General features: G+C 43.6%; 52 protein-coding genes and 2 tRNA genes (1 of these 54 running past the window's edge). 18 read left to right on the top strand and 36 right to left on the bottom strand.

Annotated features, from left to right (window positions below; translation table 11 throughout):
- The 3 genes from BM100_RS16990 to BM100_RS16980 form a co-directional block, all read right to left on the bottom strand.
- Positions 1–654, bottom strand: partial view of a GNAT family protein gene (locus BM100_RS16990; protein WP_139216982.1) — the 5' portion only. It extends 9 nt beyond the left edge of the window; only the first 654 of its 663 coding nucleotides appear in the window; the start codon lies at positions 652–654; the stop codon falls past the left edge of the window.
- A 108-nt stretch (positions 655–762) separates the two neighbouring features.
- Positions 763–1,437, bottom strand: a complete 675-nt coding sequence (locus tag BM100_RS16985; RefSeq protein WP_092513097.1) for a GNAT family N-acetyltransferase — start codon at positions 1,435–1,437, stop codon at positions 763–765.
- 220 nt (positions 1,438–1,657) lie between these two features.
- Positions 1,658–2,833 carry an MFS transporter gene (locus BM100_RS16980; protein WP_092513095.1) on the bottom strand — a complete coding sequence of 392 codons (1,176 nt, stop codon included), beginning with the start codon at positions 2,831–2,833 and terminating at the stop codon, positions 1,658–1,660.
- A gap of 118 nt (positions 2,834–2,951) precedes the next feature.
- Between BM100_RS16980 and BM100_RS16975 the strand changes: the two genes are divergently transcribed.
- Positions 2,952–3,857, top strand: coding sequence for a LysR family transcriptional regulator (locus tag BM100_RS16975; RefSeq protein WP_092513137.1), 906 nt, complete (start codon positions 2,952–2,954; stop codon positions 3,855–3,857).
- Between the two features lie 201 nt (positions 3,858–4,058).
- On the opposite strand, the gene BM100_RS16970 is transcribed toward BM100_RS16975, so the two are convergent.
- Entirely contained in the window at positions 4,059–4,706 is a 648-nt protein-coding gene (locus BM100_RS16970) for an alanyl-tRNA editing protein (protein ID WP_092513093.1), read from the bottom strand.
- 94 nt (positions 4,707–4,800) lie between these two features.
- Here BM100_RS16970 and BM100_RS16965 point away from each other — a divergent pair, with 94 nt between their 5' ends.
- From BM100_RS16965 to BM100_RS16945, 5 genes are all read left to right on the top strand, one after another.
- The gene (locus BM100_RS16965) at positions 4,801–5,793 is read left to right on the top strand and encodes a LysR family transcriptional regulator (RefSeq protein ID WP_092513091.1); all 993 of its coding nucleotides are present in this window, start codon (positions 4,801–4,803) and stop codon (positions 5,791–5,793) included.
- A gap of 153 nt (positions 5,794–5,946) precedes the next feature.
- Complete coding sequence (dapB, locus tag BM100_RS16960) at positions 5,947–6,768, top strand: 4-hydroxy-tetrahydrodipicolinate reductase (RefSeq protein ID WP_092513089.1); 822 nt, start codon at positions 5,947–5,949, stop codon at positions 6,766–6,768.
- Positions 6,769–7,204: 436 nt separating this feature from the next.
- Positions 7,205–8,365, top strand: a complete 1,161-nt coding sequence (gene carA, locus BM100_RS16955; protein WP_092513087.1) for a glutamine-hydrolyzing carbamoyl-phosphate synthase small subunit — start codon at positions 7,205–7,207, stop codon at positions 8,363–8,365.
- Positions 8,366–8,382: 17 nt separating this feature from the next.
- Positions 8,383–11,607, top strand: coding sequence for a carbamoyl-phosphate synthase large subunit (gene carB / locus BM100_RS16950; RefSeq protein ID WP_092513085.1), 3,225 nt, complete (start codon positions 8,383–8,385; stop codon positions 11,605–11,607).
- A 494-nt stretch (positions 11,608–12,101) separates the two neighbouring features.
- Entirely contained in the window at positions 12,102–12,716 is a 615-nt protein-coding gene (locus BM100_RS16945; protein ID WP_092513083.1) for a tyrosine-type DNA invertase, read from the top strand.
- A 373-nt stretch (positions 12,717–13,089) separates the two neighbouring features.
- Here the strand turns inward: BM100_RS16945 and BM100_RS16940 are convergent, their stop codons facing one another.
- From BM100_RS16940 to BM100_RS16855, 17 genes are all read right to left on the bottom strand, one after another.
- Positions 13,090–13,365, bottom strand: coding sequence for a helix-turn-helix domain-containing protein (locus tag BM100_RS16940; protein ID WP_092513081.1), 276 nt, complete (start codon positions 13,363–13,365; stop codon positions 13,090–13,092).
- An 18-nt stretch (positions 13,366–13,383) separates the two neighbouring features.
- The gene (locus BM100_RS16935; RefSeq protein ID WP_092513079.1) at positions 13,384–14,223 is read right to left on the bottom strand and encodes an MrpH family fimbial adhesin; all 840 of its coding nucleotides are present in this window, start codon (positions 14,221–14,223) and stop codon (positions 13,384–13,386) included.
- A 69-nt stretch (positions 14,224–14,292) separates the two neighbouring features.
- Positions 14,293–14,871, bottom strand: a complete 579-nt coding sequence (locus BM100_RS16930) for a fimbrial protein (protein WP_092513077.1) — start codon at positions 14,869–14,871, stop codon at positions 14,293–14,295.
- Positions 14,872–14,933: 62 nt separating this feature from the next.
- Complete coding sequence (locus BM100_RS16925; RefSeq protein ID WP_092513075.1) at positions 14,934–15,692, bottom strand: fimbria/pilus periplasmic chaperone; 759 nt, start codon at positions 15,690–15,692, stop codon at positions 14,934–14,936.
- 128 nt (positions 15,693–15,820) lie between these two features.
- Positions 15,821–18,334 carry an outer membrane usher protein gene (locus BM100_RS16920; RefSeq protein WP_244590712.1) on the bottom strand — a complete coding sequence of 838 codons (2,514 nt, stop codon included), beginning with the start codon at positions 18,332–18,334 and terminating at the stop codon, positions 15,821–15,823.
- A 617-nt stretch (positions 18,335–18,951) separates the two neighbouring features.
- Positions 18,952–19,497, bottom strand: coding sequence for a fimbrial protein (locus tag BM100_RS16915; RefSeq protein WP_092513071.1), 546 nt, complete (start codon positions 19,495–19,497; stop codon positions 18,952–18,954).
- A 728-nt stretch (positions 19,498–20,225) separates the two neighbouring features.
- Entirely contained in the window at positions 20,226–20,942 is a 717-nt protein-coding gene (gene deoD / locus BM100_RS16910) for a purine-nucleoside phosphorylase (protein WP_092513069.1), read from the bottom strand.
- 71 nt (positions 20,943–21,013) lie between these two features.
- Positions 21,014–22,237 carry a phosphopentomutase gene (gene deoB, locus BM100_RS16905; RefSeq protein ID WP_092513067.1) on the bottom strand — a complete coding sequence of 408 codons (1,224 nt, stop codon included), beginning with the start codon at positions 22,235–22,237 and terminating at the stop codon, positions 21,014–21,016.
- Between the two features lie 77 nt (positions 22,238–22,314).
- Entirely contained in the window at positions 22,315–23,655 is a 1,341-nt protein-coding gene (gene deoA / locus BM100_RS16900) for a thymidine phosphorylase (RefSeq protein ID WP_092513065.1), read from the bottom strand.
- Between the two features lie 84 nt (positions 23,656–23,739).
- Complete coding sequence (gene deoC / locus BM100_RS16895; RefSeq protein WP_092513063.1) at positions 23,740–24,519, bottom strand: deoxyribose-phosphate aldolase; 780 nt, start codon at positions 24,517–24,519, stop codon at positions 23,740–23,742.
- A gap of 400 nt (positions 24,520–24,919) precedes the next feature.
- The gene (locus BM100_RS16890) at positions 24,920–26,185 is read right to left on the bottom strand and encodes a NupC/NupG family nucleoside CNT transporter (protein ID WP_175494974.1); all 1,266 of its coding nucleotides are present in this window, start codon (positions 26,183–26,185) and stop codon (positions 24,920–24,922) included.
- A 362-nt stretch (positions 26,186–26,547) separates the two neighbouring features.
- Positions 26,548–27,318, bottom strand: a complete 771-nt coding sequence (locus BM100_RS16885) for a TatD family hydrolase (RefSeq protein ID WP_092513135.1) — start codon at positions 27,316–27,318, stop codon at positions 26,548–26,550.
- Positions 27,319–27,331: 13 nt separating this feature from the next.
- Entirely contained in the window at positions 27,332–28,444 is a 1,113-nt protein-coding gene (locus tag BM100_RS16880) for a patatin-like phospholipase family protein (RefSeq protein WP_244590714.1), read from the bottom strand.
- A gap of 363 nt (positions 28,445–28,807) precedes the next feature.
- A complete protein-coding gene (locus BM100_RS16875) occupies positions 28,808–29,209 on the bottom strand; it encodes a BON domain-containing protein (protein ID WP_092513059.1) in 402 nt (133 codons plus the stop codon).
- Positions 29,210–29,420: 211 nt separating this feature from the next.
- On the bottom strand, positions 29,421–31,010 hold the full coding sequence (prfC, locus tag BM100_RS16870) for a peptide chain release factor 3 (protein WP_092513057.1): 1,590 nt from the start codon (positions 31,008–31,010) through the stop codon (positions 29,421–29,423).
- A 387-nt stretch (positions 31,011–31,397) separates the two neighbouring features.
- The gene (gene rimI / locus BM100_RS16860; protein ID WP_092513053.1) at positions 31,398–31,847 is read right to left on the bottom strand and encodes a ribosomal protein S18-alanine N-acetyltransferase; all 450 of its coding nucleotides are present in this window, start codon (positions 31,845–31,847) and stop codon (positions 31,398–31,400) included.
- Positions 31,816–32,226, bottom strand: coding sequence for a DNA polymerase III subunit psi (locus BM100_RS16855; protein WP_092513051.1), 411 nt, complete (start codon positions 32,224–32,226; stop codon positions 31,816–31,818). Before BM100_RS16855 ends, rimI begins: the two co-directional genes overlap by 32 nt.
- A gap of 140 nt (positions 32,227–32,366) precedes the next feature.
- On the opposite strand from BM100_RS16855, the gene rsmC reads away from it, so the two are divergent.
- The 3 genes from rsmC (at position 32,367) to BM100_RS16840 (ending at position 33,782) form a co-directional block, all read left to right on the top strand.
- Positions 32,367–33,380, top strand: coding sequence for a 16S rRNA (guanine(1207)-N(2))-methyltransferase RsmC (rsmC, locus tag BM100_RS16850; protein ID WP_092513049.1), 1,014 nt, complete (start codon positions 32,367–32,369; stop codon positions 33,378–33,380).
- Between the two features lie 185 nt (positions 33,381–33,565).
- A tRNA-Leu gene (locus tag BM100_RS16845) sits at positions 33,566–33,652 on the top strand.
- Positions 33,653–33,695: 43 nt separating this feature from the next.
- Positions 33,696–33,782, top strand: a tRNA-Leu gene (locus tag BM100_RS16840).
- Between the two features lie 133 nt (positions 33,783–33,915).
- Here BM100_RS16840 and BM100_RS16835 read toward each other — a convergent pair.
- Both BM100_RS16835 and phoA (BM100_RS16830) read right to left on the bottom strand, forming a co-directional pair.
- Entirely contained in the window at positions 33,916–34,152 is a 237-nt protein-coding gene (locus BM100_RS16835; protein WP_274539956.1) for a DUF1435 family protein, read from the bottom strand.
- A 195-nt stretch (positions 34,153–34,347) separates the two neighbouring features.
- A complete protein-coding gene (gene phoA, locus BM100_RS16830; RefSeq protein ID WP_092513045.1) occupies positions 34,348–35,802 on the bottom strand; it encodes an alkaline phosphatase in 1,455 nt (484 codons plus the stop codon).
- Positions 35,803–36,113: 311 nt separating this feature from the next.
- Here phoA (BM100_RS16830) and BM100_RS16825 point away from each other — a divergent pair, with 311 nt between their 5' ends.
- On the top strand, positions 36,114–36,557 hold the full coding sequence (locus BM100_RS16825) for a MarR family winged helix-turn-helix transcriptional regulator (RefSeq protein WP_092513043.1): 444 nt from the start codon (positions 36,114–36,116) through the stop codon (positions 36,555–36,557).
- Between the two features lie 55 nt (positions 36,558–36,612).
- Here BM100_RS16825 and BM100_RS16820 read toward each other — a convergent pair whose 3' ends face one another.
- Positions 36,613–36,888 carry a hypothetical protein gene (locus BM100_RS16820; protein ID WP_092513041.1) on the bottom strand — a complete coding sequence of 92 codons (276 nt, stop codon included), beginning with the start codon at positions 36,886–36,888 and terminating at the stop codon, positions 36,613–36,615.
- 207 nt (positions 36,889–37,095) lie between these two features.
- Entirely contained in the window at positions 37,096–38,550 is a 1,455-nt protein-coding gene (gene phoA, locus BM100_RS16815) for an alkaline phosphatase (protein ID WP_092513039.1), read from the bottom strand.
- A 227-nt stretch (positions 38,551–38,777) separates the two neighbouring features.
- Here phoA (BM100_RS16815) and BM100_RS16810 point away from each other — a divergent pair, with 227 nt between their 5' ends.
- Entirely contained in the window at positions 38,778–39,221 is a 444-nt protein-coding gene (locus tag BM100_RS16810; protein WP_092513037.1) for a MarR family winged helix-turn-helix transcriptional regulator, read from the top strand.
- Positions 39,222–39,342: 121 nt separating this feature from the next.
- Here BM100_RS16810 and BM100_RS16805 read toward each other — a convergent pair whose 3' ends face one another.
- The 3 genes from BM100_RS16805 to BM100_RS16795 all read right to left on the bottom strand — a co-directional run bounded on the left by BM100_RS16805 (position 39,343) and on the right by BM100_RS16795 (position 42,654).
- On the bottom strand, positions 39,343–40,836 hold the full coding sequence (locus BM100_RS16805) for an aldehyde dehydrogenase family protein (protein WP_092513035.1): 1,494 nt from the start codon (positions 40,834–40,836) through the stop codon (positions 39,343–39,345).
- 13 nt (positions 40,837–40,849) lie between these two features.
- Positions 40,850–41,230: a cupin domain-containing protein gene (locus BM100_RS16800; protein WP_092513033.1), complete on the bottom strand. Its 381-nt coding sequence runs from the start codon at positions 41,228–41,230 to the stop codon at positions 40,850–40,852.
- Between the two features lie 122 nt (positions 41,231–41,352).
- The gene (locus tag BM100_RS16795; protein WP_092513133.1) at positions 41,353–42,654 is read right to left on the bottom strand and encodes an NAD(P)/FAD-dependent oxidoreductase; all 1,302 of its coding nucleotides are present in this window, start codon (positions 42,652–42,654) and stop codon (positions 41,353–41,355) included.
- A gap of 536 nt (positions 42,655–43,190) precedes the next feature.
- Between BM100_RS16795 and uriH the strand changes: the two genes are divergently transcribed.
- Positions 43,191–44,141, top strand: a complete 951-nt coding sequence (gene uriH, locus BM100_RS16790) for a uridine-preferring nucleoside hydrolase UriH (protein ID WP_092513031.1) — start codon at positions 43,191–43,193, stop codon at positions 44,139–44,141.
- Between the two features lie 54 nt (positions 44,142–44,195).
- On the opposite strand, the gene BM100_RS16785 is transcribed toward uriH, so the two are convergent.
- Positions 44,196–44,981: a sulfite exporter TauE/SafE family protein gene (locus tag BM100_RS16785; RefSeq protein ID WP_092513029.1), complete on the bottom strand. Its 786-nt coding sequence runs from the start codon at positions 44,979–44,981 to the stop codon at positions 44,196–44,198.
- Positions 44,982–45,239: 258 nt separating this feature from the next.
- On the bottom strand, positions 45,240–45,410 hold the full coding sequence (locus BM100_RS16780; RefSeq protein ID WP_319928277.1) for a helix-turn-helix domain-containing protein: 171 nt from the start codon (positions 45,408–45,410) through the stop codon (positions 45,240–45,242).
- 218 nt (positions 45,411–45,628) lie between these two features.
- Here BM100_RS16780 and BM100_RS16775 point away from each other — a divergent pair, with 218 nt between their 5' ends.
- Positions 45,629–45,841 carry a helix-turn-helix domain-containing protein gene (locus BM100_RS16775; RefSeq protein WP_092513025.1) on the top strand — a complete coding sequence of 71 codons (213 nt, stop codon included), beginning with the start codon at positions 45,629–45,631 and terminating at the stop codon, positions 45,839–45,841.
- Positions 45,842–45,884: 43 nt separating this feature from the next.
- On the opposite strand, the gene sugE is transcribed toward BM100_RS16775, so the two are convergent.
- Together sugE and efp are read right to left on the bottom strand one after the other, a co-directional pair.
- Positions 45,885–46,199, bottom strand: a complete 315-nt coding sequence (gene sugE / locus BM100_RS16770) for a quaternary ammonium compound efflux SMR transporter SugE (RefSeq protein WP_092513023.1) — start codon at positions 46,197–46,199, stop codon at positions 45,885–45,887.
- Positions 46,200–46,402: 203 nt separating this feature from the next.
- Complete coding sequence (gene efp / locus BM100_RS16760; RefSeq protein ID WP_092513019.1) at positions 46,403–46,969, bottom strand: elongation factor P; 567 nt, start codon at positions 46,967–46,969, stop codon at positions 46,403–46,405.
- 41 nt (positions 46,970–47,010) lie between these two features.
- Here efp and epmB point away from each other — a divergent pair, with 41 nt between their 5' ends.
- Positions 47,011–48,039 carry an EF-P beta-lysylation protein EpmB gene (epmB, locus tag BM100_RS16755; protein WP_092513017.1) on the top strand — a complete coding sequence of 343 codons (1,029 nt, stop codon included), beginning with the start codon at positions 47,011–47,013 and terminating at the stop codon, positions 48,037–48,039.
- 359 nt (positions 48,040–48,398) lie between these two features.
- Here epmB and BM100_RS16750 read toward each other — a convergent pair whose 3' ends face one another.
- The 4 genes from BM100_RS16750 to BM100_RS16735 all read right to left on the bottom strand — a co-directional run bounded on the left by BM100_RS16750 (position 48,399) and on the right by BM100_RS16735 (position 51,600).
- Positions 48,399–48,740 (bottom strand): DUF4156 domain-containing protein, encoded by a 342-nt coding sequence (locus tag BM100_RS16750; protein ID WP_092513015.1) that lies wholly within the window; start codon positions 48,738–48,740, stop codon positions 48,399–48,401.
- A 158-nt stretch (positions 48,741–48,898) separates the two neighbouring features.
- Positions 48,899–50,545, bottom strand: coding sequence for a chaperonin GroEL (groL, locus tag BM100_RS16745; RefSeq protein ID WP_092513013.1), 1,647 nt, complete (start codon positions 50,543–50,545; stop codon positions 48,899–48,901).
- Positions 50,546–50,599: 54 nt separating this feature from the next.
- Positions 50,600–50,893 carry a co-chaperone GroES gene (locus BM100_RS16740; protein WP_092513011.1) on the bottom strand — a complete coding sequence of 98 codons (294 nt, stop codon included), beginning with the start codon at positions 50,891–50,893 and terminating at the stop codon, positions 50,600–50,602.
- Positions 50,894–51,069: 176 nt separating this feature from the next.
- Complete coding sequence (locus tag BM100_RS16735) at positions 51,070–51,600, bottom strand: FxsA family protein (protein WP_092513008.1); 531 nt, start codon at positions 51,598–51,600, stop codon at positions 51,070–51,072.
- A 387-nt stretch (positions 51,601–51,987) separates the two neighbouring features.
- Between BM100_RS16735 and aspA the strand changes: the two genes are divergently transcribed.
- From aspA to dicD, 4 genes are all read left to right on the top strand, one after another.
- A complete protein-coding gene (aspA, locus tag BM100_RS16730; RefSeq protein ID WP_092513006.1) occupies positions 51,988–53,412 on the top strand; it encodes an aspartate ammonia-lyase in 1,425 nt (474 codons plus the stop codon).
- 140 nt (positions 53,413–53,552) lie between these two features.
- Entirely contained in the window at positions 53,553–54,854 is a 1,302-nt protein-coding gene (locus BM100_RS16725; RefSeq protein ID WP_092513004.1) for an anaerobic C4-dicarboxylate transporter, read from the top strand.
- A 209-nt stretch (positions 54,855–55,063) separates the two neighbouring features.
- Positions 55,064–56,863 carry a protein-disulfide reductase DsbD gene (locus tag BM100_RS16720; RefSeq protein ID WP_092513002.1) on the top strand — a complete coding sequence of 600 codons (1,800 nt, stop codon included), beginning with the start codon at positions 55,064–55,066 and terminating at the stop codon, positions 56,861–56,863.
- A gap of 36 nt (positions 56,864–56,899) precedes the next feature.
- A complete protein-coding gene (gene dicD, locus BM100_RS16715) occupies positions 56,900–57,472 on the top strand; it encodes a division control transcriptional repressor DicD (RefSeq protein ID WP_092513000.1) in 573 nt (190 codons plus the stop codon).
- The last annotated feature ends 199 nt before the right edge of the window (positions 57,473–57,671 follow it).

The raw sequence follows: 57,671 nt of genomic DNA, 5'->3' as shown, positions 1-57,671 counted from the left end.
CCTATATTGATAGCAACCATTAATAAATTGCCATTTATCACCCCTCTTGGCAGGATCAAGATAGTAATAGGTTCCATTTCCTCCTGATGTCTCAAAACCCATCTTGGTATAAGCGGGTATAGAACCAAACACTGGCTCCAGCTTTAGCCTACTATTCATGCCTAATTGTAATAGTTTATTTAATGCAAATTCTATTAACAAAAACCCAAATCCACGGGCAGCACAATGCGTTACCAAAGAAATAATTTCAGAACCTTCCATCCCAGTGTTAAGTTCAAGCAGTGAAGCCCCCATCGGAATGCCCTGAAAATAAAGAATAAAAAATAAGAAATCATTTTTTTGATTCTCTTTAAGAGCATAATAGCGCTTAGTATATTCCATTATATATTCAAAATTTTCATATGAAGAATAGAGCCGAACATTACAATTTGGTTGTGACATATCACAACTTGAGATTTCCCACTCTTTTTTAACCATAGTTTCGTTCATTATCTTAGCAATAGCTCTCTCTGCCTCTTTTACATCAACCTCCTTTACGACCGAAGACATCCTGATATCAGATGCGTTTATCTTTATATTGTCCATAGAACGGACTCTGGATAAATGTTCAAAATATAAAGAACGATTAATATTAAAAGAATTTGATCTAAACATTACATATCACTTCCAATTAAAAATTATCCACATTAATAAGCCAGAAGAATAACTTAACATAAAAATGAGATTTAATTATTTAATTTCATTAACTCAGTGAATGGTTATTTAACATCCTATATATTTATAATGACCATCAATAAAATTCCATTTATCATTCCTCTTAGCCGGCCTAAGAATTAATTCATATTGATCTATGTGACGAAATCCCATATTAATATATGCCCTTGCATTTTCATTTGTCGATGCAATAGTGCGTACCTTACCACTCATTCCTAATTGTAGTAATTTATTTATCGCGGCTTCTATTAATAAAACACCACACCCCCTAATGCCGCTATGAGTTGCCATATGTTCAATTGAACTTGCTCCCTTAGATCCACCATCAGCATAAAGCAATAAAGCGCCTACAGGAACCCCTCGAAAATAGGCAATAAAGTACAGTATGTCTTTTTCTAATTTTTGCCGTGGTCTAATATCACGACTTATCTCTTCTAATATATTTACCAAAGCCCTACGTGATTCATCATACCGATCATTCCATTTTTGTTGAAAAGAATCAGGTGGTTCAGAGGTTTCTTCATACAACCAATCTTTGTTAAGCATATTTTCGTAAAGGATCGTAGAAACATTTTTCTGCGCTTTATTTTTATCAACTTCCTTCACGACTAAAGACATTCTTGCATCATGCATTGTTATCTTTATATTTGGCATAGAACAGGCTCTGGACAAACTGCCAAAGCCTATAGGCCTATGCATGTCAAATGACTTTGATCTAAACATTATTCATCTCCAGTTTTAATCATGTCATTAGAAGAACTGACATCCATAAAACATAAATAAACCTTAATTCATTAATTTCAATATTAATAAAAAGAAATAAACCCCAGTATATAATTATAAAAATATATACCGGGGCGAATAAATGCAGTCAACAAAGAGATCGTAGAAAAGCCGCGAAAATATTATCAATAAATTAAGTTACATCAGAGGTTGTTACCTATCATGCATCTTCTGGACAGGCTTCATTCATTGGCATTTGTTTTTCGGCTGTGATTATCAGCAATATCAGGCCGAATAATGCAATAATCCCACCAACATAGCTAACCGCTGGATAGCCAAATCCCAGTGAAAGCACACTGCCTCCTATTCCGGCTCCAATGGCATTTCCCAAATTAAACGCCCCTATATTAACAGATGATGCCAATGCCTGAGCTTCAGAAGCAACCTGCATCACTTTTAACTGCAATGGGGGAACGATGCCGAAGCTGGCTGCGCCCCATATCACTAACATAATGCCTCCGCTGATACTGTTAACGCCGATCAACGGAATCAATATCATGCTGACAGTCAACAATGTGAAAAGGCCAAAAAGTGTCATGAGAATAGAACGATTCGCCATGATACCGCCCAGATAATTACCGAATGTAAATCCGATTCCGACCAATAGCAGCATAATACTGATTTGTGCTGCTGAGATGTGTGCCACAGTTATCATAAACGGAGCGATATAAGTATAAAGGGTGAACATCGCACTGGAGCCAATGATAGTACTCAATAATGCAACCAACACCTTGGGCCTTGATAAGACCAGCAGCTCCTTTTTCAGATTCAATGGCTGCCCTTGCATATTATTGGGAAGAGTCAGCAACAATGACGCCATAGTAAGCATACCCAATATGCTAATCAGCAAAAACGCTTCACGCCAGCCTATCACCTGCGATAACCAAGTAATCAACGGTACACCGCAAATATTGGCAATAGTCAGCCCCATAAACATGCTGGCAATCGCACTGGCTTCTTTACCTTTTTCGACCACCCGCGTAGCAACCAATGCGCCGATACCGAAAAATGCACCATGATTCAAGCTGGTAATAAAACGCGCAATTATTAAGAAGGTGAAATCTGTTGCCAATCCTGAAAGGATATTTCCTATTGTGTAAATGCTCATCAGGAAAATCAGCGCTGTTTTGGGTGAACGTTTAATCAGTAATAACGTCATGAATGGTGCCCCCAGCATCACGCCCAACGCATATACCATCACCAATGTACCAGCGGTAGGAATAGATACAGACAGGCCGGAAGCGATATCCGGCAACATTCCCATTGGGGAAAACTCCGTGGCACCAATAGCAAAAGAACCAATTGCCAATGATAATAGCGCGGTATTTGAGCGCATAAAAAATCTCCATCTATTAAGTAATTTTATTCATCTATTGAATTTGGCGGATTCTGTCATATTCTTTTTGTCAGAAATGGCTAATAATCAGCAAAAAATATTTGATAAAAATGCAAAAATGAAAATCACTCTTGAAGAAATGCAGGTTTTTATTGCGGTAGTCGATAGTGGTTCAATCACCGAAGCGGCGAAGTGGCTTAACTCTACGATTTCTGCAACCAGCCGCACCCTCTCGCGACTGGAGGAGAAAGTGGAGATTACTTTACTTTATCGTACAACCCGCCGGATGAAACTCAGCGAAGAAGGTGCGTTTTTTTTGCAAAAAGCGCGAGAAATTACCAAGCTCACACAAGAAACTGAAGGCTTACTGTTTACCCGCCAGACTGTTCCTTCCGGCACATTGCGGGTAGATGCCTCTACGCCATTTCTCCTGCATGTCATTAATCCGCTTATTGCACAATTTCATGAAATTTACCCGCAAATTTCCCTGGAGTTGACCAATCATGAAGGCATAACCAACTTACTTGAAAAACAAACTGATGTTGCATTCCGCATCGGGCCTCTGGCTGATTCGTCCTTACACGCCACTCTTTTGGGTTATAGCCAGTTACGCATATTGGCAAGTCCGACTTATCTGCAACGCTTTGGTGAGCCGAAGACCGTAGAGGAGTTGCAGCAGCACTGTTTACTGGGTTTCACATCTCCAGAATCATTGAATGTATGGCCGCTGTATCAGGGAGAGAAAAAAGGCCTCAAAATCACACCGACAATTGCAACTTGCAGTGGTGAAATCCAGTGCAGCCTTGTACGTCAAGGCGTGGGCATTGCTTGTCTGTCAGATTTTATGACGCATGACATGCGGGAAAGCGGTGAATTCCGGCAAATCCTTGCAGGAGCAACGTATAATCATAAGCAACCTATCAATGCTGTTTATTACCGTCATCAAGCGCTTTCTCCTCGGTTGCATTGCTTCATTGACTTTATCAAACAGCATAGTCCGCGAATTATTCGCCCACAATTATGATGTTACATATTAATTTGACGGCCAAAGACTAATACAAGGTCGAAAAAATGTGGAAATACCTCTTTTCTGGATAGTTGTTTTTCTAGGTCGCTATGTTCTAGATAACCCTAACCAGCAAAGAGGCAATTTGAAAGACAACGGATATCAATAACCCCCAACGCATTCATTGCCGTTGAATATCTTGAAAAGAGAAAAATAAATTTATGATGACAATCCGCTCACTACGTCATATTTCACTGATAATTTACCTTTTTTTTCTTGTATGGACAGAACTCTCAACCCGTTAATTTTCCCTAATGATGACACATGTGTTCCACCACAGGGATAAGGTCTGAATTCACCAAATCCGATTTCCCTATATCCATCGTTACGCATAATAATTTGGCAAGATAAATCGTCAGAAATAAATTGATCACATTTTTTTTGCAGCGCTTCAATTGAGAAGCCTTGGGCATCAGATCCGGCTTTAAAGGTAACTTTGCATTCTTCAGGCCAATGATGGGCCTTAATGGGTTGCCAACCAAAACATTCGACAATGTGGGCGATAAGGTGCCCAGCAGAGTGTAATTGTGAATGTAACCGACGACGTTTCTCATCAACACGGGCAAAAGCAATGCCTGTATTTACTGGATGTGCTGTGTAATGGATTATTCTGTCATTTTCCAGTGTGACATGAATCACTTCCACATCATTCAACCAGCCAATATCACTGGGTTGCCCGCCTCCTTGAGGATGAAATGGCGTTGTTTTCAATTGAACTGCATAACGTCCGTCATCACATAAAATACAATCTATAATTTCAACTTCCGCTGTTAATACTGAGTGGGATAAATAAAGGCGTTCAGACATAATTAATATTCTCAGGTATTCACAAATTCCCCCTGATTGTATTAAATAAACCCAATTGTGATAATCCATCGAAAACTCAAATAACTTTTGATTTATGGGCACAAATAACACGATAAATTTAATGCGGGAAATGGCTATTTTCGCGAAGGTCGTTGAGACAGGCAGTTTTTCTGAAACCGCACGCCAGCTTGCTGCGACGCCTTCCGCCATTAGCCGTTCTGTTGCCAGGCTGGAAAAAGCACTCGGCACTCGCCTCTTGCAAAGAACAACTCGTAAATTACGGTTAAGCGAAGGCGGGAAGAAAGTTTATGTGCATTGCTTGGAGATGCTGAGTGCCGCTCAAGAAGTCATGGCGATATCAGGGAATTTCAGCCCTGAACCGCAAGGATTAGTCCGAGTCAGCGTCCCTAAAGCAATAGGGCGTTTTGTGGTTCATCCTCATATACCTGATTTCCTTGAGCACTATCCCAAGGTCGATGTAAATTTACGACTTGATGATCGGTATGTCGATTTAATCGACGATCATGTTGATCTCGCTATACGAATTACCAATCAGCCTCCTTCTGGCCTTATGGGGCGCCGCCTGCTGAATATTTGGCATATGCTGTGTGCAACGCCTGAGTACCTTGCAAAACATGGCACGCCACAACATCCAAACGATCTGAAAGCGCATAGCTGTATCTACCTTGGAGAAGAGCCGGGCGATTCACGCTGGAAATTTGCCCAAGGCAACAAAATTGCCACCGTCAATATTCATGGCCGCTATGCTGCCAATCATACTGGGGTCAGGCTCGATGCCGTGCTACAACATATCGGCATTGGCAGTTTACCTTACTTCACCGCCAAACATGCCTTACAACAAGGGCAGTTAGTGCAAGTGCTGCCTGATTGGAGCTTTAAGGCCAACTATTCCGGTGAACTTTGGATACTTTATCCACCAACACGGCATCTGCCTCCGAAACTTCGTGTATTCATAGAATTTCTGGCCGAACGTCTCCACCAAGAAGTTATTCTGGATAAAAGCGCAGATAAGCACTATACCGTTCAGCCTTACGAGTTGCCTGAAGTGGGAAAAGCCACAAAATGAAATCTGCCAGTTAGCATTTTTTATAACTGCCGGCCTGATCCCTGTTTTTCTAATTGCCGGACTATAACTCTGGCGCAGCCATCTCCTGACAGTTAAGCTGTAAAACAATTTCCTTTGTTACCTCAACTGAAAATGATTTACAGAGAGAATCATATGGCCGATACAGATATCCGCATTGCTATCGTAGGCGCGAGTGGGCGCATGGGACGTAATCTTATTCAGGCTGTCCAGCAACTGGATGGCGTGACACTTGGTGCGGCCTTGGTACGAGCCGGTTCCTCATTAGTGGGAACAGATGCCGGGGAATTAGCCGGCAGCGGCAAAAATGGTGTGATCATCCATGATGATCTGCATCATGTTATTGACCACTTTGATGTATTGGTCGATTTTACCCTTCCAGAAGGCACGTTATCCTACCTCGCCATTTGCCGGCAATACCGCAAAGCCGTGGTCATTGGTACAACCGGTTTTGATGATGCCGGAAAACAAGCCATTGAAGATGCTTCCCGTGAAATACCCATTGTATTTGCAGCGAATTTTAGTGTCGGCGTTAACCTTGTACTCAAGTTACTGGAAAAAGCCGCAACAATCATGGGAGAACACACCGATATCGAAATTATCGAAGCCCACCATCGGCATAAAGTTGATGCCCCATCAGGCACCGCTTTGGCAATGGGTGAATCCATCGCCAATGCATTGGGACGGGATCTTAAAACCTGCGCCGTTTATGCCCGCGAAGGCCATACCGGTGCACGCGATCCCAAAAGCATTGGTTTCGCCACCATACGGGCTGGTGATATCGTTGGGGAGCATACGGCCATTTTTGCAGATATCGGTGAACGTGTAGAGATAAGCCACAAGGCTTCAAGCCGTATGACCTTTGCAAATGGCGCAATTAAGGCGGCAATTTGGTTAAAAGATAAAAAACAGGGTCTTTACAACATGAAAGATGTTTTAAATCTAGAAAATATTTAATAATCAAATATACAACTACTTGTAATTACGTAATTATTTATAGTTAATTACGTAATTACACAATCATGTTTATCTAATCATCAAAATATTACATTAAAGGCTATTTATGCATATATAAGATGTCTTTTTGACATCTTTTATTCAAAATCGAGAAAAAAGCCGCATTTTTTTCCCGTTTTTAAGTTTTCTCATACATTAATCGATAACCATGCCCACTTTCCTTATTTTTTTCAGCCGCATTTACTCAAAGTGTGATTGAAAGTTGTAAAAAAGCTAATAAAAATACCATTTTTTGTAGACAATCTACTTTCCCATCATTAGAATGCGCGCAATTTGCCAAAATTTTGTCAAATATTCATGATTTGTATTGATTTTTCCCACCAATCATGAATTAATATGCATCATATTTGACTGATTATTCATTCTGGAGGGCGTTTTGATTAAGTCAGCTATATTGGTTCTGGAAGATGGAACCCAATTTCACGGTCGCGCCATTGGTGCAGAAGGTGTGGCTGTTGGAGAAGTGGTCTTCAATACCTCAATGACCGGATATCAAGAAATACTTACCGACCCTTCCTATTCCCGCCAAATTGTTACTCTTACTTATCCCCATATTGGTAATGTCGGCATCAATGCCGCTGATGAAGAATCCCCCGCCATTCAAGCCCAAGGCTTAGTCATTCGTGATTTACCCTTAGTGACCAGCAACTTCCGCAGTGAAGAAAATCTGTCTGATTACCTGAAACGCCATAATATTGTTGCCATCGCTGATATCGATACACGCAAACTAACTCGCCTGTTGAGAGAAAAAGGGGCGCAGAATGGCTGCATCATCGCGGGTAATGAGGCAGATGCCCAAGTTGCACTGGAAAAAGCCAAGACATTCCCCGGCTTGAAAGGTATGGATCTCGCAAAAGAAGTAACAACGGCCCAAACTTATCAGTGGATGCAGGGAAGCTGGACATTAAAGGATGGATTGCCCGCAGCCCGCCAAGAGCAAGAATTGCCTTACCACATTGTTGCCTATGACTTTGGCGTTAAGCGCAACATCCTGCGTATGCTGGTAGACCGCGGTTGCCGCGTGACTGTTGTGCCAGCAAAAACGTCTGCTGATGAAGTACTGAAAATGGCGCCGGACGGCATTTTCCTGTCCAACGGCCCTGGTGATCCAGAGCCATGTGACTATGCTATTGAAGCAATTAAAACCTTCCTGAATACTGAAATTCCTGTATTTGGCATCTGCCTGGGACACCAATTGCTGGCGCTGGCCAGTGGCGCAAAAACCGTGAAAATGAAATTTGGCCATCACGGCGGCAACCACCCAGTGAAAGATTTGGATCGCAATGTTGTCATGATCACCGCGCAGAACCACGGTTTCGCAGTGGAAGAAAGTTCTCTGCCTGCCAACCTGCGCGTAACGCATAAATCACTCTTTGATGGCACATTGCAAGGCATTCATCGTACTGACAAACCTGCATTCAGTTTTCAGGGACACCCTGAAGCCAGCCCAGGCCCACATGAAGCAGCGTCTCTGTTCGATCACTTCATCGAGTTAATTGAACAGTACCGTCCGACAAAAGACCAGAACAGCAAATAATCAGGAGAAAATAAAAAATGGCAAAACGTACTGATATTAAAAGTATCCTGATCTTAGGCGCTGGCCCAATTGTTATCGGTCAGGCATGTGAATTTGACTACTCCGGCGCACAGGCATGTAAAGCCCTGCGTGAAGAAGGCTATCGTGTCATTTTGGTGAACTCAAACCCAGCAACCATTATGACCGACCCTGAAATGGCAGATGCGACTTATATCGAGCCAATCCACTGGGAAGTCGTGCGCAAAATCATTGAAAAAGAGCGCCCGGATGCCGTCTTGCCAACGATGGGTGGTCAGACAGCCCTTAACTGCGCACTGGAATTGGAACGTCAGGGCGTACTGGAAGAATTTGGCGTCACCATGATTGGCGCAACTGCCGATGCAATTGATAAAGCAGAAGATCGCCAGCGCTTTGACAAGGCGATGAAAAAAATCGGCTTGGATACTGCACGCTCCGGCATTGCACATACTATGGAAGAAGCGCTGGCTGTTGCTGAAGACGTTGGCTTCCCTTGTATTATCCGCCCTTCTTTCACTATGGGTGGAACTGGCGGTGGTATCGCCTACAACCGTGAAGAATTTGAAGAGATTTGCGAACGCGGTTTAGATCTCTCCCCAACCAATGAGCTGTTGATTGATGAATCATTGATTGGCTGGAAAGAGTATGAAATGGAAGTGGTGCGGGATAAAAACGATAACTGCATTATCGTTTGCTCGATTGAAAACTTCGACCCGATGGGCATCCACACCGGTGACTCCATCACCGTAGCGCCTGCACAGACACTGACAGACAAAGAATACCAAATCATGCGTAACGCCTCGATGGCGGTATTGCGTGAAATCGGCGTAGAAACTGGGGGGTCAAACGTACAGTTTGCGGTGAACCCGAAAAATGGCCGCCTGATCATTATCGAAATGAACCCGCGTGTATCCCGTTCATCAGCGCTGGCTTCCAAGGCAACCGGCTTCCCAATTGCGAAAATCGCGGCAAAATTGGCCGTTGGCTACACCCTTGATGAACTGATGAATGACATCACGGGCGGGCGGACTCCTGCTTCTTTCGAGCCTTCCATCGATTACGTCGTGACGAAAATTCCTCGCTTCAATTTCGAAAAATTCGCTGGCAGCAATGATCGCCTGACAACTCAGATGAAATCTGTTGGTGAAGTCATGGCGATTGGCCGCACTTTCCAGGAATCTTTGCAGAAAGCCTTGCGTGGTCTGGAAGTTGGCGCAACAGGGTTTGATCCTAAAATCAGTTTGGATGATCCACAATCCCTGACCAAAATCCGCAGTGAATTGAAAAGTGCGGGTGCTGAACGTATTTGGTATGTCGCTGACGCTTTCCGCGCAGGCATGTCCGTTGATGGCATCTTCAATCTGACCAACATTGACCGCTGGTTCTTGGTACAAATTGAAGAGTTGATCCGCCTGGAAGAGCAAGTGGCGGAACAAGGTATCAATAGCCTGAATTTTGATCTCTTGCGTCACCTGAAACGCAAAGGTTTTGCCGATGCCCATCTGGCAAAACTGGTGGGAGTCTCAGATAAAGAACTTCGCAAACTGCGCCACGATTACAACCTGTATCCGGTTTATAAGCGTGTCGATACCTGTGCGGCAGAGTTTTCCACCGATACTGCTTACATGTACTCCACATACGAAGATGAATGCGAAGCGAACCCGAACAACGACAAGCCGAAAATCATGGTATTGGGCGGTGGCCCGAACCGCATTGGGCAAGGCATTGAATTCGACTACTGCTGTGTTCATGCATCACTGGCCCTGCGTGAAGATGGTTATGAAACCATCATGGTCAACTGTAACCCAGAAACGGTTTCGACAGATTACGATACTTCTGATCGCCTTTACTTTGAACCTGTCACACTGGAAGACGTACTGGAAATCGTTCGTGTTGAACAGCCAAAAGGCGTTATTGTTCAGTATGGCGGTCAAACTCCGCTGAAACTGGCACGTGAATTGGAAGCCGCAGGCGTACCAATTATCGGTACCAGCCCTGATGCCATTGACCGTGCAGAAGATCGTGAACGCTTCCAGCAAGCGGTCAATCGCCTTGGCCTGAAACAACCGGCTAATGCGACCGTAACCACTATCGAACAAGCGATTGAAAAAGGTAATGCATTGGGTTATCCGCTGGTCGTTCGTCCTTCTTATGTATTGGGTGGACGCGCAATGGAAATCGTTTACGACGAATCCGACCTGCGTCGTTATTTCCAGACGGCAGTGAGTGTTTCCAACGATGCACCTGTTCTGCTGGATCGCTTCCTTGATGATGCGGTTGAAGTTGATGTCGATGCTATCTGTGACGGTGAACGCGTCTTGATCGGCGGCATCATGGAGCATATCGAACAAGCCGGTGTTCACTCCGGTGACTCCGCTTGCTCTTTGCCGGCTTATACTTTAAGCAAGGAAATTCAGGATGTTATGCGCCAGCAAGTAGAAAAACTGGCCTTTGAACTGCGTGTCCGTGGTTTGATGAACGTCCAATTTGCCGTGAAAGACAACGAAGTCTATCTGATTGAAGTGAACCCTCGCGCAGCACGTACCGTACCTTTTGTTTCCAAGGCAACCGGTTTGCCACTGGCGAAAGTCGCTGCACGTGTGATGGCTGGCCAATCACTGCTCAAGCAAGGTGCGACTGAAGAAATCATTCCACCTTACTACTCTGTAAAAGAAGTGGTGCTGCCATTCAATAAATTCCCGGGTGTTGACCCAATCCTGGGGCCTGAAATGCGCTCAACAGGCGAAGTCATGGGTGTTGGCCGCACTTTTGCCGAAGCCTTCTCAAAAGCGATGTTGGGCAGTAACTCCACCATGCGCAAACAAGGCAGGGCATTGCTGTCTGTACGCGAAGGGGATAAAGAACGCGTTGTCGATTTGGCGGCTAAGTTGCTCAATCATGGCTTTGAGTTGGATGCGACTCACGGTACAGCCGTTGTGTTGGGCGAAGCAGGCATTAACCCACGTCTGGTGAATAAAGTTCATGAAGGACGTCCGCATATTCAGGACAGAATCAAAAATGGTGAATATGACTACATTGTCAATACCACCGCTGGCCGTCAGGCGATTGAAGATTCTAAATTGCTGCGTCGCAGCGCACTGCAATATAAAGTGCACTATGACACTACCCTGAATGGCGGTTTTGCAACAACAATGGCACTCAGTGCAAATCCGACAGAGCAGGTGATTTCTGTCCAAGAAATGCATGCCAAGATCGTCAAATAAATCCAAACAATTGTACGTCCTAATCCATTTGGTTTAGGCGTACTTTTGTCTTCGAAGCGTTTTTATCTTGGAAGTAAGCCCCCAGCCGCATAAATAATTATGTGGCTGGTGATTAAATATAATGCCCTTATAAGCCACGTTGCTTTTTTAATTATCTCAATGCGCAAAGCTGCCAATCCGAATAATTAACGCCCCACTAAATACCCACATTTGCCAATCACGAATTTCTGTCATCCCATCAATCGAATTATGGTTAATAATTGTATTAAGGCTGATTTTTCTTTTGAAAAATTCCCCTAGTCAGCAGGAACACGCATTTATTTTTTATTTCATATGAGCGTCATCGTATTCAAAGAGGCGGGATATCAGTAGCGGCACTTAGAGTACACTTTAATTATTGCAGTCTTTAAATAATCAGCAACAATCATAGTAGGTATCTTTGATAACCATATTTTGATAACCATAGGGAGTCGAATACTGTGTCAAACATCATCATGAAACGTAAATACCTAACCCACTCAGAAATTGAAATCTTGCTTAAGGAACTGGAAAAACACCCTCATGCCGAACGAAATACCTGCATGATATTTATGGGCTTTATTCATGGATTTCGGGTCTCTGAGTTACTTGGTTTAAAACTGTCTGATGTCGATTTGGAGGAAAAAAAACTACGTGTGGAACGCCTGAAAAATGGCTTTTCTACAGTTCATCCCATGGTAACACGTGAAATTCAGCTAATACGGCAATGGCTTTCCCTGCGCCAACGCTACAAAAACAGCGATCAAAGTGACTGGCTGTTCCTGTCACGAACCGGTGCGCGAATGTCACGCCAGCAGTTTTATAAAATCATTCGACAAACGAGTATAAAGGCTAATTTAGCGGTTTGCGCGAATCCGCACATGTTACGACATTCTTGCGGTTACGCTCTAGCGGACAATGGTGTCGATACCCGTTTAATTCAGGACTATTTAGGCCACCGAAATATTCGCCATACTGTCCGCTACACCGCGAGTAATGCGGGTCGCTTCGAAACCATATGGCAGGAAAATGGAAAACGAAAATTGTCTACAATTAGTACCAAACTGTTAACCGAGGATGATAAAACTTAATTTTGATATATTAACAGGTTATTATTCCAACATAATTTAACTGTGTGTTTTATAAATCTTTCGAAATCGAGCAATTTGAATTTATAAAAAATATTTTAAAAATTATGAAAATGACAGTGAGGAGAGCGCAAGAAATGATATTCAGATTGGGTAGAATTTTTTTACAAACTAATCAATGCATTGTATTGATTTTTTCGGGCTGAATGAAGATGGGGGAAGGTAAAAAAAGGGGAAAAAACAGTGGTTAACAGTTTGGTACTAATTGTTAACCATTTGGACGTTTTTTGGCGCCTCTTTTCCGATGAAAAATTCAACAAAAAAGCCATTCCTAAACAGGAATGGCTTGAAACACTAACACGTTATTTTTCGCTTTTTAGAAACCCAATATTGTTTCCGCTACACAGGCATATTGATTATTCATGTGAACCTTTGGGGGAGTGAAACAGTCCTCCAAAAACCAATCGGCGGGTGTATCTAAGGCGATAGCTATAGAAACTAAATGTTCTAAGCTAATTCTATTGGTTCCTCGTTCATAACGTGACAATTGCTGATGGCTCACTCCAATTTTTTCTGCCAGCCCTGCGGCAGTCATTCCAATTTCTTTTCTTTTTATTTGGATTCTTTTTCCTACCAGCATACTGACGTGCATGATGTTTTTACTCTCAATTTATAGATAAGTTAAATAAACTATTGCAGTGCCTTCATATTTACCGGCTTTCGGTGGTGTCAATGTGTTCAGTATTGACGTCAGAGTGAAAGTGGAAGGAATATATTTTCCTTTAGCGATAACATTCACTCCATCTGCTGCGTTTTTTCCGTCAATTTGTAATGTCGAATAAATTTGCTTATTAGTATCGAGATAAACTTTGGACTCATTATTAATTGATTTAACCTGCAACATTATTTTGTTGCTAGAAAGCGCGCAACTAAACTCGCCATTAATAGAACGGGTTGCGTTGTTAACTTCCGAGGCTTTTAATTCACCATAAGCAATTTCAGTAGGAACTTTAAGCTCACAATTCTGGTTTATTGGCGGTAATTTATTACAGGTTGAATTAGGAAATTTTTGTGCCGCACCATATCCTGATGATATCTGTCTAGTGTAAAACAAGCCGACACACTGTGCATCCGCAGTAATGATAGGAAATGTTACACGCTTAGGGATCCCAAGCTGGCTTTTATAAGCTCGCATGACTTCTGCGGTTGTCCGGTATTTATGTGCATCAGTCAGACACACCTTTGAATCAATACAGGAACCATACATACCCGGCTGTCTGCCATTGTTATATTGGACATCCGGGCCAACATAGCACTGCGGCTGATTATAACAAGGGTTCTCAATTCCTTCGTCTTCTGTCCATTCAACAATTTCCATTGTAGTAATGGTTTGTTTGCCCGATATCGTCGTATTGACCGGCATGACATAAGCCCCGCCATAGGCATATGAAGCAGTTAAGAAAAATAATGGTGCCGATAACTTCATTAATGACATTTTAATATGGCGCATAATTTATTTCCCTAAATAGCCTCAAACTCGGATTTAATATCACGGAAATCACACAAGAAACCGGTACCGCTATTCATAACTGAGCTCAAAAGTTGCCATTGCATTGAACTCTCCTACACCAATTTTATTTCGCATAAGCGCGTTGGGATCAGCTTTGATATATGCCTGAAACGGAATAACATGATCATTATTCGTACTGGCCAGCGCAAATTGGGCTATTTTATTAACAGGAAGTGGTGTGCCATCCAGTTTTTCCATACCAATAGCCGCGCCAGAAGCACTACTGCCATAATTGAATGCCAATAATCCCGGCTGCTCTTTGCTTTCCTGCCCGGAAAACTTAATTTTCACTTTCTGGGCTACTTTAGAATCACATTCCTCCAAATGCAGGCGGAATTGTTGGCCTTGTGTACGGTGATGCAAATAAAGATCCCGGCTGTTAATGTTACCAAAATCCACTTCCATCGCTTTATCTTCTGGTTTAATCACGCAGGAAGAGGCAAGAACCGTCATCGTGATTCTAACATTTTGGCGCAGGTTATCTTGTGCATAAGCGCTTTGTTGACCGCTCACTCCCAAAAGGAACAAGGCCGACAGAATTAATGATTTCAGCGTATACTCAGAGAGCTTTATACTTAACGAATTCATTATTATTTATCCTAAAATTCATTATGAGCGGGTGAAACCTGTTTTATGATCACCAAAGCTAATCAGCTCTCTTCATCCATAGCCTTTGCCACTGCACAACTATCGCCACTACAATTAAAAACTAGCCGCGGGTGTCCGCCATAGTCATTGACATAGGTCAAGACGGGATTATTGCCGAATGCGCTGGCCGTTCCACCCAATATTTCACTACTGTTAGGCGCCAGCATTAATGGTTTAAAATCTTTGACTGGCTTACCCTTAACTTCACTTTGAACTTCTGCAATCGTGACGTAATACGGCGTTGGATTATTCACTGAATATTGATTTCCCTGACGGGTTAACGTCAGTTTTTCCTGCCACGGGTTTTCAAGATCGATACGACGCGCAATAACCGCATCCGGGCGGTAGAACATCTTAATTTTCGTTTGTATCGCGAGTTGCAGAACATTTGGCTTTTCACTGCGTGGTGGAATTTCACGCACAATGAAATAGAACAGGCTTTCTTTGTCCTGCGGTAATTGTGCTACAGCGGGTAGTACCTGAATCTTAATCTGGCTCTTCATTCCAGCTTCAACACGCTGAACAGGCGGAACAACAACAAATGGGCTGTTGATTTTATTTCCCTTTTCATCTTCAAGCCATGCCTGCGCTAAATAAGGTAAATCAGGATGTTGATTTTCAATATTCAAGCTGACAGATTTTTCATTGCCGTTAAAAATAGCCCGGGTACGATCTAATGCTATCGCTGCCATTGCCTGATTCATTGACATTAAACTTGTTACCGTTACGGCGGCTATCATTAGAATTTTTTTCAGTTTCATAGTGTTATTAGCTCATACTTAAAAAACGTATACATGTATTACTGCTGTCAATTAAGTTCGACATTGCCGCATTGAAAATTAAAATAATGTTCTATAAAAAACCTATTTTTTGGTTTTTTTATTTACTCTTATTTATTATTTCCATTTGAAGGCTGGCAGTTCAACAAAAATGCGGTTGAATACTCTGTCGAGATATCATCTGGCAACGTCATCTCACATTGAGTCTGACCATCCCAATGAACCCACAATTTGTCACCTTTGTTTATTCCAGTCAGGTAGGCATATCCATCATCACTAACAATGCCAATCTCCCGTTGGATTGCGTTTGTCACGGATGCACCAAAAGGCGGAAACGAACCATCAGGCAGGCGGATGATTGTCATCGCCTTAAGCCCGGATATAACCTGAAATTTACGGTATCCAATGGCGCCTTCAGTCAATGTTGCCAATTGAACCGAACGTATTGCTTCTACATCATCCGGCAATTTATCCAGATCAATGTTTGCAGTATTGCGGTGATAACTGTTCACATCAGCCAGTACAGCCTTGCCAAAGTAGTTAGTATGAACCGAAGAACTGAATGTCTGGACAGGCACATTCCGTACACCTTCGGTATCCACCATCAGACGGGTTGCCCCGGATACGTTCGTACGGTGCAAAGCGACGCCTTTACTGGTTGCAGTCATTCCGCCCTGTAAACCCAGTGTCGCTGTAGTATTATTGCCGGCTTGGTAGCTGGCGCTGGCAGTCACCAGAGCCTCATCACCATAATGGGTGTAATAACCGTCTACCGTTGCTCTTCCGTATGTATTCACACCCGTTGAAATACGATAGTTATTACGATCATCAATTCGATTGAAATAACTTACTGTATGTCCATTACCCAGATTATTCACCAATCCGTTATAACTCACAGTCCCGCTTTCTCCCCAAGGAATGGAAAGACCCAGGTACATGCCATCGTCTTTTTTATTGTTAAATTTATTTCGATAAGCTGATAAATTGACATAAATCCCTTTATGACGTCCGATATCCAGATGTTTAGATATGGAAAGGTCATAGCGGTTATTCGTTGGCTTGTTCCAGTAAGTTTGGTGGCTGAAGCTGAAACTGGTGGACAATCCTATATCATTGAACTGTTTGTTCAAATTAATGGTATACAGCTCTTTTCCACCCTCGGTAGATATATCGCGGTAACGGCGGTCAACGTATTGTCCCATAGTCATAAAATCACGCTGAGAGAAACGATATCCGGCAAATGTCATCTGGCTGTTGTATTGTTCAAAACGTTTCGAGTAACGAAGGCGATAAGATCCTCCCGTAAACGTTTTGTTTTCTCCCGGCAGTTTTGCTCTTGATTCTGTAACATCAAACGACAATGCACCCAACATCTGCAAATCACGACCAACCCCCAGCGATAAGGCGTTATAGTCACCCGCTCCCAAGAATCCGCCATATAATGACCAGCCGTTATTGATCCCCCATGAGAATTCTCCCAGACCAAAAGCCGGGCCTTCTCGGCGATGTTTTTCATTAGTGGATTGCCCGCCAATAAATTTGTACTGCACACGTCCGGGGCGTGTCAGGAAAGGAACCGTTGCCGTATCGACCTGAAACTCCTGCACACCGCCATCCTGCTCTTCAATTCTGACATCCAGTGTCCCTGCTACAGCATCACTCAGATCCTGAATACGAAATGGACCTGTAGAAACCTGAGTTTCATACAGAACTCTTCCCATCTGGCTGATGGTAACTTTGGCATTGGTTCTCGCGATCCCAGTGACTTCAGAGGCATAGCCACGTAAATTGGGTGGCAGCATATTTTCATCTGTTGCCAGGCTGATCCCCGTATAACGGAAGCTATCGAAGATATCGGAATTAAGGTAGTTTTCCCCCAGAGTCAACTTAGCCTCTAGAGTGGGAAGCGCACGATACAGATAGTAACGGCTCCAGTCCCAATTTCTGACACTGCGGCGTTTTGTATTATCCGAACTCCCAGTGTTTGTGTGATCATACTGGGCCTGCCAATTGGCACGGAAGCGCCACGCGCCAGCATTTATGCCTGCCGTACCATTTGCGCTGATTCGCTGGCTGGCGTTGTCATGCTCAGGTCTGATTGCCTGCGCATACAGGTTATAGTCAAACAATAGCCCCGGAATTCCTTCATCCCAGCGGGCAGGAGGATCCCAATCCGATGATTCATATTCCAGATAAGTTTTAGGAACAATTAAATACAGGGTATAGGTACTCAAATCCCCTTTGGCTGACATCCCCGGCAAGCTATTCAGATCAAGACATTTTTCATTATTCTGCCAAACTAATTTGCCGGCCCACTTTGATTTCAGGGCTATTTTTTTCACCAATTCTGGTGAAACACAAGCCTCACTGCCTTTCGGGTCATTATCCGGAACAATAAAATCAATAGGATACATATCCTGCAATTCAGACTGATTTACCCGAACAGCCATCATATAGTTCCCCGGCATGATATAACCTGCACGGGAAAATTTTTCCAAATCAATATTGCCGCGTTCATTGAGTTCCAGCGCATCAGTATTGAATTCGATGGGGTTAGAATAAGCAAACTGGATACCGAATAGCGAAAATAGTATCAGGGCAGAAAGTGGCTTGATTCCGGGCATCAGGGGCTTCACATTTGTTTTATTAGTTATTCTTTGTTTATTGAGCATGTAATTTTTATTAAATATTCTTTTTCTATTACTGCATATTTTTTTATTAACAGTCGAAAAACCATGATTCATAGAAGCTATAAACCAAGCCATAACATCCTCTAAGCGATGAATCGCTAATAACCCAATTTGAATTTAATTACTGCCTGATAGTGCCAAGCCTGCATGTATGTCTGAATGTGTGATTTCCCGAATATAGCCATCCGAAAAAACATAGACTTCAATTAACACTAAAAAAGAGTTTCAATTCACAGCCGTTTAAATCGCTTTCTCATTGGTTTTATAAACCATGATTATCCACAGCACATATTTGAAATAAACTGAGTAATTATGTCAGGAACCCCAAATACAGGGGAGATCATGAAAGGCTGCATTTTGAGTGACATGTGCAAATAAAATACTCGTTAATATTGCCATAGGGCAGCATCAATTAACTATCATTCAAGATCAGATTTTATTATACACAAGTCACGCTCAAAAAATATTCACATGTCTTGCCCTGACTCCAAATAAAAGTCACTGGGCTTCCTGACATTTAGAAATTAGAAACTATCTTTTAATTTTCGCTATTACAGGTAGCTTAATGTAAAGTGTGCGAAAGCAAAGAAATTACCTGTTGTTACATTCTGACCTGGGATAGTTTTCAGGTTCGCATCGAAACGCAGACGGTTATCTACTGCATCTACAGCAGTTGTAGGGTGGCCTAAACGAACCATTCTTCCGTTCTCGCCATCATTCAAGTCGCCAATCTGGATACCAACGCCTTTAGCTTCACCTCTGATAGCTAACAGATCTCCGTCAGCACTATCCACGTCACCAGTGAACGTTGTGGAGATTTTCTTTCCTGTGATATCAGCACAGTTTTCTAAAATAATATCAAAAGGGATGCGCTCGGATTGGCCGTCTTTGTTAGACTTAAATTTAGAAGTCCGAACTTCACCAAAATTAACATCAATATGAGGGTTTTTAATTGAACAAGTTGGGTTAATAATAGTGCCTTTGAAATGAACGAAACCACGGTCATTCATATTTTCCACAGAGTTAGCCGCATTTGCTGCGCCTGCAGTTAAAGCTACACCAAAACCCAATACCATTGCCAATTTATTCAATTTCATAATTTCACCGATGCCTTTTAATTTTAAAAAAAACAGATGTACAACCAAAAGGGATCTAAGCTCAGGAATTAATTTCTGATGCTCAGATTAGAAGTTATTTAGTTTTTTGACGGAAACAATAAGTAGTCAAAATGAACCAAACTGTAAATATCATTCTACACAATAAGACCTAAGTCAAATTTCAGACGATAAAACTACCTATGTGCTTTAACATCATATGAAATATGACTTTTCATAGCATATAGCGTGTAATGCGCAGTATATATTTCTAATATTTTCTTAATTTTAGATTATTAAACTTAATTGTGCCGAGCAGTGTTTAGCAATTCAGTATCTTAATTGGCGTTGCTTTCTTGTTCTATTTTATTTTTTAAATGCAAATTGGCATTTTATTATTTTTCCATAAGTTAAATATTCGAATTTAATTATTGAAGTAATCGATTGGTAACAAATAAGAGCAAAACTTTAGACCAGAGCAATAAATTATCAAGCTAACTATTAATCACTATTATTAATTTATTTTAATAATTTAACATTTTTTGAATCAATTAATTTGATTCATTTTTTAATCAGATTAAAAAAATAAAAAGTATCTATTAAATAGATAAATGAAAATCATTCTTGATAAAATATGTAAAATTAATAGACGATTCATAAATAAAAAGCCCTTTCCATTATTGGAAAGGGCTTATGATTTTTCATAAATTAGAACAATTAATTATGATTTTTTAATTGTCACCCAATAAAATAGATTCAAGTGCAATTTCAATCATGTCATTAAATGTATTTTGACGTTCTTCTGCTGTCGTTTGTTCGCCAGTGCGAATATGGTCAGATACAGTGCAGATAGCCAGTGCTTTTGCACCAAACTCAGCCGCTACACCGTAAATACCGGCAGCTTCCATTTCAACGCCCAGAATGCCGTATTTTTCCATGACATCGAACATTTGTGGATCGGGAGTATAGAACAGATCTGCTGAGAAGATGTTACCAACGCGAGCATCGATGTTTTTCGCTTTGGCCGCATCAACGGCATTGCGAACCAGCTCAAAATCCGCAATCGCCGCGAAATCGTGATCTTTAAAACGCAGGCGGTTGACTTTGGAGTCAGTACACGCACCCATGCCAATCACAACATCACGAATTTTTACGTCTTCGCTGACCGCACCACAAGAACCGATGCGGATGATTTTCTTAACACCAAATTCAGTTATCAATTCCTTGGCGTAAATAGAACAGGATGGGATACCCATGCCATGGCCCATAACAGAGATGCGACGTCCTTTGTATGTACCGGTGAAACCCAGCATACCGCGAACATTGTTAACCTGACGGGCATCTTCCAAGAAAGTTTCTGCAATGTATTTTGCACGCAGTGGATCACCAGGCATCAAAACAACATCAGCGAAGTCGCCCATCTCAGCATTAATATGTGGGGTGGCCATAATTTTATTTCCTTGTTTTTATTGCATGTAAAAATAAACGAAAATGGGGAGGCCAATGGCCTCCGCAAAAATTAAAACATGACTTTGCCATAATCCATTGGAGTCAGATCGAAATATTTTGCGACTGTCTGACCAATGTCGGCAAAGGTTTCACGATGCCCTAATGAGCCCGGTTTAATTTTAGGCCCGTAAACCAGAACAGGAATGTGTTCACGGGTGTGATCTGTACCCGCCCAAGTTGGGTCACAACCGTGGTCAGCGGTGAAGATCAAAATGTCGTCTTCTTTAACCAGTTTCAACATTTCCGGCAAGCGGCGGTCAAACAACTCCAAGGCTGCCGCATAACCTGCCACATCACGTCGATGACCATAAGAGGAGTCAAAATCAACGAAATTGGTGAATACGATGGTATTGTTCCCCGCCTTCTCCATTTCAATCAGAGACGCATCAAACAAGGCATCAATGCCTGTCGCTTTAACCTTTTGGGTAATGCCCACATTGGCGTAGATATCCGCAATCTTACCAATGGAAACCACTTCGCCTTGTTTTTCATCAACCAATTTTTTCAGGATGGTTGGTGCGGGTGGTTCAACAGCCAAATCATGGCGGTTACCCGTACGCTGGAAATTCCCTGCTTTATCCCCCACAAATGGGCGGGCAATAACGCGGCCAATGTTGTAGTTGCCGATATTCAACTCTTCACGGGCAATTTCACACAGTTCATACAAGCGATCCAAGCCGAATGTCTCTTCATGGCAAGCGATCTGGAAAACCGAGTCAGCTGAGGTATAGAAAATCGGCTTACCGCTTTGCATGTGCTCTTCACCCAGTTTATCCAGAATAACTGTACCGGAAGAGTGACAGTTGCCCAGATATCCAGGCAGATTGGCGCGCTCGACTAGTTTATCCAGTAATTCCTGCGGAAAACTGTTTTCTTCATCACTAAAATAGCCCCAGTCGAATAAAACCGGAACGCCTGCAATTTCCCAGTGACCTGATGGCGTGTCTTTACCAGAAGAAAGTTCACTCGCGTAGCCATAGGCGCCAATAATATCGGCATCTTTATCCAAGCCCACCGGGAAAATTCCACTGGACTCTTCTGCTGCCAGCCCCAATCCCAAGCGGCTCAGATTTGGCAGGTTCAATGGCCCCTTACGACCGATATCAGCCTCACCACGGGCGCATTGTTCTGCTATATGCCCTAAAGTGTTAGATCCCTCATCGCCAAACTTTGCCGCATCAGCACTTGCCCCGATGCCAAAGGAATCCAATACCATGATGAATGTACGTTTCATAATTTTCTCCTGCGTCAATTCACGCTATCAATGCGGAAACTGCCAGCTATTAAAATCGATTTCAATGCTTAGATGATTTATCCGTTGATATGACGATAAATCATCGATATAGGGGCTTTTGCTTCCGTTTGTTCAAAGTCTGTTTTTTCAAAAACGAAAGCGTTGCGCACAGCCTCTGCCGCCTCTTGCCAGGCATTCTCACTATCGGCATGAATTATTGCCAAGGGAGTATCTGCATTTACTTTTGTACCCAGCGCAACGATATCGTTCAGCCCCACACTGTAATTTATCGGGTCAGTTGACTTGCGACGCCCCCCGCCCAATGCAACAACAGACATGCCCAATGCTCGGGTATCCATTTTTGCAATAATGCCACTTTGCCCAGCCAATACCGGTTTGCTGACTTTGGCGCTCGGCAAGTAATGCGCGTAATTTTCAACAAAATCGGTTGGGCCTTTTTGCGCTGCCACCATGCGACCAAATATCTCGGCCGCTCTGCCGTTATCCAATACCGTCTGTAACTTGCGACGTGCATCTTCGCGATCGCTTGCCAGATTCGCCGAAACCAGCATTTCAATGGACAGTGCCATGGTAACTTCATATAACCGGGGATTGCGGTACTCCCCTGTCAAAAATTGAACGGCTTCGCGCACTTCCAATGCGTTGCCTGCACTGGAGGCCAAAACCTGATTCATATCCGTCAGTAACGCCGTCGTTTTACAACCCGCACCATTCGCTACTTGGACGATGGCTTCTGCCAACTGCTCTGATTGTTCGTAAGTCGGCATAAATGCACCGGAGCCGACCTTCACATCCATAACCAAAGCATCCAACCCTTCAGCCAGTTTTTTGCCCAAGATTGATGCTGTAATCAAAGGGATTGAGTCTACTGTTGCCGTTGTATCACGTGTTGCGTAGAAGCGTTTATCCGCTGGGGCCAATGAATTCGTTTGCCCGATAATTGCAATTCCGACATCACGGATAATGTCACGGAAACGGTGTTCATCCGGGAAGATGTCAAAACCGGGGATAGATTCTAATTTATCCAGTGTTCCACCGGTATGCCCCAATCCTCGCCCTGAAATCATCGGGATGTAGCCGCCACAAGCAGCAACCATCGGGCCAAGCATCAGGGACGTCACATCTCCCACTCCACCCGTTGAATGTTTATCAACAATCGGGCCGGGTAAATTCAATTTTTTCCAGTCTAAAACAGTACCAGAATCACGCATTGCCAATGTCAAAGCAACACGTTCTTCCATTGTCATGTCATGGAAATGGATGGTCATTGCCAGTGCAGCTATCTGCCCTTCTGAAACCGTGTTGTCACGGACGCCATTAATAAAGAAACGGATTTCTTCTTCATTCAATGGATGACCATCGCGCTTTTTACGGATGATTTCTTGTGCCAAAAACAAAGCTACCTCCCAATCATTATTATCTGAAAAGAATGGCAGTAATGCACACTATCTTAGCGTGCATTCAATGAGTCATTATTGATCTCAATAACCACTGCTCTGCTTTTGTCCTTGATGTCCAAGTGTTGTCAGCAGGTTCCCCAGCAAACTGGAAGCACCAAAACGGAAATGACGGGGATCCGCCCATTTGTCTCCCATGATACGCCCAACCAGTGCCAAATATTGTGCGGCCTCTTCAGTTGTGCGTACTCCGCCCGCAGGTTTAAAACCAACCGTTTCACCTACACCCATATCGCGGATCACTTTCAGCATAATTTCAGCACTTTCCAGTGTCGCATTCACCGGCACTTTGCCGGTTGAGGTTTTGATGAAATCAGCACCGGCGTTAATTGATATTTCAGAGGCCTTGCGAATTAACGCGGCGTCTTTTAACTCACCCGTTTCGATAATAACTTTCAGCCAAACACCGGATTCAGCACAGGCTGCTTTACAGGCTTTTACCAGATCAAAGCCAACCTGTTCATCACCGGCAAGCAGCGCTCGATAAGGGAAAACCACATCCACTTCATCAGCACCATAAGCGATAGCCGCACGTGTTTCAGCCAATGCGATATCAATGTCATCGTTGCCGTGTGGGAAATTGGTTACCGTAGCAATGCGAATATCAGGGGTTCCCTGTTCACGCAACACCTTGCGCGCTACGGGAATAAAGCGAGGGTAAATGCAGACTGCGGCCGTGTGCCCGGCTGGGCTGTTGGCCTGACGACAAAGTGCTGCGACTTTCTCATCGGTATCATCTTCATTTAGTGTAGTTAAATCCATCAAACTCAGCGCATGCTGAGCAGCAGCGGTTAAATCGGTCATAAAACTCTCCAACGGTATTATTATCGTGACTGAATCAGTTCACATATTCTTTTGTACGATTATTTTGAACGAATGGTTGCCTTGGACAATCAACTCATTTGTTTGTTGGCGAGCGGACTTGGTTCCTTGAAGAACAACAGAGTTCCTTCTCTCCGCACTATTTTTAGCTTGCTTCAGCTTGTGTGACCTTAATGGAATCAATGTGATCCATAAAGCCCTTGCCTGTCATTATTTGAACATGTTAATGAGCAACGGTTAGTGCTGAATATCACACTAATAAAATGCAATTTGCAACCACAAACATTTTATTGTGAATAAAATCACATTAAATAGTTTCAGGAAAAACAAATGCAGGTGAGAAACCTCACCTGCATTCAGTTTAATACATATTTTCTGCGTGTTATAACGCGAGGAAGAACCCAGCAATTGTTGCACTCATCAAGTTAGAGAGTGAACCAGCCAAGACAGCTTTCAAGCCGAAACGAGCGATATCACCGCGGCGCTTCGGTGCCATTCCGCCCAAGCCACCCAGCAAAATAGCAACAGAAGATAGGTTCGCAAACCCACACAGAGCAAAAGAAATAATTGCTTTAGTGTGATCGGAAAGTACATGCAGACCTGCCGCTCGAACGACATCATCTGGCTTCAAGTATTCACCAAAATTCATGAATGCCACGAATTCATTGACAACCAGTTTCTGGCCGATAAAAGAACCCGCGATAGTTGCTTCACTCCATGGAACACCGATCAGATAGGCGATTGGTGCGAAAACCCACCCCAGGATCAGTTCCATTGATAATTGAGGATAATCGAACCAGCCGCCGATACCACCTAACATGCCGTTCAACAACGCAATCAATGCGGTAAAGGCCAATAGCATCGCACCAACGTTAAGCGCCAGTTGCATACCGGATGCCGCACCTGATGCCGCAGCATCAATGACATTCGCAGGGCGATCTTCCGCCGCTACCAGTGACATAGCATCTTCTGTGTCGTGCGTTTTTTCAGTTTCAGGTACCATCAGTTTTGCAAACAGCAAACCACCCGGAGCAGCCATGAAGGAAGCCGCAATCAAGTATTCCAGAGGAACGCCCATTGATGCATAACCTGCCAATACTGAACCGGCTACAGACGCCAAGCCACCGCACATTACTGCGAACAATTCAGATTGGGTCATGGTTGCAATATAAGGACGCACAACCAGAGGTGCTTCGGTTTGGCCTACGAAAATATTTGCTGTTGCAGACAGAGATTCAGTCCGTGATGTACCCAGTACTTTCTGCAAGCCACCACCCAAAATTTTGATGACGAGTTGCATAATGCCCAGGTAATACAAAACCGCAATGAGTGAGGAGAAGAAAACAATAACTGGCAAGACGCGCAAGGCAAAGATAAAGCCGGCACCGCCGAACAATTCGAACATTTTGTCGGAAACCAGTCCGCCAAAAATAAAATCTGTTCCTTTCTGGCCGTATCCAATTACGTTGGCAACGCCTCTTGACATGCCTCCCAGAATATCTCTACCGGCAGGTACGGAAAGTACAAATGCCCCAATAGCAACCTGAATCAGAAAGGCGCCCAGGACAGTACGGATTTTAATGGCTCGATAGTTACTGGAGAAGAGTACTGCGATAAGAACCAGCACTGCCATCCCGATCAGGCTCATAAGGAGTTGCATTGGAAGAATCCCTGTTCACTGAATTAATAATAAAGGAAATATGTCAGTTATTTTGAAAATTCCTACTGACATTGTGTGTGCGGGATTATACCGAGTCCCCAGAGGGAACAAGTAACTAACATCACAAATTGATACAGATAAAAGTAATATAAAAACTAGAAATGAGACTCTCATCACATAAAACCACCTAATTTCAGTGGGGTTAGATAATATGATGGGAAAATAGGTAATAAAAAGAATAAATAAGCAGAGAATATAAGTTAAACATTATTAATGTTTAACAGGTGTGAGTTCTAGCTTCTCACGGCTCACAAAGCCCCAGTGATATTTACTCGTTTAAATCCATTTAGTTAAGCCAGCGAAAACAGCTTTTCGCTGTTGCCATAAATTTGGTTGGCAATATCGATCGGCGCTTCTCGACGTAATTCACATAATGCTGAAAAAACCTGTGCGACTCTTTCTGGCCGGTTTGGTTGTCCTTGAAATCCCGACAATGGCATATCGGGCGCATCAGTTTCCAATACCAAAGAAGTCAGGGGCAGTTGGGAAATGGTATTACGTGTCTTTTGCGCCCTGTCATAAGTAATGGTTCCCCCGACACCGATGTAAAACCCCAGACGAATAAACGCCTGCGCCTGAGATAAACTGCCGGCAAAACCGTGGATCACGCCAGTACGCGGCAATTGATGCTTTCGCAATATAGCTGCCAATGGGTCATGGCTTTTTCTGGAATGCAGTATCACAGGCAAATCATTCTGCTTCGCCAGCTTAAGTTGAGCTTCCAGCACATTTTTCTGCCGCTCGAACTGTGGCTCAGGCATATAAAGATCAAGGCCGATTTCTCCTACCGCCACGCATTTGGTGTTTTTTTCCTGCAAATATTGCCCCAATTGTTCCAAATGATCATTTTGATGTTCTTGGATATAAAGCGGGTGCAACCCAAATGCGGCATAAATGGAGGAATAGGTCTCCGCCAACACAGCAACCCGCTGGAAATTCATTTGACTGACCGTGGGCACAATGATTTTTTTCACGCCCACGTTTTGGGCCTGTTGCAGGCTTTTTGTCGCATCATCGGCAAAAGGAGGAAAATCAAAGTGGCAGTGTGTATCAATAAACATCTCATTATTCCGATTATCTATCGTGTTCAATTCCGTCGCCGGCATTATCAACTGTATCAAGCACGGTTGTCCCAGCGATAGAGTGATTCGCCTTATTCAAAAAGTGGTTTCGCCGAAAGTGATTGTGATTGGCGTCATTGGCACTGAATCCATTTCGGTACACGCCATATCCCTTAAGCTCTGGCGAACTAAATTCTCCTGCCATAAATGTATGCCCGATAGTCGCCAAAAAATATCGCCCACAGCGTCTTCCCAAATAATAATCTTTATTCAATACATTGATCCGGCTGCCCAATGCCATCGTGGACAATGGAGCAGGTGGGTAAATCTCAAAAATCTGTACCCCATCCGGTGGGTTTTCGATAAATTTCTGCGTCCGGCGATAACTTTTGGCATGAAGGTTGAGCATTTTAACCATTTTTTGCAGGCTACTGGTTTCCAGCCAACGCTCCATCCGTCTGAGCCACTGGGGCGTATAATAAAGCTGCGAAGGAACTGTCCGGATAACAACAATCGTATCAGCACCACGGCGATACGCCTCTTGCACCGGTATCGCATCACAAATGCCGCCATCTTGATAAGTCACATCGCCAATCGTTACGCCATTGCGGTACAGGCCGGGGATGGCGCTGGAGGCTTTGACAATCTCCATCCAATTTTTGTCATCAGGATGTAAATAGTCAGGTTCAAAGTTATCAGCGCGGCAAGCGCACATGTAGAATTCTCGCCCGGCTTCGAACTGGCTCATGGCAACGGGAATATTGAGCGGAAGTTGTTCAGTGATGGTGTTCATATACCAATCCAGGTCTATCAGATGTCCACCACGGACAAAGCGCAATGGATTAAAGAAAGCCGGATCGGTTGTATAACGGTTGATCACCTTGCGAGCATAACCCTGCTGGCCGCAAAGATAGGCAGAGATGTTTTGGGCACCTGCAGATGTTCCAAGAAATAAATCAAATGGATTAAAACCAAGGCGAAGAAACTCATCTAAAACGCCGGCGGTAAAAATTCCACGCTGGCCACCACCTTCACAAACGAGAGCAATCTTTTTGGGTTTGTGCTGGGGCTTATAAGCCAAAGGTTCTATATTACCCAACGTTATAGGTATACGTTTCCCCACTATCCTCTTCCTCTACAAGTTAATCACGACATTAAAGCATAATACATAGACCGGATATCTATTAGTATATTGTTGCTGAAATAGCACGTTCATAATGCCTTAGTTAAATAAAGGAATGGTTAAACAAAGGTATATCCATTATTGGCTGCTCTTTATTTTTTCATGCCTTGTAAAATTATTGAGAATAGCGTTGTCGGGAATAAAATTTTGGGAAATGTCGTTGAGGCAGAATTTGAGGAACAAGCTGAATTTATCCAATGATTTTTCACCACAATCATTTTATTTTAACCATAAAAAAGAGTGGCTCATTATGGCCACCCCTTTAAACCGTTGGCTGCTTTGTTCAGCCCATTATTTCTTGATCCATTATTTCTTGATGACAAGCGAGCTTTTCACGGATTTGACGCCTTTCACGCCATGAGCAATCTCTGCAACTTTTACCGCTTCGTGCTTGCTTTTGACAAAGCCGGACAGGTAAACAACACCTTTTTCAGTTTTTACGGAAATGTCATTGCTGTTTATTCCTTTATGTTCCAGCAACTTCCCTTTCACTTTCGCCGTGATGCTACTGTCATCCAGATAGTCATCCGCTTTTTTCAAGGAATTATCAACCTTCTTCCCTGCTTCGTCTATGGTTTTACCTATTTTCTGCCCCGTGCTCTCCGGAGCTTTCCCAGAGGGAATTTCCGCAGCCAAAACACTACCAGTCATCAGTACTGAACCCAGAACAACAGCCAGTAGTGAATGCGTACGCTTGATATTTTTCATCCTACCACCTTCTATAAATAAGCCAGAACCGTTACCAAAACAGTATGTCAATTAGCGCTTGGTGACAAAATGGCTTTTACAAAAAATAACGTATATTTTCACTAAACCAGAGAGTTATTCTTTAAATACAAATTAAATGAGATGATATCATTGAAATAACAAGGGCTAACAGAATAGTCAGCCCTGAAAGGAATTAATCAGAAGATACGGATTAGTGTTCCCGCGTTTTACGGAAAGAAACGTCAGGATAGCGTTCACTGGTCAAATTCAAATTAACCATTGTCGGCGCGATGTAAGATAAATTATCCCCACCATCAAGTGCCAAATTCTGCTCATTCTTACGTTTGAATTCTTCCAGTTTCTTCACATCGCTGCACTCTACCCAACGAGCAGTAGTAACGTTAACAGGCTCATACAGCGCTTCAACGTTATATTCACTCTTCAAGCGAGCCACAACAACATCAAACTGAAGCACACCAACCGCGCCCACGATCAGATCATTATTCATCAGTGGGCGGAAAACCTGTACAGCCCCTTCTTCTGATAATTGAACCAAACCTTTCAGCAATTGTTTCTGCTTCAAAGGGTCACGCAGGCGAATGCGGCGGAACAGCTCAGGAGCAAAGTTAGGAATGCCCGTAAATTTCAGCTCCTCACCTTGGGTGAAGGTATCACCAATCTGGATAGTGCCATGATTGTGCAAGCCGATAATGTCACCCGGATAGGCGTCTTCAACATGGGAGCGATCACCCGCCATAAAGGTCAATGCATCAGAAATCACAACATCTTTCTTAATGCGGACTTGGCGCAGTTTCATGCCTTTTTCATATTTGCCGGAAACAACTCGCAAAAACGCAACCCGGTCGCGGTGTTTTGGATCCATATTGGCTTGGATTTTGAAAACAAAGCCCGTGAATTTCTCTTCATCCGCAATCACTTCACGTGCATCAGTTTTACGGGGCATTGGTTTCGGCGCCCATTTAACAAGGCCATCCAGCATGTGGTCTACACCAAAGTTACCTAACGCAGTACCGAAGAATACCGGCGTCAATTCACCCTGCAAAAAGGCTTCTTGATCAAACTCATGAGATGCGCCTTTGACCAGTTCCAGCTCTTCACGCAGTTGATTCGCCAACTCTTCACCAACAGCGGCGTCCAGCTCAGGATTATCCAATCCTTTGATCGCACGCACTTCCTGAATCGTATGACCTTGGCCCGTTTGGTACAAATACACTTCATCAAGGTAAAGATGATAAACACCCTTGAAGGATTTACCGCAGCCAATAGGCCAAGTAATTGGGCTACACGCGATTTTCAGCTCGTTTTCCACTTCATCCATCAACTCCATCGGATCGCGAATATCACGGTCGAGTTTATTCATGAAGGTCAGGATGGGAGTATCACGCAGGCGCGTCACTTCCATCAATTTACGGGTACGATCTTCAACCCCTTTCGCGGCATCAATGACCATCAGACAGCAGTCAACGGCGGTCAGAGTACGGTAAGTATCTTCAGAGAAGTCTTCGTGCCCGGGGGTATCCAGCAGGTTTACCAAACAATCCCCGTAAGGGAACTGCATCACGGAAGTGGTAATAGAAATACCACGCTGCTTTTCCATCTCCATCCAGTCTGACTTGGCGTGCTGGTTAGAGCCTCGCCCTTTTACCGTTCCTGCTTTCTGGATAGCCTGTCCGAATAACAATACTTTTTCGGTAATCGTTGTTTTACCCGCATCGGGGTGAGAAATTATTGCAAAAGTGCGCCGTTTAGCGACTTCTTGCAGGAATTGGGAATTTGACATCAATGGGATCTTCTAGTTTGTACACGGATTGAGGCCGTCTGGGAAACGTCCAGCAGGCTCTTTGCTTTCAAATCCGTCAATGTTAATGGTGATTGGCGCTTATTTTCGCTGAACTTGGATTTATAAACAACCAATGAAAGCTTGAGATTATGCATAAGCCAGCCATTAATTAATCTGGTTGAATTAAGAATCTCTTTCGATCTCATTTATCTACATCACCGGTCACCTATCACTCATAACAGTACATTTATTTTGAGGTGCTTATTTCGCTACAGTTATATGCCATTTGCTTGGGAATGTCTTTTTTGTCCGATTATTTTGCATACCGCTTCGCAAGAATTTTCATTAAATCCATTTATCCATAAATTTGTTCATCCATAGAACGGTTCATCCACCAAACAGCGGCAACGCCATAATAATTGCATCTTCCTTTCCGCCCGCAGTCGGGTAATAATTCTTGCGGATGGATACTTCGTTGAAACCTAAGTTTTCATATAGATGAATAGCAGATTGATTGGAGCGCCTCACCTCAAGCCAAAGTGTGTTTATCTGCTTTTCAGGCAGTATATCGATAAGATAAGACAACAGTGTTCTGCCGTATCCCCGTGATTGATATTCAGGATGAATGGCAATATTAAATAGCGTGGCTTCATCCATAACGTATTGTGTTATCGCAAAGCCAATAATCTGGTCATTCAACGTCATTTTATAGTTGAGATAACGTTCTCCCTGATTGGAGTAAAAGGTTTTTTCACTCCAAGGAAATGCATGGCTGGCCTGTTCTATTTGAAATGCTGCGGAAAGATCAATGTGAGTTAATAGAGAAATATTCTTCATAATGGTAAATTTGTTGCCAAAGAGCGCGTTTTGCATTCCCATCAAGAGATAAGTCATTTAATGCCGGGCTTCTCAAAGAAATCCCTTGTATTGATAAGGTAATATCAACCCCCAACAGCCAGCATGGGCAGCGGATTGATTCTGAAAGAAGTTCAACATCTTTTGCCGTGATGCAATATACCGATGAAGCCTCAATTCCCATGGCTGTGAAAATATCAGCAAACAACGAATGACTTAAGTCGATATGATCATGGGTAATGATCAATAGACGGGTTGAATCAGGGATGAGGACAGACAATTCACCTTGCAAGGCCATTGGGCTACGCAAAACCCATTGGGTTATCCCCAATCGGGAAAGTAATCTGTCACGCTTCGTCATCGTGTTTTATTCCATCTGCCATAAAAAAATAACAGGTAACATATTATCAGAGGGCTTATCTCTGCGCCAATCGGCATGGTATCCCAATTTAGCCCAATGATAGTTATACTTGATAAAGATTTATAAGGAGCTATACATAGATGTCAGTATTAACACCGGCCAGCGAAGTTATCCTGCGCCATCATGAGCAACTCAGTTCTCATCACCTACTATTTGCCGGCGATCTTCAGGACAATCTAGCAACAGAAATCGAAGCTGCAAGTGTGCGAGTGCAAACGAATCAATATCATCACTGGCAATCTCTGATCCGCCAGCTTGGTGACAATGCCAGATTTGGTCTTGTAGCAGACAGCGCATTCATCAAAGGGTGTGATACGCTGATTTATTATTGGCCAAAAAGCAAGCAAGAAGCGCGTTTCCAGCTACGCAACCTATTTTCTGTCCTGCCTGTCGGTACTGACATCTTTATTGTGGGCGAAAATCGCAGTGGTGTACGTAGTGTTGATAAGCTGATGGAAGGCATCGCGACTTTCCACAAAATTGATACTGCCCGCCGTTGCAGCCTGTTTTATGGTCAATTGAAAAGTCAGGTTCAATTTGATCAAAACAATTGGTGGAACAGCTATCAAGTGGGTGATATTACCGTCAATACCCTGCCCGGCGTATTCAGCCAAGATGATTTAGATGTCGGCAGCCGCCTGCTGCTGTCAACTTTTGATGCTCCTATCTCCGGCAGTCTGCTGGATATGGCATCTGGCGCAGGCGTGTTGGCAGCGGTGCTGGGTAAGAAAAACCCTGACTTATCCCTGACACTGAGCGATGTTAATGCCGCAGCCATCACATCCAGTAAGGCAACACTGAAAGCCAATAAGCTGGAAGGTAATGTTGTAACCAGTAATGTGTATTCCGCCATTGAAGATAAATTTGACTGGATAATCTCCAATCCGCCTTTCCATGATGGCTTGAAGACAACAATTACAGCGGCTGAAGATATGATCCGCATGGCGCCAAGTTATCTGAAACCCGGCGGTAAGTTGCGGATCGTTGCGAACGCATTCCTGCCTTATCCGAACTTACTGGACAGCGCTTTTGGCAACCATCAGGTCATTGCCCAAACAGGTAAGTTTAAAGTGTATCAGGCGACGAAAAAGTAATTCGCCCAATAAGCATGATCTTTTGCCTGCTTTAGTTTAATGAGCAGGCAATTTCCCCCAAATATCAAAATGCCGATTTTTACACCAATCACGCAGTTTTCCACTAAATAATGATTGACGCGAGCCGTAAAATCTCTAGAATGCGCCTCCAGACTATCTGTTTAAGTGGATAGTATCTGATACATGCGAGGGTGGCGGAATTGGTAGACGCGCTAGCTTCAGGTGTTAGTGTTCTTACGGACGTGGGGGTTCAAGTCCCCCCCTTCGCACCAAATCAGATAACAAACTTAAACAAATCGGATAAAGACAGTACCTGCGAGGGTGGCGGAATTGGTAGACGCGCTAGCTTCAGGTGTTAGTGTCCTTACGGACGTGGGGGTTCAAGTCCCCCCCTTCGCACCACTGTTTCATTATCCTTCTGTTTCCTTTCCCTGGTTTTACTTCACTAACCTAGCTTCCTGATTTTTCCTTATCCAGTCCCTTGCTTACTAAGCACTAGTTAACTGTCTGTGCATCAACTAACCGTCAGTGTGCTTCAAAAATATCCCAAATAGCGTAATGTGCCGAATAAACTACAAACAACGGTAATAACAGCAGGGATCAACAGGAAGTGGCGTGTATGGCGATGCAACAAAAGTGCAAGAGTCAGAAGCATTGCTCCCTGAATACTCATTTTAAATTGTTCCATGCCTGCGCCTGTGATAAGCAGCATTGATACAATCAGTGCTGACAGGCTTAAACTGGATAACAGCATTCCCCAGAATCCTGTCACGTTTTGCCAAAAAACTGGCTTCAAATTCTGCTTTACACGGGCCACAATAAACCGCCACCATAAATGATAATGATTACCAATATCATATATGATGACGGATTAATCACAACCTGAAAATAAGCCCTCAATACAATTCTTCTGATATCAACGAATCATCAGATATCAAAAAAAAGAGGCTGTTGGCTCATTTTCCTATCATTTGTTGCCATTATCTTTTAAACCCAACGCATCACGCATCGTGAAAAACAGATCCGTCTGGTCAGTCAAACCAACAACATTGGCAGCTTGTGGGCCATAAGCTGCCACGCGCAATTGTGTACCGGCATGCTCCTGCGCATCTTTATCTTCTGATGTCGCATAGTTGATGGTCATGATCCCGCCATCTTTAGTAATGAGAGAACGGGTTAAACCAGGTGATTCAATTTCAGGTTCGATAATCTGGCTGGCATGTCCATGATCACCGGTCACAATAACCAGCGTATCACCACGCTCTTTCGCAAATTTAAGACCAACTTGCAGTGCCTTATCCAATAAAACAGTTTCACCAATTTGGGCACACGGGTTGGAATTATGATTCTGTTTATCAATCGAAGCACTTTCCACTAGCAGGAAAAAGCCATTTTCATGCTCTTTGAGTAAATCAATCGCCTTTTCTGTCATTTGATCTAATGTCGGCGCATTAGGATCTAACTTGGAATTGATTTCACACTTGACTGGCGCTTCATTAATGTTGCCGCGGTAAACCGCTTTTGGCCCTTGCCAAGCAACATCCATCGTTCCTTTATGGAAGATGCCCAATAGCGGTTTTTGTTGATTGGCTTCTTTAACGCTGGTTAATGATGCTGCATCAGTCACCCATTGATAACCTTGATCAAGAGCTTGTTCTTTCAGCGTCTTTCCTGCATTAGCACCGGATACGGATTTTTGGTCGAAATATTTTGCACCGCCACCCATTGTCACATCAGCACGAGCCACCAACAACTGCTCTGTAATGGAACCCTTACCGCCATTTTCTAGCGCATTAGCCGGACATTTTTTCGAAACTTCTTCTGGCCCATAGCACTTACGTTGTGTCACATGTGCATACATAGACGCTGGTGTTGCATCTTGCACTATCGCCGTAGTGATGTTCCCCGTTGCTTTGCCATTCTTTTTGGCTAGCTCCAGAATAGATTGCTGGGCTTGACCAAAAACATCGACTCCTACTGCGCCGTTATACGTTTTGACTCCTGTGGCAAAAGCTGTGGCAGAAGCAGAAGAATCTGTCGCGTAATTCGGTTTATGTGTTTTTTCATTCAGTGAATAATTCGTGTATTGCCCTGTAAATGGCAACGCATCAATGCCCTTAAAGAATCCACCTGCGCCTTCTGCATAATTACGGCCAATCGTAATTTCAGAATCTCCCATGCCATCACCAATAAACAAAATCACATTTTTAGCTTTGGTATTGCTCAATGCAGCCTTGAGTGCTTCAGTCTGATCTTGAGTAAAGCGACGGGCTCCGCCAAATTTAGTTATATCGCTTTGTGCTACCCGCTGTTGTGCCATGATGTTGTTTGAATCATCAGTTGCCCACGCAGGAACATTCGCTCCCAACATCAATGTGGTAACCACAACAGCAAGTAAGTTTTTTTTATAAATACGCGACATAGAGTTTCCTTGTAACTTGTAATCAGATAAAGCAAAAGAAATTATCTTCTTAAACTATAAGTATTATTGATATACCAAATAGTAGTTATTTGAATCTATAACGATTCGATATTAACAAAAAATGTACAAAACAGAGCGCGCCAAAGCGCCACAAAAAACAACTTAATATATTGATAATTAATCAATTTATTAAGAAAATAGTAAGACTAAGACACCGTCAAGGCGGATAGGTAATCAAGTGATTAAACTTGTCTATAATTACAACATTTAAAAGAATGCATGTACCTGCATTCTTTTGAGGTATTTATCTAATGAATTCTCAATTAATTTTATGGCATAAACTCCAGCATATTTTTGATTCAGCCGAAAATTTTGTGGCGAAGCGTCTTCAGAGCAAATATAACATTGGCATGTCTGAATACCGGGCATTGCATCTTCTATCCTGCGCTCCCAAAAGTGAGTTACGGATGCAGGAGCTCGCGAGCTTATTAAATTTAAATCAAAGCTCGGTGAGTCGGTTGGTAGAAAGACTGGAACGCAATAATTATACATTCCGCGATACCTGCCCTGATGATAAACGGGGGATCTATACCGTACTGACCAGTACCGGAAAAGGGAAATACATTGAAGTTAAATCAGTGTATGAAACAGCTATTCTTGAAGTATTGGAAGAACAAAAATCAGACTCTCTCAATAAGAAACTCATCGAAGCTATCTTTTCTGTTACCGACTCACAAGATAATCGGCCATCCTGAGGGTGGCCACAGAGTCAGTATCTCACTCTAATTGTTAATTTTCAGCGAGTCACTTTCAGCACTTAGCGCTTAAATTGTAAAAATGGCTGTAACCCATCTGGAATAGGAAGCTTTCTGACCACAAGGGATTGCCAATCCAAAAGATCGCTCGCGTATAACGATGCCGGTAATCAAAGCCATATGCCGCGGCCTCATTTCTGTCGACGGCAAACAGTACCAGTGCCAGAAGCATTGCTCCCTGAATACTCATTTTACATTGTTCCATGTCTGCGCCTGCAATAAGCAACATTGATACAATCAGTGCTGACAGGCTTAAACTGGATAACAGCATTCCCCCAAAATCCTGTCACGTTTTGCCAAAAAACTGGCTTCAAATTCAGCTTTATACGGGCCACAGTAAACCGCCACCATAAATGATTACCAATATCATTTATGGTGGCGGTTTAATCACAACCTGAAAAATAAGCCCTCAATGCAATTCTTCTGATATCAACGAATCATCAGACATCAAGAAAAAAACTGTTGGCTCATTTCCCTATCATTTGTTGCCATTATCTTTTAAACCCAACGCATCACGCATCGTGAAAAACAGATCAGTCTGGTCAGTCAAACCAACAACATTGGCAGCTTGTGGGCCATAAGCGGCAACGCGTAGCTGTGTACCTGTATGCCCCTGTTCATCTTTATCTTCTGATGTCGCATAATTGACTGTCATGATCCCGCCATCTTTAGTAATGAGAGAACGGGTTAAACCAGGTGATTTCATGTTAGGTTCGATAATCTGACTGGTGTGCGCATGATCAGCCGTCACAATAACCAACGTATCACCATGCTCTTTCGCAAATTTGAGGCCAACTTGAATGGCTTTATCTAATGAGACAGTTTCACCAATCTGTGCACAAGGGTTGGCCTTATGAGCCTGTTTATCAATCGAAGCACCTTCAACTTGCAGGAAAAAGCCATTTTCATTCTTTTTAAGTAAATCAATCGCTTTTTCTGTCATTTGCTCTAATGTCGGCGCATTAGGATCCAATTTAGAATTGATTTCACACTTGATTGGCGCTTCATTAATGTTACCGCGGTAAACCGCTTTTGGCCCTTGCCAAGCAACATCCATCGTTTCTTTATGGAAGAGACCCAATAGCGGCTTTTGTTGATTGGCTTCTTTAACGCTGGCTAATGATGCCGCATCAGTCACCCATTGATAACCTTGCTCCAGTGCCTGCTCTTTCAACGTCTTTCCTGCATTGGCACCGGATACTGACTTTTGATCGAAATATTTTGCACCGCCACCCAATGTCACATCAGCACGTGCCATCACTAATTGCTTAGTAATGGAACCTCTACCTCCATTTTCTACAGCATCTGTTGGACATTGTTTCGAAACTTCTTCTGGCCCATAGCACTTGCGCTGTGTCACATGTGCATACATAGCCGCTGGTGTTGCATCTTGCACTGTCGCTGTCGTCACATTTCCGGTTGCTTTACCGTTCTTTTTAGCCAACTCTAAAATAGTTTGGTGAGCTTGGCCGAAGACATCAATACCCACGGCACCGTTATACGTTTTGACTCCTGTTGCAAAGGCTGTGGCTGAAGCAGCAGAATCTGTAACATAATGAGGTTCATGAGTTTTCTTATTCAATGAATAAGTCGTGTATTGCCCAGTAAACGGCAATCCATCAATACCTTTAAAGGATCCTCCCGCACCTTCTGCATAATTACGCGCAATTGTTATTTCAGAATCTCCCATACCGTCACCAATGAACAAAATCACATTTTTAGCTTTAGTATTGTTCAATGCCGCTTTGAGTGCACCAGTCTGATCTTCAGTAAAACGGCGGGCGCCGCCAAATTTGGTGATATCACCCTGAGCTTCGCGCTGTTGCGCCACGATGTGATTCGAACTGCCAATTGCCCAACCTGAAACATTTGCTCCCATCATCAGTGTGATAGCCACAACAGCGGACAAGTTTTTTTTATGAAAACGCGGCATAGAGCTCCCTTATAATCAGATGAAAAAAAAGAAATTATTTTTAAATCATAAGGAGTGTAGGCATCTAAAATGACAGTTATTTGAACTTATAAAGACATTATAGTGACAAAGAATCTTCCCTTTCAGGCAAGGTAAGAAATAGGAAAGATGTCAAATGATTAAACTTGTCGATGATTACAACATTTTAAATAATGCATGTACCTAAATTCTTTTGAGGTATTTATCTAATGAATTCTCAATTAATTTTATGGCATAAACTCCAGCATCTTTTTGATTCAGCCGAAAATTTTGTGGCGAAACGTCTTCAGAGCAAACATAGCATTGGCATGTCTGAATACCGGGCATTGCATCTTCTATCCTCTGCTCCCAAAAGTGAGTTACGGATGCAGGAACTCGCGAGCTTATTAAATTTAAATCAAAGCTCAGTGAGTCGGTTGGTAGAAAGACTGGAACGCAATAATTATACATTCCGCGATACCTGCCTTGATGATAAGCGAAGGATTTATACTGTACTGACCAGTACCGGAAACGAGAAATACATTGAAGTTAAATCAGAATATGAAACAGCTATTCTTGAAGTATTGGAAGAACAAAAATCAGACTCTCTCAATAAGAAACTCATCGAAGCTATCTTTTCTGTTACCGGCTCACAAGATAATCTGCCATCCTGATGTTGAGTTTTAATAACCTTATATTTCAATCAATTAATGAGTTGCCTCGCCTTAGTCCCGACAAGGCAACTTCAAGCCTTTTCGCTATCACTCAACAGCTACTATCAATAGGCTGTCACTATCAATAACGCATAATAACTGACTTAAGTTCCGTATAATGCTCAATGAAAGCACTGCCAAACTCGCGACCCATTCCAGAAGATTTACTGCCGCCAAATGGGACAGCAGGATCGAGAAATGTGTGCATATTGATCCATAAAATACCCGCTTCAATCCGGGGGATCATACGCATCGCTTTACTCAGATCATTCGTCCACAAGCTGGCAGCCAGACCAAATGGTGTAGCATTCATCATGGCAACCAACGCTTCCTCATCATCGTAACTGAGGAAAGTGCCAATCGGCCCGAACGTTTCTTCTTTCATTAACGTATCTTCGGCACTCTTTGCTCTCACTATTGTTGGCGCGACAAAAAATCCCGGCCCTTCCAGCGCATGGCCTCCGTGAACAATTTCACAGCCTTCTTGGCGTGCTTTCTCAAACAGAGAGAGGATTTTTTCGTAATGCTCCCGATTTGCCAATGGCCCCATTTCTGTTGATTCATCAAATGGTGAGCCTATTTTCATTGCAGACAAACGCTCAGAGAGTTGTTCCAGCACCGCTTCCATATGAACGGATGGAATATAGAAACGTTCCGCCGCAGCGCAGATTTGCCCTTGGTAAACGTATCCCGCTTCCAATATGCCATCGACGATTTTTTCAACGCTCATATCTGACAGGAAAGCCGCCGCATTTTTGCCGCCAAGCTCCAGTGTTGTATGCTTGATTCCTTGTTCTAGCGCCGATTTTCCGACACTTACTCCCGTCGGAACAGAGCCTGTAAACGTCACTTTGGCACATTGAGGATGCTTGATCAGAGAAGCGCCGACCTGTGCGCCTGATCCATTAACGACATTGATCACGCCATCCGGGATCCCCGCTTCTGTTGCCAGCTCTGCTATACGCAGCATGGTCAAGGGAGTGTATTCACTGGGTTTCAGCACAATGGTACAGCCACTGGCTAATGCGGCGCCCAATTTCCAGATGGCAATCATAATGGAAAAATTCCACGGAATAATGCCAACAACAACCCCGACAGGTTCACGGCGGGTAAAGGCGTTGTATTTTTCCCCTTTGAATGACGGCAATGACACATTCAGCGTTTCACCACTGATTTTGCTGGCCCATCCGGCAAAATAGCGCAAATAATCACTGGATGCGCCAACATCCAACGCACGGGATAATTGAATGGGTTTACCGGAACATAAACTTTCCAGTTGTGCCAATTCCTCCCCATTTTTTTGCAATAAATCGGCCAACCTATTCAGGCAATTTCCCCGCTCGATGGGAGAAGTCTGCTCCCATACCCCGTGAAAAGCATCCGATGCGGCCTGCATTGCCTGATTAACCTCATTTTCCCCGCCTTGATTAACCGTTGCTATAACTTTTCCAGAAGCAGGGTTGATCACGGAGAACGTGGTATTTTCCTGGCTAAGAACTGAGACTCCATTAATATAGTGGCCATGTGGGCGTTGCAAAAAAGTTGTAACGCTTTCCAACAAATTAACTTCACTCATTATCTTCTCCTATCTAGCCGGACAGTTGCCCATTTACGCATGCCATATAGTGTTTGACGAAGCGCTCACTGGTGATTTCCCACAATATTTCTGTCCCTTTTGCCGCAAACCAAGAGTCACCTTTATGATATTCAACCATCTCTCCGGTTTTAATATTCGTCAGTTTCACGGAGCCTTCATGAACTGTTGCCATTTCATCGAAGGGATAGGTCATTTTAAATTTGCCCTTGGTGCAAGCGAAAATACCGCAGGTCAGATTATCCGTAGGCTCCCCAAATATCATCGCGCCGCTCGCCTGTGGGTCTCCCTCCACCACAATAGAACCAAGATTGGTGACACTGCCAAATGGCATTAATTCAGGAAGTGCTTTATCTAACAATAATGGCTTTATCATGACTTTCTACCTTTTAGTGTTTACCGTTCAAACAATATGTTTCAAACAATTCCTTTCAAACAATGCCTTTCAAACCATACTGTTAACAATGGAGAAAAGAAAAGCATTGAGCAGAGATAAAATTAAAGACGCCCCGTCCAATAACCTGACACCTGATGCCAAATCTTGCCGGCAGATAACAGGACATTCCTCAATTCATCTTTCCCAATGATATTGAGATGCGGGATTGAACTCAGTAGTGAGTAGCGATCAGATCCCTCGCTCATGCCTTCTGCCAGGACCTTGCAAATAATGTGGCTCGGAGTCACACCAAAACCTGAATAACCCTGAACATAGAACACATTGTCGTGGTTAGGCAGGGTGCCAATTTGCGGGAATAAATTAACGCTGCAAGCCATTGGGCCGCCCCATGCCAATTCTATTTTTACATCTTTCAGGTAGGGGAAGGTTTTCAGCATGATATTGCGGTTCCATGCTTTTAAATCGGAAGGCATGTATTCAATAAATTGCGTCGCACTACCATATAACAGGCGGTTTTCTTTGGTCACACGGTAGTAGTCGATGATAGGACTGATATCGCTGTAAGCCCCGCGAATCGGGCTGATCCTTTCAATGAGCTCATCTGACAGCTCTTCTGTCATTAGCTGGAAGGCGTAAGTATTGATCGTTTTTCGGTAAATAGTCGGTTCCAGCCCATTCAAAAATGAGTCACATGCCCACAGCATTTTACCGGCGCGCACAGATCCCATTGCTGTACGCACTGTGACTCTTGGGCCATATTCCACATTCAAAACTTGGCTGTTTTCGAAAATCTTGACGCCATATTCTGTCACCGCTTTGGCTTCACCCAACATCAGATTAAGTGAGTGAACATGCCCGCCTCCCATATGTTTTATTGCACAGGTATAGCGTTCTGAGCCGATGACTTTTTTAACATCTGCGCCAGTATAAAGCTCAATTTCTTCATCAGGTAAAGCCGAGCGGAATTCTTTCAACCAACTCTGCAATGTTTTTTCATGGCGTGCATTCCAGCCAAGATAAGCATAGCCGCGGCAAAAATCAGCCTGAATATCATATTTGGCGATTCGATCACGAATGATCCCTGCGCCCAAGCTGCTGATTTTGAATATTGTTTCTAAGCCCTTATCACCGACATGACGCCTGATCCTTTCTATATCATGGCCAATCCCTGTCATCACCTGCCCACCATTGCGGCCTGTACCGCCATATCCCAATGTCCGGCCTTCTAAGATCGCAATATTTGTGATGCCTTTTTCAGCAAGTTCCAATGCTGTATTGATACCGGAAAAACCGCCACCAATAATAACAACATCAACATCCAGATCTTCTTTCAGTGTTGGAAAGCGAAGATCATATTTCTTAGTTGCCGCATAGTATGTCAATGAATCTATTTCATTATTCATGTTATACCCCGTGAGCATCTGTTTTTTCCTTGACGATTACAGATAACGACCTTGTCACTCTGCATGTTCAAGAGTGTTTGTCATAACCATTGAATATTGGTTATTCAGATGTATCAACAAACACCAAAACAAAAATATTAATAAGTTAATGATATTGCATTCAGCAATCATATTCATATCGCTTTATCGGTATATATATGAATCATATGTGTCTAAAATGCTCAATTTATTTATTGTTTATATGTTAATCAAATCACAATTAATAAGAACTTAATCAATAATTAATATTTTTCCCGTTACGGTTTTGTGATGGTTTTCCGAGGAATTTTTCTAGTGATGAATTATTCTGAAAATAGATATTTACATTTAGTCACCAGTAAATGCGTGGCCAAAAAATTACTCGCAGAAACAATTAGTTGAGATATCCATTGGATTTCAAGGCGCGACGCAGCGGCAAGGGAACGAATTTGCCCAGCTCATTTTACCCAGCCAATAAAGCCGCAACTTGAAAAACGACAGGTATAAAAGGAGTAAACATGCTGCCGAAGAAAATTATCCTTGATTGCGATCCTGGACATGATGATGCCATTGCCCTCCTGCTTGCCCACGGAAACCCTGATATTGAACTGCTGGCTGTGACAACCGTCGTTGGTAATCAGCTTCTCGAAAAAGTGACCCACAACGCTCTTGCCGTTGCCCGCATAGCCAATATCCACAGTGTTCCTTTTGCCGCAGGATGCCATCGGCCGCTTGTGCGGGAAATTAAAACTGCGCCGGATATTCATGGTGAAACTGGTTTAGATGGCCCGATTTTGCCCGAGCCAACAATGAAATTAGATCCTCGCCATGCCGTTGATTTAATCATTGATGTGATTATGGAGAACCCACCCAAAACTGTGACCTTAGTTCCGACGGCCGGTTTAACAAATATCGCGATGGCAGCCCGCAAAGCGCCGCAGATTGTTGAACGTGTAAAGGAAGTTGTATTAATGGGAGGCGGCTATCACAAAGGCAATAGAAGTGCGGTTGGCGAATTCAATATCGTGATCGATCCAGAAGCTGCACATATTGTTTTTAATGAGAAGTGGCCATTGACTATGGTTGGTTTAGATCTTACGCATCAGGCTCAGGCGACACCTGATATTATTGAGGCAATTTCTCAGATTAAAACACGCCCCGCCCAATTCGTTTTGGATGCACTGCAATTTTACGGTGACAGATACCGTGAACACCAAGGCTTTGGCTATCCTCCCGTACATGACCCTTGTGCTGTCGCCTATGTGATCGATCCTGCTGTGATGACAACCCAAAAAGTTCCTGTCGATATCGAACTAACAGGAACCTTAACAACAGGAATGACTGTCGCTGATTTTCGTTATCCACCACCAGAAGATTGCCATACTCAAGTGGCCGTGAAGTTAGATCATGCCAAATTCTGGCAGCTGGTCATTGATGCTTTGAAAAACATTGGAGAAACAACCTATTGATGATTTCCTTTGGTCATTAACACCGTGTTTTTTCGGTGATGACCAAAGGCTTCTTTATCCAATCAACCGAATCCCCATCAGCAAGGCACTGCATAAAATCAGAAACAGCGTGGCATATTGAAATACTTTGTCAGACAATTGCTTCAACAAGTAATTGGCAAAAGGGATCCCCAATAAAGAGCCAGCAAACAAGATCAGCGCTAATCTCCAGTCAGTATGGCCGCCTTGTGCATAAGCAACAGCAGATGTTCCCGACAGCAGCATTGTGACAAAAAGAGATACGCCAATAGCCTGTTTGATAGTCATCCGTGCATAACGCAGCAAAAATGGCAGCACAACAATGCCCCCTCCAACACCGGTTGCGCCTAACAATAGCCCTGCCCCTGTACCGGGCAATAAGAGTGGCTTCATTGAGCCAGATTTGGGGATGATTTGTATTATCGGTTTCTCTGGTGCACGTATTCGACAGTAAAAAAGATACAGGGAAAACAGGATAGCCAATACGACCAACAGATTTATCCCCCACTCAATTTTCATTTGGTTATAGCTTGAATGGCTTAATGCAGTGACGCCATAACTTGCCAGCACCGTACCGGGTATCATGATCAAAAGAATTATCAAAGATTGGCGCAGGGGGATATTTCCCATGCGAAAGTGCATGTATGATGATGATATTTTCATCAACATGGATAGAAGATTAGCCGTAGCGACAGCAGCCAGTGCATCTAACCCAAAAAAATAGGTCAGAATAGGTAAAACCATCACACCACCACCAACGCCAGTCGTGCTGATAACCAGACCAATACCCGCACCAATTGCAAGCTCAGAAATTAATAACATTATTTTATTTCCAGCCGGAATCGAACCAAAACTCACCTGTTAACGAAACATTTTCCACATAATATGGCAAAAAGACATATCGTATTCAAAAAAAGAATATAGATATAGTTGCTGTTGCAACAAGCTCACAATGGATGGGAATGAGTCCCCGGAAGGATAGATAACCGTATATTTATCAAAACGGCAGCCGGGGTAAGCGCGTATTGCCAACAAAAATACGACTTAAAAGACGACGGGTAAAATTGTCGTCTGATGGTTTTAATGAGGAGGGAATAGGGTTTCGAAATCAAATAATTCTTTCAATTCAACTTGTAACCCGTTAGCAATCACATAGATGATTTCTAAAGTCGGATTTCTTACACCTCGTTCAATCCCACTTACGTATGTGCGATCTAGCCCGCATTTATCAGCAAAAGCTTCCTGTGACATCCCTGCCGCTTTCCTGAGATCTCTGATTCTTTGCCCAAAAAGGGATCTGATGTTGTTCGATGTTTTCATCCGATAAGTATCGATTCGTGTTACTTATCCGACCACGGACTATGAGTCACGTTTCAATCTGAGTTATGCTATGCTATGTGACTTATAGTCTACTGGTTAATAACTTACTTTTTAATTGAAAAAACGATAGATAATTGGAGATATTAAGGATGGAAAAAAAAGACTGGCATTCCGCCGATATTATCGCTGAGTTGAAAAAACGTGGAACAACGTTGTCAGAAGTCTCGCGAGCCGCGGGGCTTGCATCTTCAACCCTTGCTAATGCATTACAGCGACATTGGCCAAAAGGGGAGCGTCTTATCGCAGCGGCATTAGAGCGCACGCCAGAAGAAATATGGCCCTCGCGCTATGAAGGAAAATAACCACGAATAGAACCCAGCTTTGGCTGGGTTCATTTATCAGCATCTAACTGGCTAACTTTAACCCAATAATACCGGCAACAATCAGGACAAGACTAAACAACCTGGCAATATTTGCTGATTCGCCCAGAACCATAATGCCAAAAATGGCCGTACCGACTGCCCCTATGCCAGTCCACACTGCGTATGCCGTGCCTGCCGGTAAATTTTTCATGGCATAAGCCAGTAGCCCCACACTGACCATCATTGCGCTTAACGTAATGGCACTCGGTATCAAGCGTGAAAAACCTTGAGTATATTTCAGGCCGACAGCCCAGACGACTTCCAACAAGCCCGCAATAAGGAGGATAAACCAAGACATGCTTTTCCCTTTATCAGATGACAAATGGGGCCGTCCCCAGTGAGATGGCGTTTATTCGGGTCGTCCCGAATAACGATAAGAAATGAAAGGAAATTATAGCCATCTGGGCCAATGGCTTCAACAATGATAACCAATGTTCCACAACAAAAAAACCGCAGACTCTAGACGAAGAGGCCGCGGTTTTTTTAAAATAATCGATGCGGTTATTTCACGCGAGATACGTATTCGTTAGAACGGGTATCAACTTTGATAACTTCACCAATCTGAACAAACAAAGGTACTTTTACTACTGCACCAGTGCTCAGGGTTGCTGGTTTACCACCAGTACCAGCGGTATCGCCTTTCAAACCTGGATCAGTTTCAACTATTTCCAGCTCAACAAAGTTTGGTGGAGTTACAGCGATAGGGCGGCCATTCCACAGAGTCAGAATACATTCTGCCTGATCGATCAGCCACTTAGCATTGTCACCAACAGCTTTCTCATCCGCAGCCAGCTGCTCGAAAGTTTCGTTGTTCATGAAATGCCAGAATTCACCGTCGTTGTACAAATAGGTCAAGTTCATATCCATGACATCTGCACTTTCAACGGAATCTGTTGATTTAAAAGTTTTTTCCAGCAGTTTACCGGAAATCAGTTTACGAATACGAACGCGGGCAAACGCTTGACCTTTACCTGGTTTAACAAATTCACTGTCAAGAATAGCGCACGGCTCGCCATCTAACATGATTTTAAGACCTGAACGGAATTCATTGGTACTATAAGTAGCCATGGAGATCCTCTAATTTTTAACAAAATGGCATAGCCGAAAAAATGGCACACATTATAACCCACATTCCCCCTGTCAGAGAAGTCTGGCTACAACAACTTGCGGATGTTATTACTGATCCCAATGAGTTGTTGCAACTATTGTCCTTGGATGCGCATGCCATACTGAAAGAAGGTAATGAGGCAAAGCGGTTATTTCCTTTACGTGTGCCAAAAGCATTTGCAGCACGAATGAAAAAAGGCGATCCACGCGATCCCCTGCTATTGCAAGTCCTGACCGCCCGGGAAGAATTTGTCACAACGCCCGGTTTTTCCACTGATCCATTAGATGAACAAAAGAGTGTTGTTCCCGGATTGTTGCATAAATATCGCAACCGAGCCTTGTTATTGGTAAAAGGAGGCTGTGCGGTCAATTGCCGCTATTGTTTCCGTCGCCATTTTCCTTACGAAGACAACAAAGGCAATAAAAACAACTGGCAAATTGCGCTGGATTATATCGAACAACACACTGAGCTAAATGAGATTATATTCTCCGGCGGTGATCCGCTGATGGCCAAAGATCATGAGCTGGATTGGCTCATTAGCCGTATTGAGTCTATTCCCCACATTAAACGGTTGCGGATCCATACACGCCTACCCGTGGTGATCCCCGATCGCATCACCCCTGTACTCTGTCATCGTTTGGCCCAGTCCGATTTGCAAGTCATCATGGTGACGCATATCAACCATGCGAATGAAATTGATGATGCATTGCGGGAAAGTATGATGCGGCTTAAGCAGGCAGGTGTCACGCTTTTAAACCAAAGTGTGCTGCTGCGTGATATCAATAATGATGCTGATACACTGGCAGATTTAAGTAACACGCTTTTCGACGCAGGCATCTTGCCTTACTACATCCACGTTTTGGATAAAGTTCAAGGAGCAGCCCATTTTCTTGTGGAAGATGAAGAAGCAAGAGCGATCATGCGGGAACTCTTGACTAAAGTCTCTGGCTATCTGGTGCCAAAATTGACGCGGGAAATTGGTGGGGAACCCAGCAAAACACCGTTGGATTTAGGCCTAACCCAAGCCTAGTGGTATTTCTTATGCGGGTTAGTGGCTGATTAATTCTCCGCAATCATTGACGAACAACTATTATACCCAATGGATTTCAAGTTGCATCGCGGTGGCAAGGGAATTCATCCCCGGGAGCATAGATAACTATGTGACAAGGGTGGATGAGTGCAGCCAACAAAGAGGCAACTTGAAAGACCAAGGGTATAAATGGGCAGCGCACAGAAGCCAAATAGATACGTAACGTTAGATGTTACAAAGCATCCTTCTGAGCATTGCCCAAACAACTTTCTCACCAACCCCATCGATATTTTTCATCCAAATACAAATAACAGTACTGCCTCATCTACGGGGCTGTTTTATTATTCAGTCGTTGATGACTAAGGGCATTTATAGACTTGGCCTGCCATTTTGCTATCCAGAGGAACAAAACTGCCCAGTAAATTTTCAGATGGGCTGTTTGCGCCATAAATGACATTACCACCCAACTCAGCCGCTTTATTGCGTAAGTCATTTGCGGCACTGCGCATTGAGCTGCTTTCATTACTCACGCCATTAAGCCAATTGCTTTGGGTACCGACAACTTCACCCAATCGCTGACACTCATTGCCTGGTTGCTCATCCACAAAACGCACATTGGCGCCAGCAGAAGTCAATTGATGATTAGTCGTACATCCTGCCAACAACAATACGGATACACCGAGCCACATTTTAATTCGCATATCTTCCCTCATTGGTTATAGGAGCTTCTACCATGATGATAAATATACCCTTTTGAATGCAATTAAGACAAAAAAATAAAAAGGCGAGCATTTTTTATGCTCGCCTTCAAACTTTTATCCTAGTGGGTTGGGTAATTCCACCATCAGGATGAACAGCATTACATCATGCCGCCCATTCCACCCATGCCGCCCATGCCGCCAGCTGCGCCTAAGTCAGCTTTGTCTTCTTTAGGCAGCTCAGTCACCATTGCTTCAGTGGTGATCATCAGGCCAGCGATAGATGCTGCGAATTGCAGTGCAGAACGGGTTACTTTGGTTGGATCCAGAATACCCATGTCGATCATGTCGCCGTACTGTTCAGTTGCAGCGTTATAACCGTAGTTGTTCTGACCTGCTTTCACGTTGTTAACAACAACAGATGGCTCTTCGCCAGCATTGTCAACGATCTGACGCATTGGCGCTTCCATTGCACGCAGTGCAACACGGATGCCCACGTTCTGATCTTCGTTGTCGCCAGTCAGCTCAGTGATAGCAGCAGCTACACGAACCAGAGCAACACCACCACCAGCAACAACACCTTCTTCTACAGCCGCACGAGTTGCGTGCAGTGCATCGTCAACGCGAGCGCGTTTTTCTTTCATCTCAACTTCAGTCGCTGCACCTACTTTAATTACAGCAACACCGCCTGCCAGTTTAGCTACACGCTCTTGCAGTTTTTCACGGTCGTAATCAGAAGTAGATTCTTCGATTTGCTGACGGATTTGAGTAACGCGAGCAGCAATTGCGCTTTCTTCACCAACGCCATCAATGATAGTAGTGGTGTCTTTGTTGATAACAACGCGTTTAGCCTGACCCAGATCTTCCAGAGTTGCTTTTTCCAGCTCCAGACCGATCTCTTCAGAGATAACAGTACCGTTGGTCAGAGTAGCGATGTCTTGCAGCATTGCTTTACGGCGGTCACCGAAGCCAGGTGCTTTAACCGCAGCAACTTTCACGATACCACGCATGTTGTTAACAACCAGAGTTGCCAGCGCTTCGCCTTCTACGTCTTCAGCGATGATGATCAGAGGCTTGCTTGCTTTCGCTACGCCTTCCAGAACTGGCAGCAGTTCACGGATGTTGGAGATTTTCTTGTCAACCAGCAGAATGTATGGGTTTTCCAATTCTACAGAACCGGATTCTGGCTTGTTGATGAAATAAGGAGACAGGTAACCGCGGTCGAACTGCATACCTTCAACAACGTCCAGCTCGTCTTCCAGACCAGTACCTTCTTCAACGGTGATTACACCTTCTTTACCGACTTTGTCCATCGCTTCTGCGATAAGTTTACCTACAGTTTCGTCGGAGTTTGCAGAGATTGTACCAACCTGCGCAATAGCAGTGGAATCAGAGCAAGGTACGGACAGTTTTTTCAGTTCTTCAACTGCTGCAATAACCGCTTTATCGATACCACGCTTCAGATCCATTGGGTTCATACCCGCAGCAACAGCTTTCAGACCTTCGGTGACGATAGCTTGAGCCAGTACGGTTGCAGTAGTAGTACCATCGCCCGCAGCATCATTGGCTTTAGAGGCGACTTCTTTAACCATCTGAGCGCCCATGTTCTCGAATTTGTCTTCCAATTCGATTTCACGTGCTACAGATACACCGTCTTTAGTGATAACTGGTGCACCAAAAGATTTGTCCAAAACTACGTTACGGCCTTTAGGACCCAGAGTAACTTTAACCGCATCGGCCAGTACATTCACACCGCGCAGCATTTTACTGCGAGCATCATTACCAAATTTTACGTCTTTAGCTGCCATTGTTTCTTTCCTTTAAATTCGTTCTATTAAGAAGATCTAGCGTAAGAGATTCAATTACGCTTCAACAATTGCCAGAATGTCGCTTTCAGACATGATCAATACTTCTTCATTATCGATCTTTTCTGTTTTCACGCCGTAACCTTCATTAAAAATGACGGTATCACCCACTTTTACATCCAGCGCCTTCACTTCCCCACTTTCAAGGATGCGACCATTGCCAACTGCCAAGATTTCCCCACGGGTAGATTTGCCCGCAGCAGAGCCAGTCAGAACAATTCCGCCAGCGGATTTAGATTCAACTTCTGTACGCTTGACGATAACGCGGTCATGTAATGGACGAATTTTCATTGAGAGATCTCCTATAAATAAAGTCCATATCAGGTAAGAGGATTGATACCAGAACCCAACAGAACCAGTACCATGAAGCTACAAGTTGGGGCTTAAGGTTAGTACTTCAAGGGCAGACAGAAAAAAATATTTTACTTTTTTCTTACCTGTTGAAATTTTCACCCAAGCAAACACTGCTATTTTTTATCGTATTCACTGTCATGTTCGCTATTTTTGCGCTGATCATCAGATTTTTTATCATCCAATGTATGAGAAGAATCTTCTTGCCTGCGCTCATATTCGCCTTCAAAAGTTTGCCCTTTCTTATCATATCCACCGTAATTGCCTGAACCCTGAAAAGTGTTCGAACGGTAAAAATTAATATGGGGCAGCAACTTCATTGTTAGCAGTTTCTGTACGGGAGGCAGCAGTAGCAACAATCCAAGGAAATCAGTGAAGAAACCGGGCAGCAGCAATAAAAATCCCGCCATGACCAGCGACACACTTTTAATCGCATCTTCTGCGGGGCTTTCACCGGCAGCGATTTTTTGCTGCATTGACATGAATGTTTTGATGCCTTGGTTACGCACAAGGGATACGCCCACACAGGAAGTAAGAACAACCAGCAGCAAAGTCAGCAGCACCCCAATTTCAGAAGCAATGCGAACAAACAGGACGGATTCAATGTAAACCAGCAGGCATATCAGAATAAGTGGGAGCCAACGCACGTGGTTCTCCTTTCAATATTTATTGTCCACTCTATTAATCATTAACATTATGCGAAACCACATAATACGGTGTCAGATCATATAGTACGGGGGTTAGATCACATATGTGGGGATAGCAATGGCCGTTTTCAATACCTCATTTCGATACTTCAGTTGCTTGACTTTTCACTTCTGTAATTGTGACACCAGTCACACAAACGTCATTTCATTAATAAAATAGCACTATAAAGTGATCCAGGTTCAAGGCATTTATAATAAATCCACATATGATCGCGCCAACAATTTCGTGATAAGTGATTAATATCACGCCAGTTGTTGTCGGCAACATGAATTATTCAACAAACACATAATAGAACAGTAAACGTATCCAATTTTAAGAAGGTTCTCATGTCAAACAACATTCGTATCGAAGAAGACCTGTTAGGTAAACGAGAAGTCCCTGCTGAAGCCTATTACGGTATTCACACTCTACGTGCGATTGAAAATTTTTATATCAGTGACCGTACTATCAATGATGTTCCTGAGTTCATCCGTGGCATGGTTCTGGTGAAGAAAGCCGCGGCAATGGCGAACAAAGAACTTCATACAATTCCTGGGAAAATAGCGGACGTTATTGTTAAAGCTTGTGATGAGCTTCTCAACACAGGCAAGTGCATGGATCAATTCCCTGTTGATGTATTCCAAGGGGGAGCAGGTACCTCTCTGAACATGAATACCAACGAGGTACTGGCAAATATCGGTCTCGAATTGATGGGACACCAAAAAGGTGAATATGAGTTCCTGAACCCGAATGATCACCTGAACAGAAGCCAGTCAACCAACGATGCCTACCCTACTGGCTTCCGCATCGCTGTCTATAATTCACTGGTGCAATTGCTTGATTCTATTGAATTACTGAAAGCGGGCTTTGACAAAAAAACAGTTGAATTCGACGACATTCTGAAAATGGGCCGTACCCAGTTGCAAGATGCGGTTCCAATGACTCTGGGCCAAGAATTCCGTGCTTTCTCTATTTTGTTGAAAGAAGAAATCAAAAATATTACCCGTACGGCTGAACTGCTGCTGGAAGTCAACCTGGGTGCAACTGCGATTGGTACAGGTTTGAACACTGCACCAGGGTATCAGCAACTGGTTGTTGAAAAATTGGCCGAAGTGACTGGTTTGCCTTGTGTCCCAGCGGAAGACTTGATTGAAGCCACTTCCGACTGCGGCGCTTACGTCATGGTTCACGGTGCGTTAAAACGTCTGGCAGTTAAAATGTCCAAGATCTGTAACGACTTGCGTCTGTTGTCATCCGGTCCTCGCGCGGGCCTGAATGAAATCAACCTGCCAGAACTGCAAGCCGGTTCTTCCATCATGCCAGCTAAAGTCAACCCAGTGGTACCAGAAGTTGTTAACCAAGTTTGCTTCAAAGTCATTGGTAACGATACTTGTATCACAATGGCCGCAGAAGCAGGCCAGTTGCAGCTTAACGTAATGGAACCAGCAATTGGTCAGGCGATGTTTGAATCAATGTCTATCCTGAGCAATGCATGCCGCAACCTGGTTGAAAAATGCGTTAACGGCATTACTGCCAACAAAGAAGTTTGCGAAAGTTTTGTATTCAACTCTATCGGCATCGTCACTTATCTGAATCCATTCATCGGCCACCACAATGGCGATATCGTAGGTAAGATCTGTGCTGAAACCGGCAAGAGCGTACGCGAAGTTGTACTGGAGCGAGGCTTGCTGACTGAGTCTGAGTTAGATGATATTTTCTCCGTTGAAAACTTAAAACATCCAACTTATAAAGCAAAACGTTTTGATGACTAATTAAATGCTTATAATAACAAGCTCGTCTTAATTACTAAGGCACGCAATTCCAACCGGAAGCGTGCCTTTTTAATTTGCTGCAAACACAAAGTATTAACCATAAATTTTCATAAGACTAAATAAATGAAGGAGTATTTAACATGTTAGCCGTAGAATTGGTGATTGTTCTGCTGGCCATTTTTCTGGGGGCAAGATTAGGGGGGATTGGTATTGGCTTTGCAGGTGGTATCGGGGTTCTGGCCCTTGCTGTCATTGGTGTTAAGCCAGGTTCCATTCCATTTGATGTTATCTCAATTATTATGGCCGTTATCGCTGCGATATCAGCCATGCAAGTGGCTGGGGGGCTGGACTATCTCGTTCAGCAAACTGAAAAATTACTGCGCAGGAATCCTAAATACATCACAATCCTGGCACCTATCGTCACGTATTTTCTGACTTTATTTGCAGGGACAGGGAACATCTCACTGGCAACATTGCCGGTTATTGCGGAAGTCGCTAAAGAGCAAGGCATAAAACCGTGCCGCCCACTCTCCACCGCAGTTGTTGCAGCCCAGATAGGGATCACCGCGTCCCCGATTTCGGCCGCGGTTGTTTACATGGCCTCTATCATGGAAGGACAAGGCATCAGCTATATTCACCTGCTTATGGTGTTGCTGCCCTCAACGCTTTGCGCCATCATCCTTATGTCATTCATCATTTCATGGTGCTTCGATTCCAAGCTGTCAAATGATCCTACCTACCAAAAACGCCTTGCGGATGGCCTGGTAGAAATGCGTGGTGCCAGCGAGATTCAAATTAAACCTAAAGCAAAACTGTCTGTTTTGTTGTTCCTGCTGGGCGTTATCGGCGTTGTTATTTATGCCATTATCAATAGCCCAAGCATTGGATTGGTTGAAAAACCGCTGATGAACACCACCAATGCAATCCTGATCATTATGCTCAGTGTTGCCACCCTCACCACCATTATTTGCTCCGTTGATACCGATGCCATCTTGAACTCAAGTACCTTTAAAGCAGGCATGAGCGCATGTATCTGTATTCTAGGTGTCGCGTGGCTGGGGGATACGTTTGTACAGGCCAACATTCATTGGATAAAAGAAACCGCAGGCAGCCTGATTCATGCTCAACCGTGGTTACTGGCTGTTATTTTCTTCTTCTGTTCAGCTTTACTCTATTCACAGGCCGCAACCGCTAAGGCACTAATGCCAATGGCTTTGGCACTGCATGTTACACCATTAACGGCAATCGCCTCTTTCTCGGCTGTGTCTGGTTTGTTTATCCTGCCAACTTATCCGACACTGGTTGCTGCCGTGCAGATGGATGATACCGGTACAACCCGTATCGGTCGCTTTGTATTCAATCATCCATTCTTTATCCCCGGCACTATCGCCGTTATTTTGGCGGTCACCTTTGGGTTCCTGTTTGGTGGCATCATCCTGTAACTTCACAAGATCAACAAAGTGAAAAATCATTATCTCAGGGGCTAACATGCTCCTGAGATATTCCCGCCCCTGAATATTTTTCTATCAAAAAACAACATTGTATTAATATTAATCAAGTGGCTTTCTGCCATGACCGTCATCGGTTATAGTGCAGACTGTGACGAATTTTACGAATGAAACCCACGATACAGGCAGGCTAAAAATTGCTTATGATGAAACGTATTCTCATGTTTTTTCTACTGTTCAGCGCTATCGCTCTTTCTCCTATCAAAGCCAGTGCGCTATTTGAGCAACCAGGGCAAAATATCTACCTTCCTGCTGAAAGGGCATTTGTGTTTGATTTTCAGCAAAAAGGAAATGATCTCACGTTAAATTGGGACATTAAACCTGGTTATTATCTCTACCGAGAACAGTTCAAAATAATTCCGACACAGGCATCGTTAGGCCAAATAGACTATGCCAAAGGTACGGATCATGAAGATGAGTTCTTCGGGAAGACCGAAGTTTATTTTCAATCAGCACACATTAATATTCCTATTCTGTCAGCCTCCAACGATTCCTCTTTGCAGGTAACCTATCAAGGATGCGCAGAAGCGGGTTATTGTTATCCCCCTGAAACGCTGACCGTACCATTGCAAGCTGTAGCGGCGGCGTCATTGCCAAATAATCCGGCGCCACTCAATAATAGTGAAACCACAGCGTCGCCCGATACCGCGGCATCTCAAGAAGCATTATCCTCAAAAGGCGCCTTACCGCAGGAAACACCTGATAACCAAAATCATGACGTGCCATTCTCACCTTTATGGGCAATCTTGATTGGTATCGGCATTGGATTTACGCCTTGCATTTTGCCCATGTACCCGCTGATTTCCAGCATCATTTTAGGGCCAAAACGACCTGAGAGCTTGAAACGCATCTTCTGGCTTGCCATGAGCTACGTCCAAGGTATGGCACTTACTTATACCGCACTTGGATTGGTTGTCGCCGCTGCCGGGTTACAGTTTCAAGCTGCCCTGCAAAACCCTTACATCCTGGTCGGGCTGTCAGTGCTGTTTATTCTGTTGGCCTTATCAATGTTTGAGCTGTACAACTTGCAACTCCCCTCTTCACTCCAAACCCGATTGGTCAATTGGAGCAATCAACAGCAAAGCGGTTCCTACATCGGCGTATTTGTCATGGGTGCCTTAGCGGGGCTTATCGCATCACCCTGCACTACCGCACCTCTCAGCGCCATCTTGCTCTATATTGCACAAACCGGTGACACATTCTTTGGGGGCGTGACTCTTTATCTTTATGCACTGGGCATGGGAATACCGCTTATCGCCGTCACGTTGTTCGGCCATAAACTCCTGCCGCGCAGTGGCCCGTGGATGCAATATGTCAAAGAAGCATTCGGCTTTATTATTCTGGCACTGCCTGTATTCCTGCTGGAACGAGTGCTCGGTGATACATGGGGAATCCGGTTATGGAGTATGTTGGCAGTCTCCTTCCTTATCTGGGCATTCTCCCTGACACTAAACAGCAAAAATGGCTGGTTGCGAACCTTGCAGATAATTTTGCTGGCACTTGCGCTGATTGCATCGCGCCCTTTACAAGACTGGGTATGGGGCAGCCCGACCGCAGAGCAACAAAAAGCATCAATAAAATTCCAACAAATCAGTGATTGGCAAGAATTAAGCCAGATTTTAGCGGAAAAACGCGGCCAGCCGATTATGCTGGATCTCTATGCAGATTGGTGCGTCGCCTGCAAAGAGTTTGAAAAATACACTTTCAGTGATCCCCAAGTGCAGGCACAATTAAGTCAGTTTCTCTTATTACAAGCAGATGTCACCGATAACGGGCCAAAACAAAAAGAATTACTGCAAAAACTAAAGGTACTGGGGCTTCCTACTATCTTATTTTTTGACGCTCAAGGAAATGAACCAACCAACGCCCGGGTCAATGGATTCATGAATGCAGAACGTTTTGAACAACACATACAACAACTACAACATTTGCAACAGCAATAATATTTGCAACAACAGTAACTAGGAAGGAGAGCCGCCGTGCAACGTGAATACGTGCTTAGCAATGTCCTAAACTCACTAGAGCAACATGGTCTGTCAGCGACATTGGAGACACTTTTAACTCCCCTTGATATTAATATCGACCATATACAACATTTTTGGCCTGATCGTGAGGCTTTGCTCTACGACTGCCTGCGTTATCACAGCCAGCAGATTGAAATTTGGCAACGTCAAATTCTGCTGGATGAATCCCTGACGCCAGAACAAAAATTATTGGTGCGGTACGATACCCTCAAAGAAAAAGTACTGGAACAACGCTATCCCGGCTGCTTATTTATTGCCGCCTGTAGCGCCTTCCCTGAAGCTGATCATCCAATCCACCAATTGGCAGAACTGCAAAAGCAAAATTCATTCTCCTACACAGTGGAGTTGTTGCAACAACTTGATATCGACGACAACGAGCAAGTTGCCAAACAGATGGAACTTATCCTTGAAGGATGTCTCAGTAAGCTATTAGTGAAAAGAAATATTGATGATGTGAACACAGCAAAACTGCTGGCTCAGGATATTTTAACCATCGCAGCATGCCGAAAAAATGGTGCATTGAGTTGATAAAAAATGAGCAAAGCTGAATAACCATACCGGTTTGGTATAAAAATACAGCAAACAATCAATTTTCATCATTTTTTTACAGAAAGTGTTTGACGGATTGGGGCGAATACGGTTTAATGCGCCCCGTTAGCCCGGATAGCTCAGTCGGTAGAGCAGGGGATTGAAAATCCCCGTGTCGGTGGTTCGATTCCGCCTCCGG

Source organism: Xenorhabdus mauleonii (assembly GCF_900113945.1).
Taxonomy (GTDB): domain Bacteria; phylum Pseudomonadota; class Gammaproteobacteria; order Enterobacterales; family Enterobacteriaceae; genus Xenorhabdus; species Xenorhabdus mauleonii.
The sequence above is the reverse complement of the archived record's forward strand: the minus strand, read 5'-3'. Positions and strand labels throughout refer to the sequence as shown.

What these genes read in the sequence shown, in the direction of transcription:
- BM100_RS16985 (WP_092513097.1), bottom strand. Translation starts at nt 1,437, where the DNA reads ATGTTTAGATCAAAGTCATTTGACATGCATAGGCCTATAGGCTTTGGC.
- BM100_RS16980 (WP_092513095.1), bottom strand. Translation starts at nt 2,833, where the DNA reads ATGCGCTCAAATACCGCGCTATTATCATTGGCAATTGGTTCTTTTGCT.
- BM100_RS16975 (WP_092513137.1), top strand. Translation starts at nt 2,952, where the DNA reads ATGAAAATCACTCTTGAAGAAATGCAGGTTTTTATTGCGGTAGTCGAT.
- BM100_RS16970 (WP_092513093.1), bottom strand. Translation starts at nt 4,706, where the DNA reads ATGTCTGAACGCCTTTATTTATCCCACTCAGTATTAACAGCGGAAGTT.
- BM100_RS16965 (WP_092513091.1), top strand. Translation starts at nt 4,801, where the DNA reads ATGGGCACAAATAACACGATAAATTTAATGCGGGAAATGGCTATTTTC.
- dapB (WP_092513089.1), top strand. Translation starts at nt 5,947, where the DNA reads ATGGCCGATACAGATATCCGCATTGCTATCGTAGGCGCGAGTGGGCGC.
- carB (WP_092513085.1), top strand. Translation starts at nt 8,383, where the DNA reads ATGGCAAAACGTACTGATATTAAAAGTATCCTGATCTTAGGCGCTGGC.
- BM100_RS16945 (WP_092513083.1), top strand. Translation starts at nt 12,102, where the DNA reads ATGAAACGTAAATACCTAACCCACTCAGAAATTGAAATCTTGCTTAAG.
- BM100_RS16940 (WP_092513081.1), bottom strand. Translation starts at nt 13,365, where the DNA reads ATGCACGTCAGTATGCTGGTAGGAAAAAGAATCCAAATAAAAAGAAAA.
- BM100_RS16935 (WP_092513079.1), bottom strand. Translation starts at nt 14,223, where the DNA reads ATGCGCCATATTAAAATGTCATTAATGAAGTTATCGGCACCATTATTT.
- BM100_RS16930 (WP_092513077.1), bottom strand. Translation starts at nt 14,871, where the DNA reads ATGAATTCGTTAAGTATAAAGCTCTCTGAGTATACGCTGAAATCATTA.
- BM100_RS16925 (WP_092513075.1), bottom strand. Translation starts at nt 15,692, where the DNA reads ATGAAACTGAAAAAAATTCTAATGATAGCCGCCGTAACGGTAACAAGT.
- BM100_RS16920 (WP_244590712.1), bottom strand. Translation starts at nt 18,334, where the DNA reads ATGCCCGGAATCAAGCCACTTTCTGCCCTGATACTATTTTCGCTATTC.
- BM100_RS16915 (WP_092513071.1), bottom strand. Translation starts at nt 19,497, where the DNA reads ATGAAATTGAATAAATTGGCAATGGTATTGGGTTTTGGTGTAGCTTTA.
- deoD (WP_092513069.1), bottom strand. Translation starts at nt 20,942, where the DNA reads ATGGCCACCCCACATATTAATGCTGAGATGGGCGACTTCGCTGATGTT.
- deoB (WP_092513067.1), bottom strand. Translation starts at nt 22,237, where the DNA reads ATGAAACGTACATTCATCATGGTATTGGATTCCTTTGGCATCGGGGCA.
- deoC (WP_092513063.1), bottom strand. Translation starts at nt 24,519, where the DNA reads ATGACCGATTTAACCGCTGCTGCTCAGCATGCGCTGAGTTTGATGGAT.
- BM100_RS16890 (WP_175494974.1), bottom strand. Translation starts at nt 26,185, where the DNA reads ATGAGCCTGATCGGGATGGCAGTGCTGGTTCTTATCGCAGTACTCTTC.
- BM100_RS16885 (WP_092513135.1), bottom strand. Translation starts at nt 27,318, where the DNA reads ATGTTTATTGATACACACTGCCACTTTGATTTTCCTCCTTTTGCCGAT.
- BM100_RS16875 (WP_092513059.1), bottom strand. Translation starts at nt 29,209, where the DNA reads ATGAAAAATATCAAGCGTACGCATTCACTACTGGCTGTTGTTCTGGGT.
- prfC (WP_092513057.1), bottom strand. Translation starts at nt 31,010, where the DNA reads ATGTCAAATTCCCAATTCCTGCAAGAAGTCGCTAAACGGCGCACTTTT.
- rimI (WP_092513053.1), bottom strand. Translation starts at nt 31,847, where the DNA reads ATGAAGAATATTTCTCTATTAACTCACATTGATCTTTCCGCAGCATTT.
- BM100_RS16855 (WP_092513051.1), bottom strand. Translation starts at nt 32,226, where the DNA reads ATGACGAAGCGTGACAGATTACTTTCCCGATTGGGGATAACCCAATGG.
- rsmC (WP_092513049.1), top strand. Translation starts at nt 32,367, where the DNA reads ATGTCAGTATTAACACCGGCCAGCGAAGTTATCCTGCGCCATCATGAG.
- phoA (WP_092513045.1), bottom strand. Translation starts at nt 35,802, where the DNA reads ATGTCGCGTATTTATAAAAAAAACTTACTTGCTGTTGTGGTTACCACA.
- BM100_RS16825 (WP_092513043.1), top strand. Translation starts at nt 36,114, where the DNA reads ATGAATTCTCAATTAATTTTATGGCATAAACTCCAGCATATTTTTGAT.
- BM100_RS16820 (WP_092513041.1), bottom strand. Translation starts at nt 36,888, where the DNA reads ATGCTGTTATCCAGTTTAAGCCTGTCAGCACTGATTGTATCAATGTTG.
- phoA (WP_092513039.1), bottom strand. Translation starts at nt 38,550, where the DNA reads ATGCCGCGTTTTCATAAAAAAAACTTGTCCGCTGTTGTGGCTATCACA.
- BM100_RS16810 (WP_092513037.1), top strand. Translation starts at nt 38,778, where the DNA reads ATGAATTCTCAATTAATTTTATGGCATAAACTCCAGCATCTTTTTGAT.
- BM100_RS16805 (WP_092513035.1), bottom strand. Translation starts at nt 40,836, where the DNA reads ATGAGTGAAGTTAATTTGTTGGAAAGCGTTACAACTTTTTTGCAACGC.
- BM100_RS16800 (WP_092513033.1), bottom strand. Translation starts at nt 41,230, where the DNA reads ATGATAAAGCCATTATTGTTAGATAAAGCACTTCCTGAATTAATGCCA.
- BM100_RS16795 (WP_092513133.1), bottom strand. Translation starts at nt 42,654, where the DNA reads ATGAATAATGAAATAGATTCATTGACATACTATGCGGCAACTAAGAAA.
- uriH (WP_092513031.1), top strand. Translation starts at nt 43,191, where the DNA reads ATGCTGCCGAAGAAAATTATCCTTGATTGCGATCCTGGACATGATGAT.
- BM100_RS16785 (WP_092513029.1), bottom strand. Translation starts at nt 44,981, where the DNA reads ATGTTATTAATTTCTGAGCTTGCAATTGGTGCGGGTATTGGTCTGGTT.
- BM100_RS16780 (WP_319928277.1), bottom strand. Translation starts at nt 45,410, where the DNA reads ATGTCACAGGAAGCTTTTGCTGATAAATGCGGGCTAGATCGCACATAC.
- BM100_RS16775 (WP_092513025.1), top strand. Translation starts at nt 45,629, where the DNA reads ATGGAAAAAAAAGACTGGCATTCCGCCGATATTATCGCTGAGTTGAAA.
- sugE (WP_092513023.1), bottom strand. Translation starts at nt 46,199, where the DNA reads ATGTCTTGGTTTATCCTCCTTATTGCGGGCTTGTTGGAAGTCGTCTGG.
- efp (WP_092513019.1), bottom strand. Translation starts at nt 46,969, where the DNA reads ATGGCTACTTATAGTACCAATGAATTCCGTTCAGGTCTTAAAATCATG.
- epmB (WP_092513017.1), top strand. Translation starts at nt 47,011, where the DNA reads ATGGCACACATTATAACCCACATTCCCCCTGTCAGAGAAGTCTGGCTA.
- BM100_RS16750 (WP_092513015.1), bottom strand. Translation starts at nt 48,740, where the DNA reads ATGCGAATTAAAATGTGGCTCGGTGTATCCGTATTGTTGTTGGCAGGA.
- groL (WP_092513013.1), bottom strand. Translation starts at nt 50,545, where the DNA reads ATGGCAGCTAAAGACGTAAAATTTGGTAATGATGCTCGCAGTAAAATG.
- BM100_RS16740 (WP_092513011.1), bottom strand. Translation starts at nt 50,893, where the DNA reads ATGAAAATTCGTCCATTACATGACCGCGTTATCGTCAAGCGTACAGAA.
- aspA (WP_092513006.1), top strand. Translation starts at nt 51,988, where the DNA reads ATGTCAAACAACATTCGTATCGAAGAAGACCTGTTAGGTAAACGAGAA.
- BM100_RS16725 (WP_092513004.1), top strand. Translation starts at nt 53,553, where the DNA reads ATGTTAGCCGTAGAATTGGTGATTGTTCTGCTGGCCATTTTTCTGGGG.
- BM100_RS16720 (WP_092513002.1), top strand. Translation starts at nt 55,064, where the DNA reads ATGATGAAACGTATTCTCATGTTTTTTCTACTGTTCAGCGCTATCGCT.